Origin of the sequence: Nocardia noduli, from assembly GCF_019038455.1 — a bacterium.
In the GTDB taxonomy this organism is placed as follows: Bacteria; Actinomycetota; Actinomycetes; order Mycobacteriales; family Mycobacteriaceae; genus Nocardia; species Nocardia noduli.
Map to the genome: position 1 here is coordinate 1 of NZ_JAFMPL010000050.1, position 50,804 is coordinate 50,804.

Consider the following 50,804-nt stretch of genomic DNA (forward strand, 5'->3'; position numbering starts at 1 on the left):
CCCCCGAAACCCGCGACGAATTCGTCCGCGCCATGGCCGATTACGCGAAACTCGGTATCCACAGCGCCATCGTCACCCCTACCACCGGCGCACCCGCCGCCTGGATCGACGGCATGGCCCCCGCGGTGACCCGATTGGCCGAACTCGGCTGATTCGCGGCGCGGGAATCCTGCCGGTCGGCAGCCCGAGTTCCGCGGCTGCCGTCCGGTCTCGACTACGCTGATTCCGTTGCGGCAGAAGTGATCCGCGCGGCATCGACGAGCGCGATCACTGTGCCGTTGTGCGCCACCAGCACCGGTCCCGCGTGCTCTGCGATCCGCCGTGCCGCACGTTCTACCGCATCCGTCGTGCCGATCACGGGTAGCGGCGGGTCCAGGTGCGCCTGCACCGGATCGTCGTCGGGTGCGTCGGCGAGCCGCGAACCGGTTGCGGTGCCGAGTATTTCGGCCACTACGATCGGACCGGGCAGTTCACGCGTCAGCAGGACCGGGAGCGCCGACAGCGTACCGAGTAGTGCCCGCGCCTGAGCGACGGTCGAGCCGGAGGGCACGACCGGCGGCCGGTCACCGGCCGCACCGATCACCTCGGCGACAGTCGCCCCGGATACCGGTGTGATCAGCGGGAATCCCAATCGCCCGAGCCAGTCGTCGTCGAAGTACTTCGACAGATACGACCGACCGGAATCCGGCGCGATCACCACGACCACGTCCTCGGGCCCCAGTGTCCGCGCCACCCGCAGCGCCGCCGCGATCGACGTACCGGACGAGCCGCCGAGCAGCAAACCCTCCAGCCGGGCCAGCCGGTGCAGCAGCGGCAGCGCTTCGGCGTCCGGAATCCGCTCGATGTGGTCGACCACCTCCGGGTGGTACGAGATCGGCCACAGATCTTCCTCGGTCTCGGGATGCAGGTAGTGCCCGACGGATTCGACATACCAGGCCCGGCCGTCACCCCCACCGTAGACCGAGGAGTCCGGGTCGGCCCCGATGACCCGCACCGCGCCCCCGGAGACCTCCTTCAGAAACTCCCCCGCTCCGGTGATGGTGCCGCCGGTCCCGACCCCCGCCACGTAGTGCGTCACGCGCCCACCGGTCTGCGCCCAGATCTCGGGCCCGGTCGTGGCGTAGTGTGCGGCGGGATTGGCCGGGTTGTCGTATTGCCCGGCGAACCACGCGCCGGGAATCTCCGCGGCCAATCGCAGTGCGACACTGCGCAGATGCTCCGGATGGCCGACCGGACGTCCACCGACGGTGACGATCACCTCGGCTCCGTAGGCACGCAGTAACGCGATCTTCTCGCCGCTGGACTTATCCGGTACGACCACGATCGTCCGGTACCCCCTGGCGACGGCCACCGCGGCCAACCCGATCCCGGTATTACCCGACGTCGCTTCGACGACGGTGCCGCCCGGCCCGAGCTCCCCCGACGCCTCGGCTGCCTCCAACATGGAGAGCGCGGCCCGATCCTTGACGCTCCCACCGGGATTGAGATATTCCAGCTTCACGTAGACGGCGGCCACGATACCTTCGGTCACGCGATTCAGCCGGACCAGCGGAGTATTGCCGATCACACCGGCGACGGAGTCGAAAACCCCGGCCGTGCGTGGTTGGATGGCGGTCATACGGCACCCTTTCCTTTGTCACCGGCACTCACGCGCTCGCGTCCCATACCTGCGTGCGGGCGGGCTTGTCACCACAGATGCTGCCGACCCAACGCCCACGCTCACACCAGCCTCTCGAGCCGAGGGCATCACGCGACAGAGTTGCGGTCACCGCGATCCGATTCGGCGAGGTCGACGACACCGGAACTCCCCCGCCGGGCGGCATGGACCCGCCGTTCCCGCCGACGGAGCCGCCCGAGGACTGTTCACCCCACATCCCTGTTCCGGACGCCGGATACCGGTTCGACAGATCAGATGTCGGTCAGTCATCAAGAATGCGAGCGCCCTTGCTCGCCGTCTCCGACATGCGCAATCTGCTCGGACGGACCAGGTCAACACACCTGCTCAAATGCTGCCGCGCCGCGGTGAACGGCGGCGTCGACATGTGGAGCCAGTACCGCGCCCCAGCGGATCCCTATGCAGCGGCTCGGAGCCGGGCGGTGAAGTTCAGTACCGCCAGGCTGTTTCGCGGGCTTCGAGGCGGGCGCGGTCCACCATGGTGGTGACTTCGGCGCAAATAGAGTCGGTGCGGGACGGGGTGGCTTCGATGCGGTCGCCTTCTCGGATGCGGTAGCGGCCGTCGTCGATGTAGTCGACGATCACGATCTGGGAGCCGCGGTCGGTGGAGCCGTCGAGGGCGGGGCCGGTGTCGACGCGAATTTCCGCATAGGTGCGGAACGGGCGGGTGAGGAGGCGCGTCGCTTGTTCGCCGATGGTGCGGCGGGTGGCGCCTCGGTCGGCGGGGCGGTCGAAATCCTCGCGAGCGATGTCGATGGCGGGCGCTCTTCCCGGGCCGATATCCGGTAGTACCGAGAGAAGGCGTTTCACTGTGGCCTGGGCCGAGCACAGGTCGACGCGAATGGTTGCGCCCGTGCCGAATTCGAGGCCGGGTAGTTGTGCGGCGACCGCACCGGCGTCGGATTCGATGGCGGCGCAGGCGCGGATCATGCGGTCTCGACCGTCGCGGCGATAGCCGAACATCTCGACGCGGATATCGGGGTGGGCCATCGCGTGTAGTGCGTGGTACAGCGAATCATCGTCGCCCATGCGTTCGGCCAGAACGCGCGCGGCGTCCCGGCGTTGCCGGTCGAATTCGACCTGGGTTTCGACAGCGGCTCGGAAGGTGAGCGGGAACGGCATTCGGTCGCGGCCCAGCGTCTCCCACGCGACCCAGAATTCCAGCGGGGTGAGATCCCAGGTCATTCCTGATCGCCGATCACCGGGGGCACGGACAGAGTTTCGGGGCCGAGTAATTCCTCGTGCACGCCGCGCAGGTAATCGGGGGCATTGTGTTCGCTCTCGTCGTCCTTCCCGCCGCCGCCACGGCCGCCGCCCATTCCACCCATGCCGGACATACCTGCTCGCCCGGTCGATGCCGCGGTACCGCTCGTGCCCGCCGAGGTAGGGTTCGCGCTCTTGCCCGACCCCGGGACGCTGCCACCGGCTCCGGGAGTGCCCGATCCGGCCCCCGGACTTCCGGAACCCGAAGGCGAGCCGCCGCCGTGAGACCCGCCGGACCCGAGGCCCGAAGGGGTCGACGGCGCGGCGCTCGACGGTGTGGTGGGTGCGGCATTACCGGGTGTCTGCGCGGCCGCCGGTTCGGTCGACTTCGACGAGTTGTCGTCGGACGTGTCGTTCGAGTCGTCGTCGGCGTTGTCGTCCTCGTTCGGGTTGCCGGTGCCGGGATCTTCGGTTCCGGGGTTATCGGCCCCGGGTTTGCCACCGTCGGGAGTATTGCCCGGCGGATTGTTCGAGTTTCCGGATCCACCGCCGCCCGGCTCCTTCGACCCGTCATCGTTGTCGCCGCCGGGACCCGAGCCGGATGTCGTGGGCGAGGGGACTTTCGGAACGTTGTTGTCTGCCTGTGCCGCCACCGGGGCATAGACCGTGCGCATCACTTCGTTGGCATTGTCCTCGGCGTCTTGCGCGCGGCGGGTGTCCGCGCCCGAGATCATGCCGGACACGTCGAGAATCTTGTCGCCGACCGCGCTCACGACATTCGCGAGTTTGCCGTCGGCCCGCGCCTCCGATGGATGGGGTACCTGGTAGCTGACCTGTTGGAAACCGGTGTAGGCCTCTTCCATCTTGTTCGCGATCAGCGATACCGCCTGGTCGACCTTGTGCACGTCGCCCAGGTAACCGCGCACGGCCGAGAGTGCGCTGTTCGCGGTAGCGCCGGACCAGCCCCGCTCCATCTCCTTGGCGATATTGTCGTGAAAAGTGGTGGCCTTGGTGGTGGTGTCGGTCGCGAGGTCTTTCCACGCCGTGACGCTGGAACTCAGCTGCCCGAGTCCGATGGAATCGATGAAACTCATGATCCGCGTATGCGGCATGCCGACGAAAGTCTCCATGACCGGCGGGACGACCGGTGAGGTGTATTCGCCCGCGAATCCCTTGGATTCCGAGACGTTCTCGGCGTAGAGGCGGCTGCGCGAGTCGTTGCCGGTGCTCTGGGCCGCCGATTCCGAATCGGTGGGCGAGATATCGCCGTCGAAGAGGCCGGTTACCCGGTCGACGAGATAGCCGGGTCCACCCGACGCCAACTCCGATACGAACTTACCGAACGACATGATTCCCCCCGGCTACGCCACTTTGTTCGTCTGCTGTTTGATCGCCTGCTGCGTTTGCTCGTCGCAGGCTTTGTAGGCGGCTCCCGCTTTGCGGTACATATCGGCCATTGCTTCTAATATTTTGATGTGATCGCTCAGCGCGTCGGAATAAGAACCCGAACCCTGTCCGCCTCTCGCCAGGGTCTGAAATTTCACCCCGAGGGTCGAAGCGGAGTTCAGATCGCCGAATGAGTCGACATATACGAGGTCGCGGGCGCGGGTCATGAGTATACGCAGCTCGGCACAATAGTCATCGCACCACTTCGCGCATCGCTCGGCTGCATCGAATTCAATGATGAGTTGGCCGGAGGATGCCTCACCAGCGAGACGCTCGAACTCTCTGGTGACTTCGACGGAACTTGCCATTGCTATTCCTCCCCCACCTTCCGTGTCGAATCAGCGAGGTATCGCATCAACGACTTCCGAAACTGCCCCGAGGGCTAATGCGCAAGGGTCGGTGCCGGTCTCGCTATCGACATACTTATCGGCAGAGGCCGAGACCACACCTTTGCTGGTATCGAAGGATATCTCGCATGTTGTGGGAGGCAAATCGCTACCCACGTAATACTGGTAAGCCGCCCTGTCGCCCACCTTGATCTCGTGAAAGTCTCTGAAGTATTTATTCTTTCGGAAGTCCTCGATCGGTTTTGTACTCGAGGAGATCCGCAGGAAAAACCCCCAGCGACCATCGGTATTGGCTGCCGTCCATCTACACCCGATGTACTCTGCCCTCGGCGTACCGAATGGATTCGAATCCTTCGTGGCGGGATCCGCACCGGTCGCCGCGATCGCACTCTCGGGCAGCGTGCACGGATCGAAAAGCTGCTCCTTGGTCAACGGCGCACCGCTCACCTCCGGCTGCCCGCTGACCGACTCCGAACACCCCGCGACCGCCAACACAGCGCACAGACCCGCGACTACACCGAGCACACGCACGGAAACCCCCGCCTCTCCAATGGACTGCGCTTCACGATAGCAACGCCCGAGCGTGGACAGCCGCCCACTCTCGACGTACCCCACCGTGCCCGACCGGTCGTCCTCGCATCCGCTACCTCCAACGATCCTTCTTCTACTTGGACGTGAGGCAACAGCTTTCGGTTCCATCGTTTCGCCGATTACCGACGCGGGCTTTCCTCCACGCTGACCAGGTCGTCGGCGTGAATCACCGGTCGACGCATGGTTTCCGGGAGTTCGGCACTGGAGCGGCCGAACATGGCGGCCAACTCGGTGCTGTCGTATTCCACGACGCCGCGGGCGACGACGCGATCGTCGGGTGAGACCAGGTCGACCACGTCACCGCCGTGGAAGCGACCGCGCACGCCGACGATGCCCGCGGCGAGCAGGGAATGACGGCGGTGGGCGACGGCGAGCACCGCACCCTCGTCGATGAGTACCGCGCCGCGACTGTCGGCGGCGTGCCTGACCCAGAACTTCCTGGCGGACAGGCGAACCGGGCGTGCGGCGAAGGCCGTGCCGACCGAACCGGAGGCGAGGGCGGTAGCCGCGTCGGCGGCAGCGGCGAGGAGCACGGGAACTCCGGCGTCGGCGGCGAGGCGGGCGGCGGACAGTTTGGACGCCATCCCGCCGGTGCCGAGCGCGCCGCCGCTCCCGGCGATCACGCCGTCCAGGTCGGCGCTGCTACGTACTTCGGGGATGAAGGTGGCCGCGCCCTTGCGCGGATCGCCGTCGTAGAGTCCGTCGACATCGGAGAGCAGGATCAGGGCGTCGGCTCCGACCAGGTGTGCCACCAGGGCCGCCAGCCGGTCGTTGTCGCCGAAACGGATCTCCTCGGTGGCGACCGTGTCGTTCTCGTTGACCACGGCGACCGCGCCGAGCGAACGCAACCGGTCCAGGGTGCGCTGGGCATTGCGGTGGTGCTCGCGACGGGAGAAGTCGTCGGCGCTCAACAGCACCTGTCCGACGGTGCGGCCGTAGCGGGCGAAGGAGGTGCCCCACGCGTGCGCGAGGGCCAACTGTCCGACGCTGGCCGCCGCCTGCTTGGTCGCCAGATCCCTGGGCCGAGTGGACAATCCGAGCGGTGCGAGGCCTGCCCCGATCGCGCCCGACGACACGACGACCACGTCGGATCCGGCGCGCATGCGCGCCTCCACGGCGTCGGCGAGCCGATCCAGCCGCTCGGTGTCGAGCCCGCTCTTCATGCTGGTCAACGCCGACGACCCGATCTTCACCACGACACTGCGCGCGGTCGCTATCGCCTCGCGCGCCGCACCGACGCCGGATTCCGAATTAACCTGTGTCACCTTCGAACTCCCTGCACCCCGAGAGAATCCACCGTCGAGCCGGACTCCGGCAGACCCGTGGCCCACCGGAACACCGCGGCAGGCACGGCTACTCCTCGTCCTCTTTCACCAGACCGCGACGCACCCGCGACGCGTGTTTGCGCTCGGCCGCGCCGATGCGGTCGGACTGTTCCAGACGAATATCGGTACCGCGACCGGTGGGCACCATATCGACACCCGCGGAAATCTGCGGCTCCCACTCGAAGGTGACGTGGCCGATGGTGACCGGAGCGCCGGGGACAGCGCCCTGCTTGACCAGTTCGTCCTCGACACCGAGTCGAGCCAGCCGGTCGGCCAGGAAGCCGACGGCTTCGGCGTTGTCGAACTGGGTCTGTCGCACCCAGCGCTCGGGCCGGGTGCCGCGCACGATGAAACCGCCGGGCTCCTGCGGATCGGCGATGACACTGAAACCGGTCTCGTCCACCGCGATCGGACGGATGATCGGCCGTTTGGGCGCCGCCTTCGGATGGTCCTCGCGGTATTGCAGCACCATCTCGGCGAGCGCGAAGGTCAGCGGCCGCAGCCCCGCCCGGCTCACCGCCGAGATCACGAACACCGGCCAGCCGCGCGCGGTGAATTCCGAGGTGACCATGTCGGCCAGCTCCGCCGCGTCGGGCACATCGGCCTTGTTGAGGATGACCACGCGCGGACGATCGGCCAGGTCACCGAGGTCGGCGTCGGCGCTCAGCGCGGGTTTGTAGGCCGCGAGTTCGGCTTCCAGCGCGTCGACGTCGGAGACGGGATCCCGGCCCGGTTCCAGCGTCGCGCAATCGACCACGTGGGCGAGTACCGCGCAACGCTCCAGGTGGCGCAGGAAGTCCAGCCCGAGACCGCGACCTTCGCTCGCGCCGGGAATCAGCCCGGGTACATCGGCGACGGTGAACGTGGTGTCACCGCTGGCAACGACACCGAGATTGGGCACCAGGGTGGTGAAGGGGTAGTCCGCGATCTTCGGTTTGGCGGCCGACAGCACAGAGACCAGCGAGGATTTACCCGCGGAAGGAAAACCGACGAGGCCGACGTCGGCGACCGACTTCAGTTCGAGGACGAGTTCGCGTTCGTCGCCGTCCTCGCCGAGCAGCGCGAAGCCGGGCGCCTTGCGCGCCTTCGAGGCCAGCGAGGCATTGCCGAGGCCGCCGCGGCCGCCGCGCGCGGCGATGTACTGGTTGCCCGCACCGACCAGGTCGGCGACGATCATGCCGTCCTTGTCCACGACGACAGTGCCGTCCGGCACTTTCAGCAGCAGGGGTTCGCCCTGTTTGCCGTCACGATTGCTGCCCTCGCCAGGTTTGCCGTTACCCGCTTTGGCGTGCGGGTGGAAGTGGAAGTCGAGCAGCGTGTGCACGTTCGGGTCGACCTCGAGGATCACATCCCCGCCGTTACCGCCGTTACCGCCGTTTGGCCCGCCCAGCGGCTTGAACTTCTCCCTGAGCACCGACGCGCAGCCGTGGCCGCCCTTACCCGCGCGCACGTGAAGCACGACGCGGTCGATGAATTTGGACATACGCCGAATCATCCTCCTTCTTGGCTCGGTGCTGCGCGAGGCAGGGTCGATCGGATACGCGATGGTCTGACAACGATGGGCCACGGCCATGCCGCGGTGAAAACGCGAAAGCGGGCCAGGGTTCTGCGACCCTGACCCGCTCTACGCTGTCGAAGTGGTTTAGGCGGTCAGGCCTGAACCGGCTCCGGTACGACGATGTTGACGGTCTTGCGTCCACGCTTGGTGCCGAACTGGACCGCGCCCGCCGCGAGGGCGAACAGGGTGTCGTCACCGCCACGGCCGACGTTGACGCCGGGGTGGAAGTGGGTGCCGCGCTGGCGAACCAGGATCTCGCCCGCGTTGACGGCTTGACCGCCGAAGCGCTTGACGCCGAGTCGCTGGGCGTTGGAATCGCGACCGTTCCGCGAGCTGGACGCGCCCTTCTTATGTGCCATAGCTGTTTCTCCTCGGAAGTCTTACTTGATGCCGGTGACCTTGATGACCGTCAGCGGCTGACGGTGACCCTGGCGCTTGTGGTAGCCGGTCTTGTTCTTGAACTTGTGGATGCGGATCTTCGGGCCCTTGGTCTGCTCGACGACCTCGGCCGCCACGGAAACCTTGGCCAGGGCGGCCGCATCCGTGGTCAGCTCGGCGCCGTCGACGAGGAGAACCGGGGACAGCGCCACGGACGAACCGGGAGCCCCCTCGATCTTCTCGACCTTCACCAGGTCACCGACCGCGACCTTGTACTGCTTTCCGCCGGTCTTGACGATTGCGTACGTTGCCATCGGTCGGCTTCCTCCACTCGATGTTCACTCGTGCTTAGTCACGTCGCAGGAGGCGACGTGACCGTGTCTTGGCTGGTTGCTGCACAGGGGGCGTGGCGGAACTCCACCACATGATGCCCATCGCCAGGCAGCGACCGTCCAAGGCTACCAGACCCATGTCCTACAACCAATTCGGCCTCTGGCAACCGTATAGCGATCGCGGGGCGAACCCCACCGACCCTCGATAACCCCTCGAAATCCGAAGGGATCACGGTCGGCTCGGCGTTCACCGGATATCCCGGCGAGCGTCGCGCCATACGAGACGGGTGAATTCGTGAGATCCGCCACTTCGCGGCAAACAGCCACGGAGAGACCGGAAATCGTCACCCACCGTCCCGCGCGTTCCGGTCGACCGCCGATCGACGGCCGACCGGAACGCCGGTGCTCACGCGTCGACGGGGGGCCCCGCCGGACGTCCGACGGCCCGGCGACGCGGTTTGCGCGCCACCACTTCCTCGGGAACGTCCTCGGCGAAATCGATGACCGGAGCGGCGGGCTGGTCGTTGCCCGACACCACGAACACCGCGCCGCTGCTGTCGGCGGCGGGCGCAGCGGCGGACCGCGCGACCCGCCTGCGACGCGCGGGACGCGCCGCCGGTTCGTGCGAACCGTTGGTCTCGGCGGGAGCGGTGGCCCGCACCGCCTCGACCGGTTCCGGCTGTTCGATCACGACCGCGTCCGCGCCCTCGCGCAACGCGTTCGCCGCCACCTCGGCCACTTCCGCGGCCTCGGTCTCGGCCGCGGTTTCCACGACGGCGATGACTTCGGGCTGCTCGACCTCGGCGACGTCGGCGGCCGCGTCGACCGCTTCGACGACCTCGGCCGGGGACTCGACGGTTTCGGCCACCGCGGCCGTCGAGGCCGCGGATTCGACTCCACCGGTCGACGACTCGGCGAATTCGGCCGACTCCTCGTCCTCGTCCTCGCCGTGATGGGCCGCCATCGCCAGGGCGACCGGATGCGCCCGCTTGACGGCGGCGTCCTCCTCGACCGGTTCGGCGGCGGTATCGGCGACGGCGGGGGCGGCGGGCGCCGGAGCGCTCTTGTCCCGACCCCGACGCCTGCGTGAACCCGTTTCCTTACGACCCGCGTTGTCCTCGGCCGTCGACGGCTCCACCGGATAGGTGTGCACGAGGATGCCGCGCCCGTGGCAGTGTTCACAGGTCGTCGAGAAGGCTTCGACCAGTCCGGTGCCCAGTTTCTTCCTGGTCATCTGGACCAGGCCGAGCGAGGTCACCTCGGAGACCTGGTGCCTGGTGCGGTCACGGCCGAGCGCCTCGGTGAGACGGCGCAGCACGAGATCCCGGTTGGATTCGAGCACCATGTCGATGAAGTCGACGACGATCATGCCGCCGATATCGCGCAGCCGCATCTGGCGCACGATCTCCTCGGCCGCCTCCAGGTTGTTCCTGGTGACCGTCTCCTCCAGATTGCTGCCGCCGGAACCGGTGAACTTGCCGGTGTTGACGTCGATGACCGTCATCGCCTCGGTGCGGTCGATCACCAGCGTGCCACCCGAGGGCAGCCACACTTTGCGATCGAGCCCCTTGGCCAACTGCTCATCGATGCGGTAGGTCTCGAAGACGTCGAGCTTGTCGCCGTCGTGGCGCGACACCCGCGCGAGCAGGTCCGGCGCGACGGTGCCGATGTACTTCTCGACCGTGCTCCAGGCGCGATCGCCCTCGATGACCAGCCTGGAGAAATCCTCGTTGAACAGATCCCTGATGACCTTGACCAGGAGATCGGGCTCCTCGTACAGGGTCTTGGGCGCGCCGTTCTCCTTGGCCGCCTGCTCCTCGATGGTGCGCCAGGTGGCCTGCAACCGCTCGACGTCGCGGGCCAGTTCGGCCTCGGCGACGCCCTCGGAGGCGGTCCTGATGATCACGCCCGCGTCGGAGGGCACGATATCGCGCAGGATCTCCTTGAGACGTTTGCGCTCGGTGTCGGGCAGTTTGCGGCTGATACCGGTGGACGTGCCGCCGGGCACATACACCAGGAACCGTCCGGCGAGGCTGATCTGGGTGGTCAGGCGCGCGCCCTTGTGGCCGACCGGATCCTTGGAGACCTGGACGAGCACCTGATCGCCGGGCCGCAGCGCCTGCTCGATCTTGCGTTCCTTACCGCCGAGACCGGCGGCCTCCCAGTTCACCTCACCGGCGTAGAGGACGCCGTTGCGGCCGCGGCCGATGTCGACGAACGCCGCTTCCATGCTCGGCAGCACGTTCTGCACCTTGCCGAGATAGACATTGCCCGCCATCGAGGCGGACCCGGTGCTGGTGACGAAATGCTCGACCAGGATGTTGTCCTCGAGCACGGCGACCTGGGTGGCGGTCGGGTGGTCGGGGAACGCCTTCTCGCGCACCACCATCACCCGGTCGACCGCTTCGCGGCGAGCGAGGAATTCCGATTCGGTCAGGATCGGCGGGCGACGGCGACCGGCCTCGCGACCGTCGCGCCGACGCTGACGCTTGGCCTCGAGCCGGGTGGACCCGCTGATGCCCTGTACTTCGTCGGAGGAAGTCGCCGCCGCGGCGGCGCGGCCACGGCTCTTGTTCCTCGGTTCGCGCTCGTGCACGACGGTGTTGGGGGGGTCGTCCTCGGAGACCGGTTCGCTCTCCGCGCCCTCGCCGCCGACCTTGCGGCGGCGCCTGCGACGACGACGGCGGCTCGAACCCTCCGGCGCGTTCTCGTCGTCGTCGGTGTCGGTGTCGTCGGAACCCTGTTCGGCGCCTGCGTCTGCGTGCTCGGCGGCCGACGCGTCGTCCTCGGAATCGGTGTCGGCGTTGTCCTCGTCGTCACCGTCGGCGTCGGAATGCTGTTCGCCCCGACCGCGGCCACGGCCACGGCGGCCACGACGCCTGCGACGCGGCTGACCGTCGGCGTCACCGGACTGATCGGCGTTGTCACCGTCGTCCTCGGTGGTGTCCGCCTCGTCCTCGGCTTCGACGACGGGCGGCTCCTCGGTCCGGCGGACCTCCCGCTCGGTACGGCGCTGCTTGCGCACCTGCTCGACCGCCGTGGCGTCCGGCGGTAGGAACAGCGGCGCGGCCACCGACGCGGATTCGAAGACGGGAGGCGCGGTGACGTGCGGCTCCTCGGTGACGGCGTGGGTGAACAGCTGCACCGACGGCTGATGCGCCGGTGTCTGATCGGCCTCGGCCTGTCCGGCGTGCACCGGATCGGGTCGGGAGAACATGAGGCCGCGCGCGGTGGCTGCTGCCGCCTGGCGTGTCTCGGTCTCCTCCGCCGTCTCGGGAGCGGGCGCCTCGGTCTCCGGGGACTCGAGACTGTCGCGGACCGACTCCGCGACGGCTCGATCCACGTTCGACTGCGCGCTACGCGCGTCGGCACCCAACTCGGCGAGCTTGGCCAGGATTCGTTTGCTCGTCACTCCCAGCCGCTTGGCAAGCGCGTGAACTCGGATTCGCTCCGGCAATTGATCGGCATCCTGTGATGTTGTTTCCAGCGGCTCTTGATCGGCCACGAAGTCTCCTCGAGGCCCCCGGGCGCGTCCCTCCCGGTACGGAGTGACGCGGCCGACGCGGGGGCGCTGTCCGTTCACCTCGCGCCGGCGGCGCAAGGTCGTATGGTCTCGCCCCGCGTGCCCGGTCAACACCATATTTCTCGTCTGTCGGGCTGACTGGTCACGCGGCGCCTGGCTTGGCTGAACTCCGCGGATCGAGCGTTCATCCAGCGTGCCGACGCGAACAGCCGCACCACTCGAGCAGGTGTGGATATCCGTAGCAGCGATGATCGGCATCGAAACCGCGGTGTCATCCGGTTGCCTCGGTCACCGATAGTCCGCGTACCTGCGCGAACAGTCGGAACCGTTGGTAACCGCTTCCAGTATCCCACATCGTGCGCAGACGGTTCGCCATCGGCGCACGACTGCGTCCGGGACAACCCCGCCCGTACTCGGTCCGGTGGCGGGGCGGGAAGGGCGATGACCCCCGTCTTCTCCGGCGCGTTCAGCGGTGGCCGGAATCGGGGGACGGGGGGTGGATCAGACCGGGAACTGCGGGAACCAGAGGGTGATCTCGCGCTTGGCGGATTCCGGCGAATCGGAGCCGTGAACCAGGTTGTACTGGGTTTCGAGACCGAAGTCCCCGCGGATGCTGCCGGGGACGGCCTTCTCGACCGGATCGGTGCCGCCCGCGATCTGACGGAATGCCGCGATCGCGCGGGGGCCTTCGAGGACGGCCGCGACGACCGGACCGGAGGTGATGAACTCGATCAAGGAACCGAAGAACGGCTTCTCGGCATGCTCGGCGTAGTGCTCCCCCGCCAGTTCCTCGGATACCTGCTTCAGCTCGAGGGCGGCGATCTTGAGGCCCTTGCGCTCGATTCGGGCCAGCACCTCGCCGACCAGGCCACGGGCCACGCCGTCCGGCTTGATGAGTACCAACGTCTGCTCAGTCACGGCGCACAGCCTAACCGGCGACCGTACGGTGTACCGAACCAGCGCGCTCCCCGGCCGCTAACCCGGCGGGCGGACGCGCTGACTCGGCAGCAGTCCCGCCTCCATCCGGCGCTTCACATCGTGGCGCAGGACCAGGATGAAACCCCAGACGACGGCGAACACGATGCCGATGACACCGATGGACAGGTGGAAGATCGCACCGGCGATGAGCAGCACCTGCAACCCGAGATCGTAGGCGAGCGCCCACGACCTGCCCTGTAACCCGGCCCCGAGGAACATCAGCACCGCGAGCACGACGATATAGATGCCCGAAGCCCAGGTGACGCCACCGCCGACGTCGGCGAGCACCGGCAGCGCCAGCAGCACCACGATGGCCTCGAGCACCAGGGTCCCCGCCATCACGCCGCGGAAACCCTTCCACGGGTCGGTGGTCGGCGGCGCGACCGGCGGCGCGCCGTTCTCACCTTCCGGACCGCCGGTCGCGCCGGATTCGCCGCCTGCTGGACTCACATCGGGTCCTTTCCGAACAGGGCGCGGGCCGCACCGGCGGTGACCACCGATCCGGTCACCACCACGCCCGCGCCGGAGACCATCTCGCCCGCCTCGCCGACCTCTTCGGCGATGGCGATCGCGGTCTCGACCGCGTCCGGGAGGGTTTCGGCGGTCACCACGCGCTCGTCACCGAAGCGCTGGACCGCGAGATTGGCCAGGCTGTCGACATCCATCGCGCGGGGGGATCCGTTGTCGGTGACGACGATCTCGTCGAAGACCGGTTCCAGTGCCTCCAGGATGCCCGCCGCGTCCTTGTCCGCGAGCACACCGACCACGCCGACGAGTTTGCGGAAGTCGAATTCCGAGGTCAGCGTGGCGGCCAGGGCGCGCGCGCCCGCCGGATTGTGGGCGGCGTCGATGAAGATGGTCGGCGCGCTGCGCATCCGTTCCATCCGGCCGGGACTCGCCACGTTCGCGAAACCGGCGCGCACCGCCTCGATATCGAGCTGGCGGGACGCGCCCGCCCCGAAGAACGCCTCCACCGCGGCCAGCGCGAGCGCGGCGTTGCGGGCCTGGTGCTCACCGTGCAGCGGCAGGAAGATCTCGTCGTAGACCCCGCCGAGCCCCTGCAATTCGATCTGCTGACCGCCCACCGCGATCCGCCGGGCCAGTACCCGGAATTCCGCGCCCTCGCGGGCGACCACGGCATCGACCTCGACGGCGCGGCGCAAAAGCACGTCCATCGCCTCCGGCTCCTGCTGGGCGATCACCGCGACCGTGTCGCGCGGTACCAGGCTCTCCGGCGCGCGTTTGATGATTCCGGCCTTCTCCCCCGCGATGGTGGCGAGATCGTTGCCGAGGAAGTCGGTGTGGTCGAGCCCGATCGGTGTGATCACCGCGACCTGGCCGTCGACCACATTGGTCGCGTCCCAGGTGCCGCCGAGCCCGGTCTCCACGATCGCGACGTCGACCGGTGCCTCCGCGAACGCCGCGAAGCCCATCGCGGTCAGCACTTCGAATTTGCTCATGGCCGGACCGTCGGCCTCGGCGGACTGCCGGTCGATCAACTCGACGTAGGGCAAGAGTTCGCGATAGGTCTCGACGTAGGCGGCCGGGGTGATCGGATGGTTGTCGATACTGATCCGCTCGGTCGCCAATTGCAGATGCGGGCTGGTGATCCGGCCGGTGCGCCGGTGCAGCGCGGTGAGTAGCGCGTCGATCATCCTGGTCACCGAGGTCTTGCCGTTGGTGCCCGCGATATGGATCGACGGGTAGTTCTGCTGCGGGGAACCGAGCAGATCCATCAGCGCCGCGATCCTGGCCAGCGACGGCTCGATCTTGGTCTCCGGCCAGCGTTTGTCGAGTTCGGCCTCGACCAGCGCCATTTCGGCGAGATCCACCGGAGACGGGCCGGTGCCGAGCCAGGTCGACCCGCTGTCGTCGTGGTACCGGCGCTCCGGCTCGTCGTTCACTTCGAGGCCAATTCCGCGAGCCTCGCGCCGATACGGGCAACCTCGGCGGAGGCGACGTCGCGGCGGGACCGGATCTTGTCGACCACCGGTTCCGGGGCCTTGGCCAGGAACGCCTCGTTGCCGAGTTTGGCGTCGGTGCCGACCAGTTCCTTCTCCGCGGCGGCGAGATCCTTCTCCAGGCGGCGGCGCTCGGCCTCCAGGTCGACCGCGCCCTCGGTGTTCAGTCCGACCACCACGGTGGTCAGGCTGAGCCTGACCTCGACCGAGGCGCTCGTGTCCTGACCGTCCTCCAGATCGGTGAGCCGTGCCAGCGAGGTGACCGCCTCGCGCAGGCCGGTGAGTCCGGCCTCGTCCAGACCGGTCAGCCTGGCGCGCACCTTCTGCTTGTCGGCCAGACCCTGATCGCTGCGGAACCGGCGGACCTCGGTGATCAACTCCTGCGCGTCGGCGACGCGCTGGGCGGCCACCGTGTCGGCGGGCACCCCGGAAGCCTGCGGCCACGCCGCGATCACGATGGATTCACCGCCGGTCAGCGCCTGCCAGAGCGATTCGGTGACGAACGGGATCACCGGGTGCAGCAGGCGCAGCACCGAGTCGAGCACCGTGCCGAGCACGACGCTGGTCGATTCGGCGCGCGCGTCGCCCGCCGCGAACTGGACCTTCGCGAGTTCCAGGTACCAGTCGCACAATTCGTCCCAGGCGAAGTGGAACAGCGCCTCGCACGCCTTGCCGAACTCGTAGGCGTCGAAGGCCGAGTCCACCTCGGCGAGCACTTCCTCGAACCGGTCGAGGATCCAGCGGTCGGCGTCGGTCAGGGTGGCACGCTCGGGCAGATCGCCGGGGCGCGCGCCGTTCATCAACGCGAATTTGGTGGCGTTGAACAGTTTCGTGACGAAGTTGCGCGAGGCGAGCGCGTGCGATTCGCCGACCGAGAGGTCACCGCCGGGCTGTGCGCCACGGGCCAGGGTGAAACGCAGGGCGTCCGCGCCGAAGGACCGGATCCAGTCGAGCGGGTCGATGCCGTTGCCGCGCGATTTGGACATCTTCTTGCCGTGCTCGTCACGGATCAGCCCGTGCAGGAACACGTCGCGGAACGGCACCTGCACCGCGTCGGCGGGCTTACCCGCGGTGATCGCTGAATCCTCGGCGACGAACGTCCCGAACATCATCATCCTGGCCACCCAGAAGAACAGGATGTCGTAGCCGGTGACGAGAACGCTTGTCGGATAGAACTTCTCCAACTCGGCGGTGTCGGCGGGCCAGCCCATGGTCGAGAAGGGCCACAGCCCGGAGGAGAACCAGGTGTCGAGCACGTCCGGGTCCTGCACCCACCCCTCGGGCGCGGTCTCGTCCGGCCCGACACACAGCACTTCGCCCTCGGGGCCGTACCAGATCGGGATGCGGTGACCCCACCACAGCTGGCGCGAGATGGTCCAGTCGTGCATGTTGTCGACCCAGTCGAACCAGCGCGGTTCCTGGCTCGGCGGGTGGATCACGGTGTCGCCGTTGCGCACCGCGTCACCCGCGGCCTTGGCGAGCGATTCGACCTTGACCCACCACTGCATGGACAGGCGCGGCTCGATCGGCTCGCCGCTGCGCTCGGAATGGCCGACGCTGTGCAGGTAGGGCCGCTTCTCGGCGGCCACGCGGCCGAGTCCGGCGAGTTCCTCACGCACCGCGACCCTGGCCTCGAAACGGTCCATACCGTCGAATCTGGTTCCGGTGTCGACGATTCGGCCGCTCTCGTCCATGATGCTCGGCATCGGCAGGTTGTGCCGCAGCCCCATCTCGAAGTCGTTCGGATCGTGGGCGGGGGTGATCTTCACCGCGCCGGTGCCGAATTCCGGGTCGACGTAATCGTCGCCGATGATCGGGATCTGCCGACCGGTGATCGGATGTTCGATGGTGGTGCCGATCAGAGCCTTGTATCGGGGGTCTTCCGGGTGCACCGCGACCGCGGTGTCGCCCAGCATGGTCTCCACCCGGGTGGTCGCCACGATCACGTGCGGTTCGGCGTCGTCGAGCGAGCCGTAGCGCAGGGAGACGAGTTCACCCTCGACGTCCTCGAACTTCACCTCGATATCGGAGATCGCGGTCCGCAGCTCGGGCGACCAGTTGACCAGCCGCTCGGCGCGATAGATCAGGCCCGCGTCGTAGAGACGTTTGAAGATCGTCTGCACCGCGCGCGACAGTCCGTCGTCCATGGTGAACCGGTCGCGGCTCCAGTCGACGCCGTCGCCGAGCGCGCGCATCTGCCACTGGATCTGTCCGCCGGATTCGCGCTTCCAGTCCCAGACCTTGTCGATGAACAGTTCGCGGCCGAAATCCTCTTTCGTCTTCCCGTCCACCGCGAGCTGTTTCTCGACGATGGTCTGGGTGGCGATTCCGGCGTGGTCCATGCCGGGCAGCCACAGCACTTCGTAACCCTGCATGCGCTTGCGGCGGGACAGGGTGTCCATCAGCGTGTGGTCGAGGGCGTGGCCCATGTGCAGACTGCCGGTGACGTTCGGCGGCGGGAGCACGATGGAATACCCGGGCTTGGCGCTGCCGGGATCGGCGACGAAGTACCCCGCGGCTACCCAGCGCTCGTACATCTCGGCCTCCACCTCGCTGGGGTTCCAGCTCTTGGGGAGGGCATCGGCACGATTACGCGAGTTGTCAGGGGCTGCGCTGGTCACCCCGGCATTCTAGTTGCCGTGGTCCTGAGCTCATAAAAGGCCCTCGCACGGGTTAGGCGGAGTCTTCGGTGGATGAGGGACACCGAAGACTCCGCCTACACCCCTGAGCTTACCGGCGATAGAGATGTAAGCATCGAATCCACAAGCAATTCTCAGCTTCTGGTGAATGTCACAATACCGGTGCCCACCATGGCCCATCGGTTGCGCGACGGTCGTGGTGGCCGTCCGATCAGCGTCGATCCGGTTCGCCACGACGGGCGGGTCGGCCGCGGTGCGATTTCGGCCACATTCGACGCCGGATCCGCGAGCCCGGGAGCAGTCCGACCTGGTAGCGCGGGCCCTGTCCGCCGGAGCCGATCCGACCTGCCCGACACCCCGGCGGTCGGATCCGGTTGCGCGCTCGCCGAATCCGCGACGGGCGTGCGCGCACCCGCCGATTTCGGCACGCGGCCTCCGTGTCCGAATCATCCCGATAATTCAGGGGTTTCCCTGTTGCCGAATCGGGTGGGACCGGTGACTCTGGGAAATATGAGCCCCCCGCTTGACGCCATGCCCGCCTATTCTCCGGAACCGCGATCGCCGGTCGCGCCCGCACGGATCCTCGCGCCGGATTCGGTCCACGATCTGCGTGGCGATCCGGTCGAGGAACTGCGCTACCCGAACGCCGCCGCGCTGGTCTTCGCGGGTGTGCCGGGGGCGGGCAAGAGTACGGCGCTGCGCCTGTTCTTCGGGGCCACCGCCGAGGCCGAGGCGGCGCCGCACGGGCCGGGCGGCGTACTCGTCCTGGATTCGCATCACGCGCGAAATCGCTGGCGGCGCAAACTCGGCTGGCTGCCCTACCCGCTGTGGCGACCCGTCGTACACGTCGCGCACTACGCGGGCATCAGGGCCGCCTTGCGGGACGCGCCGGGCCCCGTGGTGATCCACGACTGCGCCACCTTCGGCTGGGCGCGCGCGATGATCCGTCGCTGGACTGTCGGGTTCGAGCGCGAACTGCACCTGGTGATGGTCGACGTGCCGCCGCTCGACGCCATGGCCGGTCAGCACGCACGCGGGCGGAGGGTGAACGGGGTGTCCTTCCGCCTGCACGTGCGTCGCTGGCAGCGTCTGATCGATTCCGTGACGGCCATGGACCCGGACGCGGTGCGGTCCGCATCGGTGGTGGTCGTCGACCGGTCGGCCGTGAACGCCATCCGGCGCATCACTTTCGGCGGATGAGCCGATCCGCGCTCACCGGACCAGGACGGTGAGCGCGCCGGGAACCGCGCGCAGCGTCGCGGGCAGCATGCCCGCCGGTTCACCGTCGGCGGTCGCGGGGGCCGACGGCGCGGACAGCGTGACCTGCTCGACCCGGTAGCGCTTGGTGGCCGGGTGGTCGATCCGCTTACCCGCCGACAGCGCGGGCAGCAGTTTGAGCATTTCCAGCCGCGACACCTTGCCGACCACGGTCAGGTCGAGCAGCCCGTCGTCCATCTCGGCGTCCGGGCAGATCAGCATGCCGCCGCCGTAGGTCCTGGAGTTGCCGACCGCGACCATGACGGCCTCGGTCTCGAGGACGGTGTCGCCCGCCGGATTGTCCAGCGCCCCCGGCGCGACACCGGACAGCTCGATCCGATACGGCACCGCGAGTCCGCCCGCGAGTTCGGCGAGAGCGGCGAAACTGTAGCGCGACGGCCCCTTCGGCCAGCGCATCTCGTTGGCGCGCAACGTGACTCGGGCATCGAATCCGGTGCCGGTGACGGTGGCGAACCACATCGGCGCGATACCCGTCGACTCGATACGTCCCAGGTCGACCACCCTGGTCCGGCCCGCGAGCACCAGATCCGCCGCGGCCACCGGATCATCGGTCGGCACCCCGAGCGCACGGGCCAGATCGTTGCCGGTGCCGCTCGGTATCAGGCCGAGCGGGACCCCGGTCTCGGCGATGGCCTCCAGGATCACACAGACCAGTCCGTCACCGCCGACACAGATCACCGCGTCCGGGCGTCCGGCCGGGTCGGTCAGCGAATCACGCACCAGGCGTACGGATTCGGCGGCCGACGGGGCACGGATCTCGGTGATCTCGACGCCGCGTTCGGCGAGCCTGGCCACGGCGGCGGTGGCGGTGTCGTGCCCTTTGCCCAGTCCGGAGAGCCGATTGGTGACGACCAGGGCGCGGCGAAGGGCGCGTGGCGACTCCGAATAGACCTCTGTCATCGGATCAGCTTCCCGGGATTGAGGATGCCGGCGGGGTCCAATTCCTGTTTCACCGCGCGCAACACCCGGACACCGAGGTCGCCGATCTCGTCGGGCATCCACGGCCGGTGATCGGTGCCGACCGCGTGGTGGTGGGTGATGGTGCCCCCGCCCGCGACGATCGCGTCGCCGACCGCCCGCTTGGCGATGGCCCACTGCGCGATCGGATCGTCGGTCTGCGCGGCGACGATCGTGAAGTACAGCGAGGCGCCGGTCGGGTAGGTATGCGAGATATGGCACATCACCAGCGGCGGCGTGCCCTGCGCGGTCAGCGAATCCGTCAGTGCCGCCGTCACTTTCGCCTTGAGGGCGGCGAGGTTGGACCACGTGGTCGCGGTCTCCAGCGTCTCGCACAGCACCGCGAGGTCCAGCAGCGCGTCGCGCGTGTAGGGGGCGGCGAAGCGACCGTGCTCCCACTGCCGCGCCGGGGTCTCTCCGAGTGCGGTGCCACCCGCCGCGCTCAGCAGCGCTTCGGCCTCGGCCTGCCGCGCCGCCACGTGCGCGGCGGTGCCCTCGTAGGTGGTGACGGCCAGACACCCCGATACCGCGTTGCCGCCGATATCGCCGGATCGGGCCAGGTTCAGGCCGGTCTCGGCCTCGTCGGACAGGCGAAGTACCGTCGGCGCCGCGCCCGCCTGCACCACCGTGCGCAGAGCGGCGGCCCCGGTCGCGAAATCCGGGAACGACCAGGCCTGATATCCGACGGTCTCGGGTCGGGGACGCACCCGCACGGTGACCTCGGTGATGACGCCGAGGACCCCTTCGGAACCGAGGAACAGTTCCCGGAGGTCGGGGCCCGCGGCGGAGGCGGGCGCTCGGCCCAGTACCAGGGTGCCGCTCGGCGTGGCGACCGTCAGCCGCTGCACCATGTCGTCGAAGCGGCCGTACCCCGCCGACGCCTGCCCGGACGAGCGGGTGGCCGCGAAGCCGCCGATGGTGGCGAATTCGAAACTCTGTGGGAAATGCCCGAGCGAAAGCCCTTGCGCGGCGAGCAATTCCTCCGTTCGCGGGCCGGTGAGCCCGGCTCCGAGTGTCGCGGTGCCACTGACGGGATCGACGTGGGAGATCGTGTCGAGACGTCGTAGGTCGAGTGCGATCACGGTGTCGAAACGGCCGCGCACCGGGTCGACGCCACCCACCACGCTGGTCCCGCCGCCGAAGGGCACCACCGCGACGGCGTGTTCGGCACACGAGGCGAGCACCTCGACCACCTGCTCGTGATCGGCGGGCGCGACGATGGCGTCGGGAGCGTCCTGGGGGCCGTCGGCGCGGCGTCGCAGCAGGTCGGGAGTGCTCTTACCGCCCGCGTGCAAGAGGCGGTCGCGGTGATCGGTCGACACATTGCCCGCACCGACCACCGCGACCAGCCCGTCTCGTTGTGCCGGTGTGAGCACCGACTCGCGGAGCGGCACGTCGCCCTCATCGCGGCGCGCCACCGGGTCGCCGGACACCCCGAAAACCTGCGAGAGCAGGTCGCGGATCTGCGCCGGAAGTGGCTGATGTCCGGCCTGAATTCCCCAGGCGTCCCACACCATACTCGCTGACGGCGGCGCCGCACCCTGGTTTGCCACGGGAACCGAATCCGCGCCGGTGCGCTTCGTCTCGACCATGCGTTACAGTTTGACATAGAACGTCAAGTAGTAATGATTCGACACGTACACGCGGCACCGAGGTGCCGCCGATATCCGGCGGTGAACATGCCAACCCCCGACGCGGCCGAGAACGAAACCCCGCTCTCCGCCGTCGATCTCGCGATATTCGACGCGGCGCGCGCCTGCGTCGAGGAGTTCGGCGTCCGCAGGACCACGCTGACCGAGGTGGCCCGGCGCGCCGGGGTGAGCAGGCCCACCGTCTATCGGCGGTGGCCCGATACCGGTTCGCTGGTGGCCGAACTCCTGGTCCGTGAGCTGCGCGCGATCATCGCCGAGACCATGCCCGCGGGCGGAACGGCCCGCGCCCGGCTGGTGCGCGGCATCGTCGCGGGCGCGGCGACGATTCGGTCGAATCCGCTGTTCGGCAAGATCTTCCGCACCGATACCGATCTGATGCTCACCTACGTGTTCGGGCGGCTCGGACGCAATCAGCGCACCCTCGTCGAATTGTTCGCCTCGGTGATCGGCGAAGGACAGTCCGACGGCTCCATCCGTGCGGGTGATCCGACCCGGCTGGCCACCATGCTGTTGCTGGTCACCCAGTCCGCGGTCCAATCGGCCGCGACCGTCGCGGCGCTGCTGCCGGGACCCGAACTCGACGCCGAACTGGGCCACGCGATCGAAGGCTATCTACGCCCGGAAACCACCCGCCGTCGATGACGGCGACACCACCGACGACCGGCACCGGAAGGGAATGGCGATGACCGCGAAGCCGACGACCGAAAAGGCTCGGGCCCAGGGGGATTCCGCCCGGGGGAATTCCGCCCCGGGGAATTCCGCGCTGAATGCCGATCGGCGGGCCCGCGAGCTGCGGGAACTCGGCGACGACGCCGACATCGATCTCCTCGTCATCGGCGGCGGTGTCACCGGCGTGGGCGCGGCGCTCGACGCGGCCGCGCGCGGACTGCGGACGGTACTGGTCGAGCGGCACGATCTCGCGTTCGGCACGAGTCGCTGGAGTTCCAAACTCGTGCACGGCGGATTGCGCTACCTCGCGGGCGGTCACGTCGGTATCGCGCACGAGAGCGCGGTGGAGCGGGCGATCCTGATCGGTTCCACCGCACCGCATCTGGTGCGACCGCTGCCCCAGATCGTGCCGCTGCTGCCCGGCCTCGGACGCGCGAGCCAGGCCCTGATCCGGACCGGCTTCCTCGCGGGCGACGTCCTGCGCCGCGGCGCGGGCACCCCGGCGGCGGTCCTGCCGAGATCACGCCGGGTCGCCGCCGCCGAGACCTTGCGACTGGCCCCCACCGTGCGCCGCGCCGGTCTGCGCGGCGGTCTCCAGGCGTGGGACGGCCAGCTCGTGGACGACGCCAGACTCGTGGTCGCGCTGGCCCGCACCGCGGCGAGCCGGGGCGCGACGGTGCTCACCCGCGTCGAAGCCGTCGACGTGAAAGGCGATTCGGCCACCCTGCGCGACACGCTCACCGGCGAAACCCTGCTGGTCCGGGCCCGCGCGGTGGTGAACGCCACCGGTGTATGGGCCGACCAGGTCGATCCGAGTATCGAATTGCGGCCTTCGCGCGGCACCCACCTGGTTTTCGACGCCGCCGCGTTCGGCGGTCTCTCCGCGTCGCTCACGGTGCCGGTGCCGGGAAGTACCAGCCGTTTCGTCTTCGCCTTCCCCGCGGCGCACGGCCGGGTGTACCTCGGCCTGACCGACGAGGACGCGCCGGGCCCGGTCCCCGACGAGCCGCGCCCGACCGAGTCCGAGATCGATTTCCTGCTCGACACCGTCAACACCGTATTGCGAGAGCCGTTGCGCCGAGCCGACATTCGCGGCAGTTACGCGGGCCTGCGGCCACTGCTGAAGACCGGCGACGGCAGTACCTCCGATATCTCCCGCGAACACGCGGTGCTGACCTCGCCCGCCGGGGTGATCACGATCGTCGGCGGCAAACTCACCACCTACCGCAGGATGGCCGAGGACGTCGTGGACGCGGCCGTCGACGCGGCGGGGCTGATCGCCGAGCCGTGCCGAACGGCACGTCTGCCCCTGGTCGGCGCGGTCGCCGGATCGGCGCGCGACCGCGTCGACGCCCCGCCCACGCTGATCGAGCGCTACGGCAGCGAGGCGACGACCGTTCTGGCAGCGGTCGCCGACAATCCGGCGCTCGGCGAGCCCGTCGCCCCCGGAATCGATGTCAGCGCAGCCGAATTCGCGTTCGGCATCAGCCACGAGGGTGCGCTCGACATCGCCGATCTACTCGACCGCCGCACCCGCATCGGTCTGATCGCGAGCGACAGGGACGCGGCACTGGCGGCGGCCGAGGCGGCCTTCGCCGCGCAATCCGGGTGATCAGCTCCAGTTGGTCAATTCGGCGAGCATCGCGGTGCGAGGCCAGCGTTCCAGCCCGTGTTCGGCCTCGGCGGCCCTGACCGCCCGCATCTCGGGCGCTTCGGCCGACACCGGGATGTAGTGGAAGCCCAGGCGCTCGTAGTACGGGCCGTTCCACGGCACCTCGGTGAAGGTGGTCAGGGTGATGGCGCGCATCCCCTGCGCCTTGGCCCAGCGCGCGGCGGATTCGATCAGCTGTTTGCCGATGCGCTTTCCCGCGTGGTCGGGATGGACCGAGACCTGTTCGATGTGGGCGTTGCCGTCGACGATGCCCAGGACGAGGTAGCCGATCGGCAGATCGGCGTCGTCGGCCCAGACCCACGCGCGCCCGGCGTCGAGGAATTCGCGCAGGCGTTCCAGGGTGGGCGGATCGTCATCGGCGACCGCCGTCATCCCGATCGTCGCGAACGGTTGCCCGGCGGCGCGCTCGATCTCCTGCAAGGCGGGCAGATCGGCCTCGGTGGCCGGTCGAATCATCTGCATGCGGGAAGTATTCTCCCTTCACCGCGCCGGTGTCGCCAGGATTCCGTCGATCAGTGCCCGCACCGCCCATGTCGCGCGGGTGTCACCGTCACCCGAGCGGCGCACAGGCGCCGTCACCGGAACGCGGTCGGCCTGCCCGAGTCGGCGCGTTCCGGATTCCGGTGCGCGCGCGGCGTGACCGGCGCTCTGTTCGGCGGCGGCCGCGGTGATGTGCAGATACAGCAGTTCCACCGCCCAGTCGACGGTCCGCTCGTCCACCCCGGCGTCGGCCAGCAGTCCCCGCATCCGGTCGATGAGCCGCAGCGCGTTGGCACCGGTGGGGGTCGCGGCGAGGGCGACGAACGCCAGTCCCTCGTGTCTGCTCATGACGGCGACCGTCGATTCGATCACCGCGATCAGCCGCTCGCGCCAGATGCCGTCGTCGGGTTCGGCGACCGAGCCGAGCACGTGATCCAGCATGGCGGCCATGAGATCGTCGCGATTGGCGACGTAGACGTAGAGCGAGGCCGCGCCGGTGTCCAACTCCTGGGCCACCCGCCGCATGGTGAGGGCTGCCAGCCCCTCGGCGTCCAGGACGCGCAACCCGGTGTCGATGATCACCTCGCGGCTGAGCGGGGCCTTCGACGGCCGGGCTCTGCGGCTGACCGGCGCGGGCCTCACGCGGCTGACCGGCATAGGTTCGGCCATCCGGTGACGACGACGGCTTCGGGGGTCTCGATCGGGTCGGTCCACTTCGCCATGGGCCGAAGCCTACGCCCGAACGAACGCCGTTTGACACGAACGTTGTTCGGAATGTCGCCGGGGCCGGTGTCGTGTCGCTCCATGTCGCAGTGGTTATTGCCCCACCGGCGCGTCGCCCAAACCTCGTGCTCGCCGCGCCGTTCCCCCGGCCACCGGATCCGCAAGCCCGGATGGGTTCGAACCCCCGCCACTATGCTGGACGCGACAAGTGCGCGGGAAGGAGGCACGGGTGCGCAAGAACCCGTCGACCGTCGGTATCGCGCCGGGTGACGGCCTGATCGCTCGTTTCGGCTCGGTCGTCGTCTACCTCGCGGGTGAAACGGCGTCCACCGATCGGATTCTCGGGGCGATCGAAGCCGTCTCCGACGCGGAACATCCCGGTGCGGCTATCGCCCAGCGACTGGCCGCGGTGGTATTCGGCAGCGGCTCGGAGCCGCCGCCTTTCGGCGTCGTCGCACCCACCTCCGACGGCACCGTGATCCTGCTCCGCGGTCCGGTGATCGCCGAGATCCACGGGGCCGAGGGGGTGCGAAGGATCTCGGGGGCGCGCGCGTTCACCTGGGTTGACGAAATCGTGCGCGAACCGGTGCGCCGCATCACCGTCGGCATCGACGCCGACGGCCCGCCATCGGCGCTCGCGCGCACGGATCTGCGCGCGGGCGTTGTCCCCGGCGGCGGCTTCGAATTACGCGTCGGCCTGCGCCGCGCGAACCAACCCACCGGGCCCGCGTCGGATACGGGCGAACCGGGGCACGAAGCGGCGCAACCGATGCCGGGACGGCGCACCGAGGAACCGGCAGGCACCGCACCCGCGGGTTTCGACACCGTGGACGACACCCCCGGCGCGGATCGCACCGCACGCACGGGCGAACGCACCCGGGCCCATCACACATCGGCCGCGAACCACCCTTCACCCACCGCCGAACCCGCCCGGACAGGGACGAATTCGACCGCGGAGCCTGTACGACCTCGCCGCGTCGGCGAAGTCTCCGCCGCACCGAAAACCCCCGCGCGGCCCGCCCCCGAGGACATCGGCACGCAGGCCATGCCGGGCGGCTGGTCGGGCACACACCATTCGGCCGCGACACCGCACACCGGACACGACGTACCACCCGACGATTCGATGACCCGCCCCGCGCGGCCGGGCACCGGGGCCTCGGTGGGCGCGCTGGTCTACGACGACACGGCCTATCCGCTGGACCGGCCGTACGTGATCGGGCGCAGCCCCATGTCCGACGACTCGGTACGCAATGCCGTCGCCTCGCCGCTGGCCGTCCCCCGCGACCGGCACGTCTCGCGCATCCACGCCTACGTCACGCTCGATCGCGGCAAGGTCTTCGTGCGCGACGCCGGGACACCGGCGGGCACCTTCATCGCCGCCCCCGGGGCCGAGACATGGACCCGCATCGGAACCGCGACGACCGAACTCGCCCCCGGCTGGAGTATCCGCATCGGCGAGAAGATCCTGACCTACCGCGCCGACGACCAGCGGGTACGACTGCTGAAGTGAACGAACCCGCCCCCGGTGGCATACGTGTCCGACACCACCCGTCCGAGCGGGTCGCCGGGTTCTACGATGCCGAGGCGAACACCGATGCCCGCGGCGGCACAGCGGGTATGGAGAGGACGATGGGACTATGCACCGACACGGGCCGACCGAGGATATCGATGAATCCGCGCTGACCGTCACTCCGCCGAAGACACAGGCCGCGGGCGTCACGGCGGTAGCCGTCTCATTGAAACGCGCGGTACAGGAGATGGGTGTCGTGCGGACCGCGCGGACGTTGGCCCGGGTCAATCAGGTGCACGGTTTCGACTGCCCCGGCTGCGCGTGGCCGGAACCCACCGGGCATCGTCGTCCCGCCGAATTCTGCGAGAACGGCGCGAAGGCCGTGGCGGAGGAAGCGACGCTACGCACCGTCACCCCGGAATTCTTCGCGCGGCATTCGGTCGAGGAGCTGTCGCGCAAATCCGGGTACTGGCTCGGACAACAGGGACGGCTCACCCACCCGATGGTGCTGCGTCCGGGTGACACCCACTACACACCGATCGACTGGGACGACGCCTACCGCCTGATCGCCGACGTCCTGCGCGGGCTCGATTCGCCCGACCGCGCCCTGTTCTACACCTCGGGACGTACCGCGAACGAGACGGCCTTCCTCTACCAACTGCTCGTCCGCAGCTACGGCACCAACAATCTGCCCGACTGCTCCAACATGTGCCACGAATCCTCGGGCACGGCCCTGGTCGGTTCGATAGGCATCGGCAAGGGTTCGGTGACGATCGATGATTTCGACGCCGCGGATCTGATCATCGTCGCCGGTCAGAATCCGGGCACGAACCATCCGCGCATGCTCAGCGCCCTCGCGAGCGCCAAGGCCTCGGGCGCGAAGATCGTCGCGGTGAACCCGCTGCCGGAAACCGGACTGCTCGGGTTCCGCGATCCGCAGACCGTCCGGGGCGTCACCTCCGGTGTCCCCATCGCCGACGATTTCCTACAGATCCGGCTCGGCGGTGACATGGCGCTGTTCCGCGGGATCGGCCGCCTGCTGTTCGAAGCCGAGGATCGCGCGCCGGGCACCGTCGTCGACCGCGCCTTCGTGGACGAGCACTGCGCCGGATTCGACGAGTACGAGAAGCAGTCGCGCGCGGTCGATCTGGACACCGTGGTGGCCGCGACCGGCCTGCCCCTGGCCGATATCGAACGCACGGCGCGACTGTTCGCCGCGTCGAAGAACATCATCATCTGCTGGGCGATGGGCCTGACCCAGCAGCACCACGGTGTTGCCACCATCGAGGAGGCCACCAACCTACTCCTACTGCGCGGCATGATCGGCAGGCCGGGCGCGGGCGTCTGCCCGGTGCGTGGGCATTCCAATGTGCAGGGCGATCGCACCATGGGTATCTGGGAACGGATGCCGGACAGTTTCCTCGACGCGCTCGACCGCGAATTCGGCATCACCAGCCCGCGCGCGCACGGTTACGACACCGTCGACGGTATCCGCGCCATGCGTGCGGGCAAGGCTTCGGTATTCGTCGGCATGGGCGGCAATTTCGTCTCCGCCACCCCCGATACCGAGGTGACCGAGGCGGCGTTGCGCGGCTGCGAACTCACCGTGCAGGTCTCGACCAAACTCAACCGCAGCCACCTGGTGCACGGTCGGACCGCGCTCATCCTGCCGACACTGGGACGCACCGACAAGGATGTGCGCGCGGGGGTGAGACAGCAGGTGTCGGTGGAGGATTCGATGTCGATGGTGCATCTGTCCACCGGCAGGCTCGATCCGGTCAGCGATCAGTTGCGCAGTGAAGTCGCCATCGTGTGCGATCTCGCGCTGGCGTTGCTCGGCCCGGATCATCCGGTCCCGTGGGCCCGATACCGCGACGACTACGACGAGATCCGCGATGCCATCGCACGGGTGGTACCCGGCTGCGACGACTACAACAGGCGCGTGCGCGACCGCAACGGTTTCGTACTGCCGCATCCCCCGCGTGATTCCCGCGAATTCCGGACCGGCACGGGCAGAGCGAATTTCGGGATCAACGAGTTGAGCTGGGTGCCGGTACCGCCGGGACGGTTGATCCTTCAGACCATGCGCAGCCACGACCAGTACAACACCACCATCTACGGCCTCGACGATCGCTATCGCGGCGTGCACGGTGGTCGCCGCGTGGTCCTGGTCGATGTCGACGATATCGCCGAAATGGGTTATACCGAAGGCGATCTGGTAGATCTGATCTCGGAATGGACCGACGGCGTCGAACGCCGGGTAGAGGGTTTCCGCATCGTCGGTTATCCGACACCGCGCGGCAACGCCGCCGCCTACTACCCCGAGGCGAATCCGCTGGTTCCACTGGATCATGTTGCGGCACGGTCGAATACGCCGGTATCCAAGGCCGTGACGATCCGGCTCGAACCCCATGTGCACGTGGAGGCGCGGTCATGAGCAGGGTGACCGCGCGCCGTCCGACGCTGCGGATCTCACCGAACGGTGAAGTGCGCAGGCCCGACACCCTCGCCGTGGAGGAACCGCTCGAGATCCGCATCGCCGGACAATCGCTGACGGTCACCATGCGCACACCCGGCGCGGATATCGACCTGGTGCACGGTTTCCTGTTGAGCGAGAACATCATCGGCTCGATGGACGACGTCGTGAGCGCGCGCTACTGCGCGGGCACGGACGCGGACGGCCACAACACCTACAACGTCCTCGATGTCGAACTGCGCGGGCCCGCCACGGTGCGGTCACGCAATTTCCTCACTACTGGGGCCTGCGGTGTCTGCGGCAAGACCGCGCTCGATGAGGTCCGCTCACACACCAGATATCCGATCCGCGCACACGGCAGCGCTGTCGACACCACGGTGCTGGCGGGTATGCCGGAGAGTCTGCGCGCCCGCCAGTCGGTCTTCGACGCCACCGGCGGACTACACGCCGCCGGACTCTTCACCGTGGGCGGCGAGGCGCTGGCGGTGCGCGAGGATATCGGCAGGCATAACGCCGTCGACAAGGTGATCGGATGGGCGCTGCGCGAAAACCGGATCCCCGCACACGATCTCGTGCTCATCGTCAGCGGACGTGCCTCGTTCGAACTGGTCCAGAAGGCGGTCATGGCGGGAATTCCCACGCTCGGCGCGGTATCGGCACCGAGTTCGCTCGCGGTCGATCTCGCGGTCGAATCCGGACTGACCCTGGTTGGATTCCTCCGAGGCGACACCATGAACGTCTACAGCGGCTCCGACCGTCTGGTGATACCGGGAACCGCCGCCGTGCAGAGTGTCTGACCTGGGGAAATACCGCCGGTCGTTGCCCGCGGAGCGCTGTCGGAATACGGTGAACGCACCGATCCACCCGGTGCCGACGAATGGAGCGACCGATGCGGATCTCGCTGGAGGGCAAATCGGGGGGCATACGCGTGCGCATGCGCTTCGAACAGAATCGCGGGCGTTGGCTGGCCGTACGAATCATCCTGGGCGTGTTGGCATTCCAGGGGATCGTGATCGGATTGTGGGCCGTCCTCGCACCGCACTCGTGGTACTCGAGTTTCCCCGGTTTCGGCATGCACTGGGTCGCGGTGGACGGGCCGTACAACCACCACCTCGCCGCCGATGTCGGCGCGTTCTTCCTGGCGCTGGGCGCGGTATCGCTGTACGCGCTGATCCGCACCGGGGTGGAGAGCGCGAGAGTCGCGGGCATCGGATGGACGGTGATGGCACTGCCGCACCTGATCTATCACGTCTTCCACAAACCCGCCGAGATGGGGGCCGTGAGTTTCACCCTGAGCGTCATCGCGGCTGCCGCGCTGCTCGCGCTCGGCGTAGCCCTGCTGGTGGTGGTGCCGCGCGGCCCCAGGGTCGCCGATCCCGATCCGATCGACCTCCGCTTCCCGCGCCGCGGGGAATGAGGGTCAGCGCCACCCGCCGCTGGAGGTGAGGTGGCGCAGGGTGCGTACCACGGCCGGAGCGCACAGATGATCGTCCTGCGGCCCGAGCCACGCCATTTCGGCGATTTCCGCGGCCGGGGCCGGAACACCCCGGCCGGGCGCGCGGAAACAATGCATTTCGACGAGGGTGCCCGGGCGACCATGGGCGGGAGCCGTGATGGTCACCTCGGGCGTGATGCGCTGTTCATCGATCTCGACGCCGAGTTCCTCGCGGACCTCGCGGACGAGCGCTCGCGCCAGGGTCTCCCCCGGCTCGGGTTTGCCGCCGGGCAGGTAGAAGGCGTCACGACCCTCGGTACGGACTGCCAGCAATCTGCCGTTTTCGACGCATAACCAAGCAACCGACGTGAGCGTTCGTTCCGCGGTCATGATCTGCAGACGCTACCCGGAAATCAGGCTTCGAGCGCCTCGAGCAACGCCGCCCGCTGACGGGCGCCCAGACCACCGATGCGGCGATCCTCCGGAATCTCGGCCTGATCCATCAGCTTGGCCGCTTTGACCGGTCCGACGCCGGGCAGGGCCTTGATCACCGCCGCGACCTTGGTCTTCTTGACCAGATCGTCGGACTCGGACTTCTTGAGCAGGTCCGCGACCGAAACCTTGCCCTCTTTCACCTGACCGATCAATTCGGAGCGCGCCTTGCGCACCGCGGCCGCTTTGGCCAACGCCTCGGTGCGTTGCTCGGCGGTCATTGTGGGCAGTGCCATGTCTCCTCCGCTTTCACTCGTCACTCGAACATCTGGTTGACCGGGTCGAGTAAACAGCACCATGTCGACTGCACCCCGCCGACACACCGGGTGAATGTTGCGATGAGTTTTCCGAGTCGAGACCGTCGTAATCGATGAAGCGTCCGCCGACTACGGGCGAATCGGACGAAAGGAATGCAGGCCATGGAGCTGTCACTCACCCAATTCCTCACCATAGACGCCACCCACGAGGGCCGGGACGGCAGCCCGCGACAGGATCGCGGCGATGGCATCATCGATCCGGCGTAACGCCTGGACCTCGGAGAACGACAGGATCATCGAGAGTACTTCGCTATTGGACGACCGGTTCAACGGAGAGCCGGAGGGATCGACGAGGATCCCGGCGCGGGGCACGACCTCGGGGTCGCCACGCAGTCCACGGCGAGACATTTCGAAGAGATAGACGACGGTCCCCCCTTCGGGCGGGATCCGATCCACCGCACACGGGACACTGCTAACCTCGGAACTAGAACAGGTTCCAATTCAGTGGGAGTTCCGATGGCACAACAGATCCGCGACGTGGTCGAGCAGTACGTGAAACTGGTCGGCTCGGGCCCGACCGAGGATATCGTCGCGTTGTACGCGCCCGACGCCGTCATCGAGGACCCGATCGGCACCGAGCCCAAACGCGGGCACGCGGCGATCCGCGCGTTCTACGATGTCCTCGCCCAGCTCGATCGTGAGACCGAACTGCACGCCGACACCCTGCGCGTCGCCGGAAATCACGCCGCGTTCCTGTTCACGCTCGTCACCAGATTCGGCGATCAGCGCCTCACCCTGAGCCCGATCGACGTCATGGAATTCGACGACGACGGCAAGATCACCCGAATGCGCGCCTACTGGGGCCAGGACGACATGAGCAGCGAAACCGTCTGATCACTACGATCACGCCGGATCGAGGACCGCGCAGGCCAGATCCGGCATCAGGTCGAACGCGTCCGCCTCGCCGACTGCCGCGAGCAGCCGGTCGACGCAGCTCGTGCCCACCACCAGACGCAATCGGCGCCCGGTGCGCCCCGCCGTAGCGCGGGCCTCGACGAGAACGCGCAGGCCGGCGATGCCGAAGAAGCTCACCCGCGACAGGTCGACGGTCACGATCTGCGCCGCGTTGTTCAATGCTCCGATCAGCGAGGTCCGTAAAACGTCCACGGTGTAGTGGTCGACCTCCCCGGCGACCGCGCAGAGAGTCACAGTCTCGCCGGGTGTGGTCACCGAAACATGGAGCCGGTCGGCGGGACCGGACGGTCGCGATCTCGTCGCGGAAATTCTGGTGGTGATGACGGTCGACATACGGACCCCGGTCCGGTCGCGCGCGGCAACAGAGAGAGTTGCTCGCGAAGGTGGTTCGTCCCGGCATCACGTTCACCCGGGACCGGGCTGGTTACTCAACCCTCATCAGGGGTACCCCGTTCGGCGCCGCCGCACACCTTTCGCTGTCGAACATCCCCGATCGACGCGAACGGCCCGGATATCCGTGCGGATATCCGGGCCGTTCGGTCGAGAAATAAGGATCAGGCCGACTTCTCGCGACGCTCAGCGCGCTGCGCCTTACGAGGCACGATGGTCGGGAGCACGTTCTCGGTCACCGTATCGGCGTTGACGACCACCTTGGCGACATCGTCACGGCTGGGGATGTCGTACATCACCGGCAGCAGGACTTCCTCCATGATGGCGCGCAGGCCGCGAGCGCCGGTGCCGCGCAGGATCGCCTGATCGGCGATGGCCTCCAGGGCGTCCTGGGTGAACTCGAGTTCGACGCCGTCCATCTCGAAAAGCCTGATGTACTGCTTCACGAGGGCGTTCTTCGGTTCGGACAGGATCTTGACCAGCGATTCCTTGTCCAGGTTCGTCACCGAGGCGACGACGGGCAGGCGACCGATGAACTCGGGAATCAGACCGAACTTGATCAGATCCTCCGGCATCACCTCGGAGAAGTGATCGGTGGTGTCGATCTCCGCCTTGGACCTGACCTCGGCGCCGAAACCGATACCGCGGTGGCCGATGCGGTCGGAGATGATCTTCTCCAGGCCCGCGAACGCGCCCGCCACGATGAACAGCACGTTGGTGGTGTCGATCTGGATGAACTCCTGGTGCGGGTGCTTGCGCCCGCCCTGGGGCGGCACACTCGCCTGGGTGCCCTCGAGGATTTTCAGCAGCGCCTGCTGCACGCCCTCACCGGAGACGTCACGGGTGATGGACGGGTTCTCGCTCTTGCGGGCGATCTTGTCGACCTCGTCGATGTAGATGATGCCGGTCTCGGCCCGCTTGACGTCGTAGTCCGCGGCCTGGATCAGCTTGAGCAGGATGTTCTCGACATCCTCGCCCACATAGCCCGCCTCGGTCAGCGCGGTCGCGTCCGCGATGGCGAACGGCACGTTCAGCATCTTCGCCAGGGTCTGCGCCAGATACGTCTTACCGCAGCCGGTGGGGCCCAGCATCAGGATGTTCGATTTCGTCAGCTCGACGATCTCACCCCGGCTGTCGCGCCCCTTGTCACCCGCCTGGATGCGCTTGTAGTGGTTGTAGACAGCCACGGCGAGCGTGCGCTTGGCGGTGTCCTGCCCGATGACGTAGTTCTCCAGGAAATCCCGGATCTCCGCGGGCTTGGGCAGTTCATCGAGTTTGACCTCGCTGGACTCGGCCAGCTCCTCCTCGATGATCTCGTTGCATAGATCGATGCACTCGTCGCAGATGTACACCCCTGGTCCCGCAATGAGCTTCTTGACCTGCTTCTGGCTCTTTCCACAGAACGAGCACTTGAGCAGATCGCCGCCATCTCCGATGCGCGCCATCTCGTGGGTCCCTACTTCCTTGTCCGCGTGCAACCGTCCGTCCAGGTTGCCAGCAATCCGCCGAACTCGGGTGTAATCACGAACACTTCGAGCGTGTAGGGCGGGTCGAGCGATGCCGTCAACCGGGAGCAAAGGTCCCTAGGTCGACCGTACCCGGTGTGGTGGAAGGAGGTCGACAACTCGAGCATGTTTCTCGCCGGTGTTGTGCCAGTTCTCACGGCATTGGAACACGTTCCACCGTGGAAGGGCCGGATCCGGCGTCCGGCCACCCGCTTCGCGACCCATTCCCATCGGAGTCGTTCCGATCGGTCGGTTTCTCTCGAAGCGGACCGGCCGAACAGTCTGCCACCTGGCGTCTTGCCCGGCCGGATTTACCTGCAACATAGCAACTTACGAGCACTCCCGCTCATCGGGCGAGACGATTCCCACCCCGCGGGAACTTTCGCGGGCTATTTCTGCGCGCTCAGCTTGCGGTAACCGAACACCTGATCGACGATCCCGTATTCCTTGGCATCCTCTGCCGTCAGGATCTTGTCGCGGTCGGTGTCCTTGCGGATGGTGTCCGCGTCCTTGCCGGTGTGATTGGCCAGCGTGGTCTCCATGAGCCTACGCATGCGCTCGATCTCGGCCGCCTGGATCTCCAGGTCCGACACCTGACCCTGGATACCGCCCTCCAGCGCGGGCTGATGGATCAGCACGCGGGCGTTGGGCAGGCAGGCCCGCTTACCGGGCGCGCCCGCCGCGAGCAGCACCGCGGCGGCGGAGGCCGCCTGACCGAGGCAGACGGTGACGACGTCGGCGCGGACGTACTGCATGGTGTCGTAGATCGCCATCAGCGCGGTGAACGAACCACCGGGCGAGTTGATGTACATGGTGATGTCGCGATCGGGATCCTGCGACTCCAGCACCAGCAGCTGCGCCATGATGTCGTTGGCCGAGACATCGTCGACCTGCGCGCCGAGGAAGATGATGCGCTCCTCGAACAGCTTGTTGTACGGGTCCGAGGTCTTCACACCGTAGGTGGTCTGCTCGGTGAACTGCGGCAGGATGTACCGCGAATGCGGGCCCTGCGGGGCCATGCCGGAAACGCCGGCGCGTGGGTCGATCGAATTGGCCATCTTCGTCTCCAAAGTCTATGTGGGTGAACGGGTTTGCACAGTCCGTCGGCGACTGCCCGCTGGGTTGTCGCTCGGGAGGGACCGGCTAGTTGCCGACGCCGTTCGCCTGATTCGCGTGGCTGACCACGTGGTCGATGAAGCCGTACTCCAACGCCTGCGCGGCGGTGAACCAGCGGTCGCGATCGGCATCGGCGGTGACCTGTTCGACGGATTTGCCGGTGTGCAGCGCCTGCAACTCGTTCAGCTCACGCTTGGTGTGCACGAACTGCTCGGCCATGATCGCGATATCGGCGGCCGAACCACCGATACCCGCCGAGGGCTGGTGCATCATGATCCGCGCGTGCGGCAGCGCATAGCGCTTGCCGGCCGTTCCGGCGGTGAGCAGGAACTGCCCCATGGATGCCGCGAGCCCCATACCGACGGTGCGAATATCGCATTCGGCGAACTGCATGGTGTCGTAGATGGCCATACCCGCGGTCACCGAACCGCCGGGCGAGTTGATGTAGAGCGAAATGTCCTTGACCGGATCCTCCGCCGAGAGCAGCAGGATCTGCGCGCAGATCTTGTTCGCGATGTCGTCGTCGACCTGGGTACCGAGAAAGATGATCCGCTCACGCAGCAGGCGCTCGTATACCGAATCACTGAGGTTGAGTCCAGCAGTGGGGGAACTCATGACGACCCCTGCCTTGTTCATTGTCACGGATACCTGCCTTCTCTTCTCACCGGCTTGTCATTGAAAGCTACACAGCGTCCACTTGCCACACAGCCATCACCTTCGCTGTCACAAACAGTAACGAAGCCGGGCGGCGCCGAACTCCCGGCACCGCCCTTCTTCGCTCACAGCGCAATGGCTCATCCCCGCACGCGCGGGGAGCACGGTCGACACCCGCTGGTTCGCCCGTGCGTCCGAAGGGCCGATTCGCTGCGTAGCGCGCGACCCGGTCGGCGTTCGACCGCGCCGCGCGTTTCGTTCCCGCGTGACCGAATTATTCTGCCTTCACGGCTTCGGTCTCGGTTTCGTCCGAGGAAGTCACGGCGTCGATGATGTCGTCGGAATCGTCGGGCGCGCCGAACATCTCGGCGGTGTCGACCGCGTTGCCCTCGGAGTCGGTGACCTTGACCTGGCCGACGACACCGGCCAGCGCCTTACCGCGACGGACGTCGGCGAAGATCGCGCCGAGCTGGCCCGCCTGCTGGACCTGCTGGATGAACTGCTCGGGCGACAGGCCGTAGCGCTGCGACTGGAACAGGATCCGCTCGGTCAGCTCTTCCTGGCCGACCTGGGTGTCCTCGGCCTCGGCGATGGCGTCGAGCAGCAGCTGGGTCTTGACCGACTTCTCGGCCGCTTCCTTGGTGTCCTTGTCGAACTCCTCGCGGCTGCTGCCCTGGGCCTCGAGCGCCTCGGCGAGGCGGGCCTCGTCGTGGTCGAAGCCGTGCACGGCGTCGTGGGTGACCGCGTCGATCTCGGCCTGCACGACGGCCTCGGGCAGCGGCACCTCGACCTTGTCGAGCAGGGTCTCGAGCACCTTGTCGCGGATCTCGCCCGCCTGCTCGACCTTCTTGGTCCGCTCGACGCGGCTCTTCAGGTCGTCCTTCAGCTCGTCGAGGGTGTCGAATTCGGAAGCGAGCTGGGCGAATTCGTCATCGGCCTCGGGCAGCTCGCGCTCCTTGACGCCCTGCACGGTGACCTTGATGACCGATTCCTTGCCCGCGTGCTCACCGGCGACCAGGTTCGAGGTGAATTCGGCGGACTCGCCCGCCGACAGGCCGATGACGGCCTCGTCCAGGCCCTCGATGAGCTGGCCGGAGCCGACCTCGTGCGACAGGCCGGAGGTGGCCGCGTCGGTCACTTCCTCGCCGTCGACGGTGGCCGAGAGATCGATGGAGATGAAATCGCCGTTCTGCACGGCGCGCTCGACACCGGTCAGGGTGCCGAAACGCTGACGCAGCGACTGGAGCTGCTCATCGATATCGGAATCCTCGACGGTGAACGCGTCGACGGTGACCTCGATGTCGTCGTAGGACGGCAGCGTGATCTCCGGACGTACGTCGACCTCGGCGCTGAAGGCGAGTTCCTGGCCGTCCTCGATCTTGGTGATCTCGATCTCGGGCTGGCCGATGACCTTGATCTCGGAGGTGGTGACGGCCTCGCTGTAGCGGCCGGGCAGGACGTCGTTGACGACCTGCTCCAGAATGGCGCCACGGCCGAGACGGGCCTCGAGGAGCTTGGCCGGGGCCTTGCCCGGACGGAAGCCGGGAATACGGACCTGCTTGGCGAGAGCCTTGTAGGCACGATCGAAGTCCGGCTTCAGTTCCTCGAAGGGCACCTCGACATTGATCCGGACCCGGGTCGGGCTCAGCTGCTCGACGGTGCTCTTCACGGACATGCTCCTTGTTCGTTGTTCGGTTCGGTGTTCGTGCTTGTCGTCATGCTGGTCAACGACGGCGGTACCTGCGCCCCGTCCCCACCGTGCACCCCGGTATCCGGAATGAAGGGCGGAGCGACGCCACGTGCTGACCGGGTCGCGGACGTCCCTGGTCCGCGCACCCTGATGTACGCATCCCGACCAGGGTAGTTGACCGGTCGCGAGGGCATGCAATCGGTCACGGCATGGACGGCGACGCCACCGACCGGGCCGGTCCAGACGCCACCGACCGGGCCGGTCCAGACGCCACCGACCGGGCCGGTCCAGACCCCACCGACCCGCCCGGGTTCACGCGGGCGCGAGGAGTCAGTTCCCGACCTTGACCGCGTCGGTCACGAAGACCAGCGTCTCGTTGGGCTTGACGCCGTTGCCGCCCTTGCCGTAGCCGAGTTCGGGGGGAATGATCATCAGCCTGCGCGCGCCCTGCTGCACTCCCTCCAGGCCCTGCTCCCAGCCGGGGATGACCTGTCCGGAGCCGAGTGTCAACGGGAAGGGCTTGCCGCGATCGAACGAGCTGTCCAGCTTCTTCTTGTCCGACCAGGTGATCAGCGAGTAGTTCATGGTGAGCTGCTGGCCGGTGGCGGCGCCGGGACCGCTGCCCGCGACGAGATCCTTCACGATGAGCTGCTTGGGCGGATCACAGTTGTCGGGGAGCGTGATCTTCGGATTCTCGCCGTAGCCGCCCTCCACCTTCACATCGTCGGCGGTGCATTCGCGGCCGAAGGTCGTGGCTGCCGCGGCGGCGGTCGAGGAGCCGCGCGCCGAGGTCGTGGCCGAGGTCGCCGCCGCACCCGTTTCGTCGTCCGACCCGCACGCGGTGAGCGCGACCGCGGCCGCGGCGACGACGCCGACTCCGATGATCCTGCCGAGTTTTCGCATGCGGCGGACCTTAGGCCACGGGGCCACGCCGCGCCCATCCGCCCTCACCGATTCGCCACGCTGCCCGACCTCGCCCGGCTCGGTAGAGTTGCCGTGAATCTCCATCCGGTGTCGTCGCTCTGACCATCGGAGTTCGCGATCGGCACGACGTCCGACCGTCGACGGCGAGTCTCGCCGACGACGTCCGCAGTGAGGAGAGTCCGTAGATGACCCGAGTGACCGACGCCGGGAAAGACACCTCGGCCGACAATGTCGACAACGGTGGCGGACGGACCATCCCACCGCGCCCCTATGTACTGGGCGATATCCCGGGCCCGCTGGACCGGGCCGAACTCGCGTCCACGGACGCGTGGTGGCGTGCCGCGAACTACCTGGCGGTCGGCCAGATCTATCTGATGAAGAATCCGTTGCTGCGTGAACCGCTGCGGCCCGAGCACATCAAACCGCGGTTGCTCGGACATTTCGGCACCGTGCCCGGTTTGAATCTGGTCTGGGTACACGCCAATCGGGCGATCCGACAGCGCGGGCTGAACGCGGTCTTCGTCGCCGGACCGGGTCACGGCGGCCCCGGCCCCAACGCGTGCGCGTGGCTGGAGGGAACCTATTCCGACCTCTACGGCCATATCTCACGCGATGCCGTCGGAATGGGCGCGCTGTTCGCCCAGTTCTCGTTCCCCGGCGGGGTACCGAGCCACTGCGCGCCGGAGACTCCCGGCTCCTTCCACGAAGGTGGCGAACTGGGGTACTCGCTACTGCACGCGTTCGGTGCGGCACTGGACAATCCGGATCTGACCGTCTTCTGCGTGATCGGCGACGGCGAGGCGGAAACCGGTCCGCTCGCGGGCAGCTGGCATGCCGCCAAATTCATCAGCCCGGGGCGCGACGGCGCGGTGGTGCCGATCCTGGCGCTGAACCAGTACAAGATCGCCAATCCGACCCTGCTCGCACGCATCCCCGAATCCGAACTGCTCACGCTCATGCGCGGATACGGATACGACCCGATCATCGTGGCCGGCGATGATCCCGCCCGAGTCCACCAGGACATGGCGAGCGCGATGGACAGCTGTCTGGATCGGATCGAGAGGATCAAGGCCGCCGCGCGAGCGAATCCCGACGAGCGAGCGTACTGGCCGATGATCGTGCTGCGCACGCCGAAGGGTTGGACCTGTCCCCCCGTCGTGGACGGCGAGCCGGTGGAGGGCACCTTCCGCGCCCACCAGGTTCCGCTGCCCGCCGCCCGGACCGATGACGCCCACCGTGAGGTGCTCGAACAGTGGTTGCGGTCCTATCGGCCCGAGGAACTCTTCGACGAGAACGGCCGACCGGTCGGTGAACTGCTCGACCTCGTCCCCGTCGGCGCGCGCCGGATGAGCGCCAACCCGGTCGCCAACGGCGGCACGCTGGTCCGCGATCTGCGGCTGCCGGACTGGCGCGACTACGGCGTCGAGATCGACGCGCCCGGAGCGGCCGACCACGAGGCGACCCGGGTGCTCGGCTCCTGGCTGCGCGACGTCACACGCGACAACCCCGACAACTTCCTGACTTTCGCGCCCGACGAACTGGCGAGCAACCGCCTCCAGGACATCCTCGAGGTCACCGGCCGCGACTGGCAGGTCGAGATCGACCCGAACGACGCGAAACTCGACCGTCGAGGCCGGGTCATCGAAGTGCTCTCCGAGCACATGTGCCAGGGATTGCTCGAGGGATATCTGCTCACCGGCAGGCACGGGGTCTTCACCTGCTACGAGGCGTTCATCCACATCGTCGACGCCATGTTCAATCAGCACGCCAAATGGCTCGACGCCAGCGCGGCGGTGCCCTGGCGACGCCCGGTGCCGAGCCTGAACTACCTGCTCTCGTCGCACGTGTGGCGCCAGGATCACAACGGCTTCACCCATCAGGACCCGGGTTTCCTCGACGTGGTGTTGAACAAGAAACCCGAGATCGTGCGCGTGTACCTGCCGCCGGACGCCAATACGCTGCTGTCGACCTACGACCACTGCCTGCGGTCACGCCACTACGTCAACGTGGTGGTCGCCGGAAAACAGCCGCAACCGGATTGGCTCGGCGTCCAGGACGCGGCGGCGCACTGCGCGCGCGGAGCCGGGATCTGGGAGTGGGCGGGTAACAACGACGACCTCGGCACCAGCCCCGATGTCGTGCTCGCCTGCGCGGGTGACGTGCCGACGCTGGAAACTCTCGCCGCTGCCGCGATCCTGCGGGATCGCCTGCCAGATCTGCGCGTTCGCGTGGTCAATGTGGTCGATCTGATGCGGCTGCTGCCCGCCGACGAACATCCGCACGGTCTGCCCGACAGTGAATTCGACACGCTCTTCACCACGAACCGCCCGGTGATCTTCGCGTTCCACGGGTACCCGTGGCTGATCCACCGGCTCACCTACCGCCGTACCAACCACTCCGAGATGCACGTGCGCGGATACAAGGAAAAGGGCACGACCACAACGCCTTTCGACATGGTGATGCTCAACGATCTGGACCGCTACCACCTGGTAATGGATGTCGTCGATCGCGTTCCCGGCCTGCGGGAGAAGGCAGCGGGACTGCGCCAGGAAATGGTCGACGCGCGCTGGAAGGCCAGGGCGTGGACTCGCGAACACGGCGCGGACATCCCGGTGGTCTCGCAGTGGCGCTGGCCCGACCCCGCGTGTTGAGCGCGTAGATACGGGGGCGTACCGCGCTATCCGGTCGCCTCGTGCGAGAACTCGATCCTCGCGAGCCCACCTGTTGAAATCGGCTTGCCGCAGAGGTCGCGTAACGGCGAACATCGCAGGATGCTCTTGACGATCACCTGTACCCGACCGGAGGACGCGGCGTGGCCCGCGACCGATCTGGGGTTCCTGCTGCACAAGAACCCCGACCGGGTGCAGGCGTTCGAGCAGTCCTACGGCACCGCGCACGTGCTCTATCCGGAGGCGACCGCGTCCCGGTGCACCGCGGCGCTCGTCCTCGAGGTCGACCCGATCAGGTTGGTGCGCGGGCGTGAGCGCAACACACCGGATTTCAGTCTCGGCCAGTATGTGAACGACCGCCCGTACGCGGCGTCGTCACTGCTTTCGGTCGCGGTCGGCCAGGTCTTCCGCACGGCGCTGCGCGGCCGTTGCGAACATCGCGAGGAACTGGCGCGCACCGCGCTGCCGTTGCGGCTGGAACTGCCGTCCGTGCCGTGCAAGGGCGGCGCGGAGATCGCCCATCGGGTGTTCACACCGCTGGGCTGGACCGTCCACGCGACCCCGCTCCCCCTCGACCCGGCCTTCCCCGACTGGGGCGACTCGCATTACCTGCGACTGGAACTCACGGGCACGATGCGCCTCGCCGACGCGCTGTCGCACCTCTACGTTCTGCTGCCGGTGCTCGACGGCGCGAAACACTACTGGGTGGCCGCCGACGAGGTCGACAAACTGATCCGCGCGGGCGCGAGCTGGCTCGGCGACCATCCCGAACGCACCTGGATCACCCGCCGCTACCTGGCCCGCCGCCACTCCCTGGTCAGGACCGCATTGGCCCGGCTCGCCGAAATCGATGAGGTGGAGCCGGAAAGTGTGGACGCCGTGGACGAGGTCGAGACGGTCGACCACGTCGATGGGCTCGGCACCGTCGGCCGGGCAGGCCCAGAGGCGCGATCCGAGACCGACGATGTGGGCAGCGGCGTCGACCCGACCGGCGCCGCCGGAGATACCGGGGCGGGCACCGACAACCGGACGCCGGAGGTACCCGCCCCCTCACTGGCCGTCGCCCGCAGGACCGCGGTTCTGGAGGCGTTGCGCGCCGCCGGCGCCACCCGGGTGCTCGATCTCGGCTGCGGCGAGGGCTCGCTGCTGCGAGAACTGCTCGCGGACAGGACATTCACCGAGATCGTCGGCGTGGACGTGTCGACACGCGCGTTGAATATCGCCGCTCGCCGACTGCGGCTGGACCGGCTTCCCGCAGCCGTCTCGCGGCGGCTGACACTGATCCAGGGGTCGCTCACCTACACCGACGCCAGGCTGCGCGGATACGACGCGGCGGTGCTCATGGAGGTGATCGAACACGTCGATCCGCCCCGGCTCGGCGCGCTCGAGCACGCGGTCTTCGTGACAGCGGCACCGGCGACGATCCTGGTCACGACGCCGAACGCGGAGATCAACGTCAGATTCGACGGTCTGGCCGCCGGCGAGTTCCGCCATCACGATCACCGATTCGAGTGGACCCGTGCCGAATTCGAGGAGTGGGCGGTGACTGTCGCGGCCCGCACGGGCTACACCGTGCGCTTCGTCGCCATCGGGGTTCCCGATCCGGAATTCGGATCCGCCACGCAGATGGCGGTTTTCACCGCGGCGAGCCGCGCCGACACCGACAACGCCGAAGGAGGTCACCGATGACCGAACTGTCCGTCCCGGAACTGTCCCTGGTCGTCCTCGTCGGCTCGACCGGTTCCGGTAAATCGACGTTCGCGCACAAGCACTTCCGTACCACGGCCATCGTCTCCTCCGATACCTGTCGAGGCATCGTGAGCGACGACGAGAACGATCAGAGCGCGACTCCCGAGGCCTTCGCGCTTCTGCATCACATCGTCGGCGTCCGGCTGCGGCGCGGACTGCGCACGGTGGTCGACGCCACCAATGTGCAGCCGAAGGCGCGCCAGGAACTCGTCGCGCTGGCGCGTGCGCACGATGTGCTGCCGGTGGCGATCGTCCTGGACGTGCCGGACGCGGTGTGCGTGGACCGCAATGCCGGGCGCGCCGAGCGGTCGCATCTGAGCCCGCACGTGGTGGCGCGTCAGCAGCGCGAACTGCGCCGCGGCCTGCGCGGGCTGGAGCGCGAGGGATTCCGGAAGGTCCACGTGCTGCGCGGAGTCGACGCCATCGCCGACGCGACGATCGTCGACGAGAAGTCGTGGAACGACAAACGGGATCTCACCGGGCCGTTCGACGTCATCGGTGACGTGCACGGCTGCCTGGCCGAATTGCAGACCCTGCTCGGCGAACTCGGGTACGACATCGCACGCGACTCCGAGGGCAGGGCGGTCGATGCCGCGCACCCGGACGGACGCACCGTGGTCTTCGTCGGCGACCTGGTCGACCGCGGCCCCGACACCCCGGGCGTGCTGCGGTTGGCGATGGGCATGGTGGCGTCGGGAACGGCGTTGTGCGTCACGGGTAATCACGAGAACAAGCTGGTCAGGGCGCTGGACGGCAAGAAGGTACGGTTGGCGCACGGTCTCGCCGAATCCCTCGCGCAACTGGAGTCCGAGGACGACGATTTCCGCAAGGCCGCGCGCGAATTCTGTCGTGGCCTGATCAGCCACTACGTACTCGACGGCGGCAGACTCGTGGTCGCGCACGCCGGGTTGAAGCAGGAGTATCACGGCCGCGCGTCGGGCCGCGTCCGCGCCTTCGCGATGTACGGGGAGTCCACCGGTGAGACCGACGAATACGGCCTTCCGGTGCGTTACCCGTGGGCGGAGGAATACCGCGGCCGTGCCACGGTCTTGTACGGCCATACCCCGGTCACCGAATTGCGGTGGGTGAACAACACGCTGTGTCTCGACACCGGTGTCGTGTTCGGCGGAACGCTCTCGGCGCTGCGGTACCCGGAACGGGAATCGGTGTCGGTGCCCGCCGAACAGGTCTGGTACGAACCGGTGCGGCCCTTGGCGGCCACGACGATCGCGACACCCGACGGCGTCGTCCACCGCGATCCCGGCGTACTCGATCTCGAGGACGTGCTCGGCAGGCGCGTGGTCGAAACCCGCCACCACGGCCGGGTCGGCGTCCGGGAGGAGAACGCGGGCGCGGCGCTCGAGATCATGAGCCGCTTCGCCATCGATCCGCGCTGGCTGATCTACCTACCGCCGACCATGGCCCCGTGTGCGACGTCGACGCTGGACGGTTTCCTCGAACATCCGACGGAAGCGTTCTCGTATTTCCGCACCCAGGACGTCCGGCAGGTGGTGTGCGAGGAGAAGCACATGGGCTCGCGCGCCGTCGTCGTCGTGACGCGGTCGGCCGGTGCGGCCCGTGACCGATTCGGCATCGAGGACGGCAGCACCGGCGCGCTCTACACGCGGACGGGTCGACCGTTCTTCGATGACGCCGCGCTCACCGAGACGATCCTGAGTCGCGTCCGCGACGCGGCGGAGAAGGCGGGTCTGTTCGAGGAGACGAACTCGGAATGGCTGCTTTTGGACGCCGAACTCATGCCGTGGTCGGCCAAAGCCGTGGGATTGCTGCGCGGTCAGTACGCGGCGGTGGGAGCCGCCGCGCGCGGGTCACTCGACGAGACCGCGCGGGTACTCGCGGCCGCGAACGAGCGCGGCATGGACGTCGCGGATCTGGCGGCGCGGACCGACGAGCGCGCCGCCGACGCGCACGCGTTCACCACCGCCTACGGCCGCTACTGCTGGCCGGTGGACGGTCTGGCCGGGTTGCGACTCGCGCCGTTCCAGATCCTGGCGGGCGGTGGTCCGGCGGGCGGCGGTGAGGTGTACGCGCGCCGCGATCACCGGTGGCATCTCACGCGGATCGATCGCCTGGTCGAGGCCGACCCGGAACTGTTCGCCGGAACGGGCCGCGTGTTCGTCGACCTGTCCTCGCCGGACAGCGAGGCGGCGGCCGTCGACTGGTGGACCACCCTCACCGACGCCGGTGGCGAGGGAATGGTGGTGAAACCGTTCGACTCCATGGTCGACGGCGCGCCGGGGCGGGAAGCGGAGGGCGCGCACCCGGGCCGACTGGTCCAGCCCGGCGTGAAATGCCGAGGCCGGGAGTACCTGCGCATCATCTACGGCCCGGAATATCCGCGCGAGCCCAACCTCGAGCGCCTGCGCCACCGCGGCCTCGGACGCAAACGCTCGATGGCGCTGCGCGAGTACGCCCTCGGCCTGGAAGCCCTTGACCGCTTCGTCGCGGGCGAACCACTGTGGCGGGTGCACGAAGCCGTGTTCGCGGTTCTCGCGATGGAATCCGAGCCGGTCGACCCCCGCCTGTAGGACGGGAGCACGGGTCGTCCCGGCGAATGGCCGCAACGGGCGTTCGCCGGGACGCGACCGCTGAGTCGAGCGGAGTGCTGGCGGATAACCGGTGGTCGCCGCCGTATTTCCCGGATTCCGACATCCGGACAGCAGATTGCCGACGCACGGTGGCGAAGGTTACAGTGGCGTTAGCAGGGCCGCTTGCAACTGTTAGCTCGATGGCTCTGCCCGCGTTGGAACAGACAAAGGAGTCTGCCATGTCGGCTGCGAGCACCGACGGCCCTGTGTTCGGCGGCGATATCCGCCGACCGGCCCATATGCTGATCGATGACCGGTTCACCACGGTCGCCACCAAATTCTTCTCGATGTTCCGCCGCAGGTCCCAGGGCGGCGGCGCGCTCGCGGTCTACCTGCACGGCGAACCGGTTCTGGACATATGGTCCGGCTGGGCCGACACCGATCGTCCGTGGCGCTCCGACACCATGGCGCTGTCGTATTCGACGGGTAAGGGCGTCGCGGCGACCATCGCCAATCGCCTGATCGAACGCGGCGTGCTGGAACTCGACGCGCCCGTCGCCACGTACTGGCCCGAATTCGCCGCGAACGGCAAGGGCGACATCACCGTGCACGAGGTGCTGAATCACCGGGCCGGATTGCAACGCACCCGCGGACTGCTCGGCGACCCGGACGATCTGCTCGACCACGACCGGGTCGCCGCGGCCATGGCTGCCTCCGCGCCCGACCCGATGCGACTGCGCGCGTCGGGCTATCACGGATTGACCTTCGGCACCCTGGTCGCCGAGATCGCCCAGCGGGCAACCGGGCGCGATTTCCTCGACGTGGTGCGAACCGAACTCGCCGAACCGCTCGGTGACGACGACTTCTGGTTCGGCGTGCCCCACGATCAGCGTCATCGGATCGCCCGTCTGGGCCCGCGCCTCGGTATCGCCGGAGTGCCGTTCGACGTGCTGATCGCCCCGTTCGCGGCACTGGGACCGGTGCGATCGGCGCGGGGCGCGGTCTACAACGGCTGGGCGGACATGAGCCTGGGCACGCGCCCCTACGACGCCATGATGCCCGGCTGGAACGGCACTTTCACCGCCCGCGCGCTGGGCAAGATGTACGGCGCCCTCGCCAACGACGGCCTCGTCGGGCACCGTCGCCTACTGCGGCCGGAGACGACGCGACTCATCGCCCGCATGCCCGCCAACAGCCAGTACGACTACGTCCTCGGCGCGGCGCCGCAATTCGCGCGCGGGTATCACCGCGCGATCGTCGGCCCGCGGCTCACCCGGCGCGCCTTCGGGCATTTCGGGATCGGCGGGTCGGGCGGTATCGCCATCCCCGGCGTCGGACTGTCGGTCGGCTTCGTCACCAACCGCCTCGGCACGATGGCCATGTCCCTCGGTGACGCCCGCCTGCCCATGTTGGCGGCCGCGGCCGAGCAGGCGGCGCGCGGCGCGGGTGACGCGGTGGTGCACGACATCGCCGAGCAGGTCGCGGGCTGACGCGAGGCCGGACGCGGTCGTGTCCGGCCACAATCGATCCGCCCGTCCGTCGGTTCGCGCACATACCCGCGGCACATCCCGCTCCGGGACGATCCCGGCACTGATAAACTGCCGTGCTTCAAGGACTTTGGTGTCGACCGAGATCGAGGGGGCCGAACCCAGTGCGACCGGACGAGGCGCGCGGTGCGGGAGCCGGGGTGTACGACGCGGCGGCGGCGGGTGAGTTCGGAATGCCGGAAGGTTCGGCGCGACGACTCGAAGCGGCATGCGACGCGTTGATCGAAGGATTGCGGCAGGCCAGGGCCGCCGGGGTCGAATTGACCGAGGTTTCGGGATTTTCGGAGCTGCCTTCGGGAAAATCGCTGGCACGGGGATTCGAGGACAAGGGCGCGAGGTATCGCGAGGTTCTCGCCGGATTGCAGGAGGCGGCATTGCGTTTGAAGGCGGGATATCTCGCTGCGGCGAATCTGTTCGACGAGGCCGACGCGGCCAATCGGGCCGCGCTGCGGATCGCGGCCGACGAACTGGACGAGCTATGACGCCGCCGGGCTGGCGTGAGGGCACGGACCCGCCGTACGTGCCGGACCGCGAAGCGTTCGACGCCTACACCCACGCGGAGATCTGGCAGTTGGTGCGCGAGGCATTGGATCCGGCGGCGCTCGGGCGGACCGCCGAGAGCTGGCAGACCGGAGCGAACACCCTCGAGTACCTGTTCGAGGCGTTCGCCGCCGCGGTGCGACAGGAATTCGCGGACTGGAGCGGTCAGGCCGCGACGGCCGCGCGGGAATCCACCGAGGCGTTCGTCCGCGCCGGGGCGGCCGCGCAGGAGGTGTGCGTCGCCGTGCACCGACTGATGGAGCTGAATTCCTCTGCGGCCCAGACGGTCCGGGACGCGATCCCCGCGCCCGCCGCGCCCTACGCGCCCGACCCGGACCCGGTCCGCGAGGCCATCGACGGCGGACCGCGCAAGATGGCCCACGATATCGCCGCGGCGAGCGCGTTGGCCGACGCGCAGGACACGCTGACCTTCCTGTACAACTCGACCCTGGTGGCATCCGGTGATGCCGTTCCCGCTTTCGATACGCCCGTTCGTGGAGAGATCGCGCGGTGAGGTGGGTTTTCACCCCGGACGAGTTCACCTATGTCTGGTCGGTAGAAACGGGGCTCGACCGTCGGCCCTACCCGATCGATATGGCGCACCGAGGCACCGTCCGCAGTGAGAACGACTGGGAGAAGCTCAAACTCGCCGAGCGTTTCCGACGCAACAGCGATCCCGATCTGACCGGCGCGCTCACATTGTGCGCGCGCAACGATGTCACCACCCTGACCGTCTCCGGCGATCGCTACACCCCCGAGGGCCGGGCCGAGGAACCGATCCTCGCCTTCGGCGCCACCCACCTGAACTGGGGCACGGTCCTGGTCGCAGGCCCGTGCGACGTCACGGTCATCGCCTGTCACGCTCGCCGGGTGCCGCAACACCTGGTCGCCGCGATGGGCGCGGCCCCCGCCGGTCGGCTCGCCCCCATGCGCGAACCGCGCGCGGCCGTGCTCTACGACGATCCCAACAACTGGGGACAATCCGACGACGCCGAACGCGCCGCCCTCTTCCGCAAGACGTTGCACCGTCCGATCGACGCGCGCGGCTTCATCACCGTGACGGTCGCGCCGGAGGAGCCGATGTCCCCGCCGACCCGGCACCGCACCTGGCTCGACTTCACCGACGACGGCCGGTATCTGCTGACCACGACCGCCGATCTGAGTCTCACCCCCGTCACCGACACGGCACTGCACACCCAACTCGCACGCTTGGCCGTCATCCGCTGACGCGCTGTCGATCGGCCCGAACATTGTTACCGGTCGGTTTCAAGATCGAATGGGGGCGACCGGGATTCGGAATCGAATTCGGACCGCAATTCACGGTGAAGGCCGGTGCCGCACACCGTCGCCGCTCCCGCGGACTACCACGCCCGGGGGCGCTGAGCTGGCGGGAACGTGCGTCCAGCGAGCCGTCGTGGTCCGGTCGGCGTGAACACGAAATGACCGCGAATCGAATTCATTCGGGGCGTGTCGCTCGCGGCACGCCGAGTTCTCTCGAGATCACGGCTAATCCACAGTTTCGCTGGCGCCGGTGTATCGACTATTAATGGGCATGTGCCGTTCCCACGTGTGATCACTTGCCAAGCCTCGAATCTCCCCCGGCGGGAGTCGAGGTGACGATAGAGCATCCCATCGAGGACGAAGTCGGTCAGCTGGCGAGGCGGGTCGAGAAAGCCAGAGGCCGACTGGCATACCAGTTCGACCCGGCGCTGACCCAGGCGCTCTCCGAAGACGAACTGCACGCCGAACGTGATCTCGCCGAGAAGATTCGCGGCCAGGATCGTGCGCAGCGCTGGAAACAGGCGCAAGCCGCCGCCGGGGCCGCCGACCGCGCCCGACAGACCACCGAGGAAATCGAGAAGGCCGACATCAGAGATCTACTGGTCGCCCGCAAGGCGATAGCCGCACAACGACGGGAATCGAGTCCGCACGCCAAACTCGCGTCGCTGTACCGGCATCGGGCATGGTCACTGCGCGCGCTGGCGGGCGTGGTCGGCGCAGGCATGCTCTGGTCGGCCGTCAACGTGCAGCACAACATCGCACCCGGTGGCCCGAGTGATCCGCTGTACTGGTTCAGCTACCTGATCGAGGCGATGATCAGCGTCTGCTTGATCATCATCATGATCGGCACGAACAAGGTCTCCGAATGGGGTGTCGTCGACAACCGCGGCCAGGTCGTCGCGGCCGAAGTCGCACTGCTGGCGCTGACCGTCGGCCTCAACACCTATCCGTACATCCGTGGTGAGCGTTGGTTCGACGCGGGTGTGCACGCGGTCGCGCCGGTGATGATCGGTGTCGCCCTGCTGATCCACGACGCCGCCAGCGCGCGCTACGGGCTCGCCATCGCGCGCGCCACCGATCAGGTCCGCGATCTGCCCGATCCGGCCGAGGTCATCCGCAACAGACTCCCCGATCTGGCCACCTACCGTCCGATGGCCATGGAACTGGGCATTCCGCGTCCCGTCGTGATCGAGGCCGAAGCGGAACCCGATCGCGAGCCCGCGGTCGAAACGGCCGAGATGGACGAATACGACGAGGTGGACCAGGAACAGTCCGCCGAACAGTTCGCCGACGACGAGGACGACGCGCCGACCGAGGCGATCGTCGTCGAGCCCGCGCCCGCCGAACCGGCCCGGCCCGCCGCGGCACCGGCGGCCGAGAAGCCCGCACCGCAGCCCGAGAAGCGCCGCGCCCCCGCCGCGTCCGAGAAGGCACCGGCACGCGAGATCAACGGCGCGGTCCCCAAGATCCTCGAGGGACGTCCGTTCGCCACGACCAAGCCCGAGGTCCCGGAACCGCCCAAACGGCCGTCGACGACGCCGCCACCGGCCCCGAAGCCCGCCGTGGCTGCGGTCGCCGAGACCAAGCCGGTCAAGGCCGTTCCGCCGCCCGCCGCCGAGCTCGCCGAAAAGCCCGCCGAAAAGCCCGCGGAGAAACCC

The 50,804-nt window shown here is 68.0% G+C and carries 43 protein-coding genes; 16 read left to right on the top strand and 27 right to left on the bottom strand.

Annotated elements, in window-relative coordinates:
- Window positions 1-214: 214 nt before the first annotated feature.
- The 14 genes from JZ792_RS23885 to JZ792_RS23950 all read right to left on the bottom strand — a co-directional run bounded on the left by JZ792_RS23885 (window position 215) and on the right by JZ792_RS23950 (window position 17,938).
- Window positions 215-1,618, bottom strand: a complete 1,404-nt coding sequence (locus JZ792_RS23885; protein WP_216913568.1) for a PLP-dependent cysteine synthase family protein — start codon at window positions 1,616-1,618, stop codon at window positions 215-217.
- Between the two features lie 486 nt (window positions 1,619-2,104).
- A complete protein-coding gene (locus JZ792_RS23890; RefSeq protein ID WP_216913570.1) occupies window positions 2,105-2,860 on the bottom strand; it encodes an ESX secretion-associated protein EspG in 756 nt (251 codons plus the stop codon).
- On the bottom strand, window positions 2,857-4,227 hold the full coding sequence (locus tag JZ792_RS23895; protein WP_216913572.1) for a PPE domain-containing protein: 1,371 nt from the start codon (window positions 4,225-4,227) through the stop codon (window positions 2,857-2,859). The genes JZ792_RS23890 and JZ792_RS23895 overlap by 4 nt, the downstream gene beginning before the upstream one ends.
- Before the next feature lie 12 nt (window positions 4,228-4,239).
- The gene (locus JZ792_RS23900; protein WP_216913574.1) at window positions 4,240-4,632 is read right to left on the bottom strand and encodes a hypothetical protein; all 393 of its coding nucleotides are present in this window, start codon (window positions 4,630-4,632) and stop codon (window positions 4,240-4,242) included.
- 30 nt (window positions 4,633-4,662) lie between these two features.
- Complete coding sequence (locus JZ792_RS42695) at window positions 4,663-5,370, bottom strand: DUF3558 domain-containing protein (RefSeq protein ID WP_256461471.1); 708 nt, start codon at window positions 5,368-5,370, stop codon at window positions 4,663-4,665.
- Window positions 5,371-5,381: 11 nt separating this feature from the next.
- Window positions 5,382-6,527: a glutamate 5-kinase gene (gene proB, locus JZ792_RS23910; RefSeq protein ID WP_216913579.1), complete on the bottom strand. Its 1,146-nt coding sequence runs from the start codon at window positions 6,525-6,527 to the stop codon at window positions 5,382-5,384.
- 88 nt (window positions 6,528-6,615) lie between these two features.
- Window positions 6,616-8,070, bottom strand: a complete 1,455-nt coding sequence (gene obgE, locus JZ792_RS23915) for a GTPase ObgE (RefSeq protein ID WP_216913581.1) — start codon at window positions 8,068-8,070, stop codon at window positions 6,616-6,618.
- Window positions 8,071-8,237: 167 nt separating this feature from the next.
- Window positions 8,238-8,504: a 50S ribosomal protein L27 gene (gene rpmA, locus JZ792_RS23920; RefSeq protein WP_109523840.1), complete on the bottom strand. Its 267-nt coding sequence runs from the start codon at window positions 8,502-8,504 to the stop codon at window positions 8,238-8,240.
- 21 nt (window positions 8,505-8,525) lie between these two features.
- Window positions 8,526-8,837: a 50S ribosomal protein L21 gene (gene rplU, locus JZ792_RS23925; RefSeq protein ID WP_109523841.1), complete on the bottom strand. Its 312-nt coding sequence runs from the start codon at window positions 8,835-8,837 to the stop codon at window positions 8,526-8,528.
- 424 nt (window positions 8,838-9,261) lie between these two features.
- Window positions 9,262-12,360: a translation initiation factor IF-2 N-terminal domain-containing protein gene (locus tag JZ792_RS23930; protein WP_308165422.1), complete on the bottom strand. Its 3,099-nt coding sequence runs from the start codon at window positions 12,358-12,360 to the stop codon at window positions 9,262-9,264.
- 519 nt (window positions 12,361-12,879) lie between these two features.
- Window positions 12,880-13,296 carry a nucleoside-diphosphate kinase gene (gene ndk / locus JZ792_RS23935; RefSeq protein WP_216913585.1) on the bottom strand — a complete coding sequence of 139 codons (417 nt, stop codon included), beginning with the start codon at window positions 13,294-13,296 and terminating at the stop codon, window positions 12,880-12,882.
- A gap of 57 nt (window positions 13,297-13,353) precedes the next feature.
- The gene (locus tag JZ792_RS23940) at window positions 13,354-13,806 is read right to left on the bottom strand and encodes a DUF4233 domain-containing protein (RefSeq protein WP_438804368.1); all 453 of its coding nucleotides are present in this window, start codon (window positions 13,804-13,806) and stop codon (window positions 13,354-13,356) included.
- The gene (folC, locus tag JZ792_RS23945) at window positions 13,803-15,188 is read right to left on the bottom strand and encodes a bifunctional tetrahydrofolate synthase/dihydrofolate synthase (RefSeq protein ID WP_438804369.1); all 1,386 of its coding nucleotides are present in this window, start codon (window positions 15,186-15,188) and stop codon (window positions 13,803-13,805) included. Before folC ends, JZ792_RS23940 begins: the two co-directional genes overlap by 4 nt.
- A 68-nt stretch (window positions 15,189-15,256) precedes the next feature.
- Window positions 15,257-17,938: a valine--tRNA ligase gene (locus JZ792_RS23950; protein ID WP_216913586.1), complete on the bottom strand. Its 2,682-nt coding sequence runs from the start codon at window positions 17,936-17,938 to the stop codon at window positions 15,257-15,259.
- A gap of 528 nt (window positions 17,939-18,466) precedes the next feature.
- On the opposite strand from JZ792_RS23950, the gene JZ792_RS23955 reads away from it, so the two are divergent.
- Window positions 18,467-19,156 (top strand): hypothetical protein, encoded by a 690-nt coding sequence (locus tag JZ792_RS23955; RefSeq protein ID WP_254190254.1) that lies wholly within the window; start codon window positions 18,467-18,469, stop codon window positions 19,154-19,156.
- Between the two features lie 12 nt (window positions 19,157-19,168).
- Here JZ792_RS23955 and JZ792_RS23960 read toward each other — a convergent pair whose 3' ends face one another.
- Both JZ792_RS23960 and JZ792_RS23965 read right to left on the bottom strand, forming a co-directional pair.
- On the bottom strand, window positions 19,169-20,134 hold the full coding sequence (locus JZ792_RS23960) for a YegS/Rv2252/BmrU family lipid kinase (RefSeq protein ID WP_216913588.1): 966 nt from the start codon (window positions 20,132-20,134) through the stop codon (window positions 19,169-19,171).
- Window positions 20,131-21,783, bottom strand: a complete 1,653-nt coding sequence (locus JZ792_RS23965) for an FAD-binding oxidoreductase (protein WP_216913590.1) — start codon at window positions 21,781-21,783, stop codon at window positions 20,131-20,133. The genes JZ792_RS23960 and JZ792_RS23965 overlap by 4 nt, the downstream gene beginning before the upstream one ends.
- An 87-nt stretch (window positions 21,784-21,870) precedes the next feature.
- On the opposite strand from JZ792_RS23965, the gene JZ792_RS23970 reads away from it, so the two are divergent.
- Window positions 21,871-22,485, top strand: a complete 615-nt coding sequence (locus JZ792_RS23970) for a TetR/AcrR family transcriptional regulator (RefSeq protein WP_216913635.1) — start codon at window positions 21,871-21,873, stop codon at window positions 22,483-22,485.
- Between the two features lie 40 nt (window positions 22,486-22,525).
- On the top strand, window positions 22,526-24,124 hold the full coding sequence (locus tag JZ792_RS23975; protein WP_216913592.1) for a glycerol-3-phosphate dehydrogenase/oxidase: 1,599 nt from the start codon (window positions 22,526-22,528) through the stop codon (window positions 24,122-24,124).
- On the opposite strand, the gene JZ792_RS23980 is transcribed toward JZ792_RS23975, so the two are convergent.
- Both JZ792_RS23980 and JZ792_RS23985 read right to left on the bottom strand, forming a co-directional pair.
- Window positions 24,125-24,646, bottom strand: a complete 522-nt coding sequence (locus tag JZ792_RS23980; RefSeq protein ID WP_232839555.1) for a GNAT family N-acetyltransferase — start codon at window positions 24,644-24,646, stop codon at window positions 24,125-24,127.
- Window positions 24,647-24,664: 18 nt separating this feature from the next.
- Window positions 24,665-25,333 (bottom strand): TetR/AcrR family transcriptional regulator, encoded by a 669-nt coding sequence (locus JZ792_RS23985; protein ID WP_254190255.1) that lies wholly within the window; start codon window positions 25,331-25,333, stop codon window positions 24,665-24,667.
- Between the two features lie 283 nt (window positions 25,334-25,616).
- On the opposite strand from JZ792_RS23985, the gene JZ792_RS43020 reads away from it, so the two are divergent.
- From JZ792_RS43020 to JZ792_RS24005, 4 genes are all read left to right on the top strand, one after another.
- Window positions 25,617-26,897 carry an FHA domain-containing protein gene (locus JZ792_RS43020; protein WP_216913594.1) on the top strand — a complete coding sequence of 427 codons (1,281 nt, stop codon included), beginning with the start codon at window positions 25,617-25,619 and terminating at the stop codon, window positions 26,895-26,897.
- A 127-nt stretch (window positions 26,898-27,024) separates the two neighbouring features.
- On the top strand, window positions 27,025-29,334 hold the full coding sequence (locus JZ792_RS23995) for an FdhF/YdeP family oxidoreductase (RefSeq protein ID WP_216913596.1): 2,310 nt from the start codon (window positions 27,025-27,027) through the stop codon (window positions 29,332-29,334).
- The gene (fdhD, locus tag JZ792_RS24000; protein WP_216913598.1) at window positions 29,331-30,170 is read left to right on the top strand and encodes a formate dehydrogenase accessory sulfurtransferase FdhD; all 840 of its coding nucleotides are present in this window, start codon (window positions 29,331-29,333) and stop codon (window positions 30,168-30,170) included. Before JZ792_RS23995 ends, fdhD begins: the two co-directional genes overlap by 4 nt.
- Window positions 30,171-30,262: 92 nt before the next feature.
- Window positions 30,263-30,790, top strand: a complete 528-nt coding sequence (locus tag JZ792_RS24005; protein ID WP_216913600.1) for a hypothetical protein — start codon at window positions 30,263-30,265, stop codon at window positions 30,788-30,790.
- A gap of 3 nt (window positions 30,791-30,793) precedes the next feature.
- Here JZ792_RS24005 and JZ792_RS24010 read toward each other — a convergent pair whose 3' ends face one another.
- The 3 genes from JZ792_RS24010 to JZ792_RS24020 all read right to left on the bottom strand — a co-directional run bounded on the left by JZ792_RS24010 (window position 30,794) and on the right by JZ792_RS24020 (window position 31,965).
- Entirely contained in the window at window positions 30,794-31,198 is a 405-nt protein-coding gene (locus JZ792_RS24010; RefSeq protein ID WP_216913602.1) for an NUDIX hydrolase, read from the bottom strand.
- A 23-nt stretch (window positions 31,199-31,221) separates the two neighbouring features.
- Window positions 31,222-31,536, bottom strand: coding sequence for an integration host factor, actinobacterial type (gene mihF, locus JZ792_RS24015; protein ID WP_109523852.1), 315 nt, complete (start codon window positions 31,534-31,536; stop codon window positions 31,222-31,224).
- A gap of 192 nt (window positions 31,537-31,728) precedes the next feature.
- Entirely contained in the window at window positions 31,729-31,965 is a 237-nt protein-coding gene (locus JZ792_RS24020; RefSeq protein WP_216913604.1) for a hypothetical protein, read from the bottom strand.
- Between the two features lie 108 nt (window positions 31,966-32,073).
- On the opposite strand from JZ792_RS24020, the gene JZ792_RS24025 reads away from it, so the two are divergent.
- The gene (locus tag JZ792_RS24025) at window positions 32,074-32,451 is read left to right on the top strand and encodes a nuclear transport factor 2 family protein (protein WP_216913607.1); all 378 of its coding nucleotides are present in this window, start codon (window positions 32,074-32,076) and stop codon (window positions 32,449-32,451) included.
- A 9-nt stretch (window positions 32,452-32,460) separates the two neighbouring features.
- On the opposite strand, the gene JZ792_RS24030 is transcribed toward JZ792_RS24025, so the two are convergent.
- The 6 genes from JZ792_RS24030 to JZ792_RS24055 form a co-directional block, all read right to left on the bottom strand.
- A complete protein-coding gene (locus JZ792_RS24030; protein WP_308165423.1) occupies window positions 32,461-32,787 on the bottom strand; it encodes an STAS domain-containing protein in 327 nt (108 codons plus the stop codon).
- A 299-nt stretch (window positions 32,788-33,086) separates the two neighbouring features.
- A complete protein-coding gene (gene clpX, locus JZ792_RS24035) occupies window positions 33,087-34,367 on the bottom strand; it encodes an ATP-dependent Clp protease ATP-binding subunit ClpX (RefSeq protein WP_109523855.1) in 1,281 nt (426 codons plus the stop codon).
- Between the two features lie 449 nt (window positions 34,368-34,816).
- Window positions 34,817-35,485 carry an ATP-dependent Clp protease proteolytic subunit gene (locus JZ792_RS24040; RefSeq protein ID WP_109523856.1) on the bottom strand — a complete coding sequence of 223 codons (669 nt, stop codon included), beginning with the start codon at window positions 35,483-35,485 and terminating at the stop codon, window positions 34,817-34,819.
- Window positions 35,486-35,570: 85 nt separating this feature from the next.
- Window positions 35,571-36,158 carry an ATP-dependent Clp protease proteolytic subunit gene (locus JZ792_RS24045; protein WP_216913611.1) on the bottom strand — a complete coding sequence of 196 codons (588 nt, stop codon included), beginning with the start codon at window positions 36,156-36,158 and terminating at the stop codon, window positions 35,571-35,573.
- A gap of 313 nt (window positions 36,159-36,471) precedes the next feature.
- Entirely contained in the window at window positions 36,472-37,866 is a 1,395-nt protein-coding gene (gene tig / locus JZ792_RS24050; protein WP_368858165.1) for a trigger factor, read from the bottom strand.
- 351 nt (window positions 37,867-38,217) lie between these two features.
- Window positions 38,218-38,790: an FKBP-type peptidyl-prolyl cis-trans isomerase gene (locus tag JZ792_RS24055; RefSeq protein ID WP_216913615.1), complete on the bottom strand. Its 573-nt coding sequence runs from the start codon at window positions 38,788-38,790 to the stop codon at window positions 38,218-38,220.
- Window positions 38,791-38,996: 206 nt separating this feature from the next.
- Here JZ792_RS24055 and JZ792_RS24060 point away from each other — a divergent pair, with 206 nt between their 5' ends.
- The 8 genes from JZ792_RS24060 to JZ792_RS42175 form a co-directional block, all read left to right on the top strand.
- Window positions 38,997-41,462, top strand: coding sequence for a phosphoketolase family protein (locus JZ792_RS24060; RefSeq protein ID WP_216913617.1), 2,466 nt, complete (start codon window positions 38,997-38,999; stop codon window positions 41,460-41,462).
- Between the two features lie 120 nt (window positions 41,463-41,582).
- On the top strand, window positions 41,583-43,169 hold the full coding sequence (locus JZ792_RS24065; protein WP_216913619.1) for a 3' terminal RNA ribose 2'-O-methyltransferase Hen1: 1,587 nt from the start codon (window positions 41,583-41,585) through the stop codon (window positions 43,167-43,169).
- Window positions 43,166-45,778, top strand: a complete 2,613-nt coding sequence (locus JZ792_RS24070; RefSeq protein WP_216913621.1) for a polynucleotide kinase-phosphatase — start codon at window positions 43,166-43,168, stop codon at window positions 45,776-45,778. Before JZ792_RS24065 ends, JZ792_RS24070 begins: the two co-directional genes overlap by 4 nt.
- 239 nt (window positions 45,779-46,017) lie before the next feature.
- On the top strand, window positions 46,018-47,268 hold the full coding sequence (locus JZ792_RS24075; RefSeq protein ID WP_216913623.1) for a serine hydrolase domain-containing protein: 1,251 nt from the start codon (window positions 46,018-46,020) through the stop codon (window positions 47,266-47,268).
- A gap of 161 nt (window positions 47,269-47,429) precedes the next feature.
- On the top strand, window positions 47,430-47,807 hold the full coding sequence (locus JZ792_RS24080; protein ID WP_216913625.1) for a hypothetical protein: 378 nt from the start codon (window positions 47,430-47,432) through the stop codon (window positions 47,805-47,807).
- Window positions 47,804-48,379 (top strand): WXG100 family type VII secretion target, encoded by a 576-nt coding sequence (locus tag JZ792_RS24085; RefSeq protein WP_109523862.1) that lies wholly within the window; start codon window positions 47,804-47,806, stop codon window positions 48,377-48,379. The genes JZ792_RS24080 and JZ792_RS24085 overlap by 4 nt, the downstream gene beginning before the upstream one ends.
- Window positions 48,376-49,092: an ESX secretion-associated protein EspG gene (locus JZ792_RS24090; protein ID WP_216913627.1), complete on the top strand. Its 717-nt coding sequence runs from the start codon at window positions 48,376-48,378 to the stop codon at window positions 49,090-49,092. Before JZ792_RS24085 ends, JZ792_RS24090 begins: the two co-directional genes overlap by 4 nt.
- A 386-nt stretch (window positions 49,093-49,478) precedes the next feature.
- On the top strand, window positions 49,479-50,804 hold a 1,326-nt coding region (locus JZ792_RS42175), incomplete at its 3' end, for a hypothetical protein (protein ID WP_308165424.1).

Bases quoted from the DNA above. Each gene is read 5' to 3' on its own strand.
- JZ792_RS23980 (WP_232839555.1), bottom strand. From the start codon at position 24,646: ATGCAGATGATTCGACCGGCCACCGAGGCCGATCTGCCCGCCTTGCAG.
- JZ792_RS24045 (WP_216913611.1), bottom strand. From the start codon at position 36,158: ATGAGTTCCCCCACTGCTGGACTCAACCTCAGTGATTCGGTATACGAG.
- rplU (WP_109523841.1), bottom strand. From the start codon at position 8,837: ATGGCAACGTACGCAATCGTCAAGACCGGCGGAAAGCAGTACAAGGTC.
- JZ792_RS24070 (WP_216913621.1), top strand. From the start codon at position 43,166: ATGACCGAACTGTCCGTCCCGGAACTGTCCCTGGTCGTCCTCGTCGGC.
- JZ792_RS24085 (WP_109523862.1), top strand. From the start codon at position 47,804: ATGACGCCGCCGGGCTGGCGTGAGGGCACGGACCCGCCGTACGTGCCG.
- JZ792_RS24075 (WP_216913623.1), top strand. From the start codon at position 46,018: ATGTCGGCTGCGAGCACCGACGGCCCTGTGTTCGGCGGCGATATCCGC.
- rpmA (WP_109523840.1), bottom strand. From the start codon at position 8,504: ATGGCACATAAGAAGGGCGCGTCCAGCTCGCGGAACGGTCGCGATTCC.
- JZ792_RS23890 (WP_216913570.1), bottom strand. From the start codon at position 2,860: ATGACCTGGGATCTCACCCCGCTGGAATTCTGGGTCGCGTGGGAGACG.
- JZ792_RS23895 (WP_216913572.1), bottom strand. From the start codon at position 4,227: ATGTCGTTCGGTAAGTTCGTATCGGAGTTGGCGTCGGGTGGACCCGGC.
- JZ792_RS23970 (WP_216913635.1), top strand. From the start codon at position 21,871: ATGCCAACCCCCGACGCGGCCGAGAACGAAACCCCGCTCTCCGCCGTC.
- JZ792_RS24010 (WP_216913602.1), bottom strand. From the start codon at position 31,198: ATGACCGCGGAACGAACGCTCACGTCGGTTGCTTGGTTATGCGTCGAA.
- JZ792_RS23960 (WP_216913588.1), bottom strand. From the start codon at position 20,134: ATGACAGAGGTCTATTCGGAGTCGCCACGCGCCCTTCGCCGCGCCCTG.
- JZ792_RS24025 (WP_216913607.1), top strand. From the start codon at position 32,074: ATGGCACAACAGATCCGCGACGTGGTCGAGCAGTACGTGAAACTGGTC.
- fdhD (WP_216913598.1), top strand. From the start codon at position 29,331: ATGAGCAGGGTGACCGCGCGCCGTCCGACGCTGCGGATCTCACCGAAC.
- JZ792_RS23985 (WP_254190255.1), bottom strand. From the start codon at position 25,333: ATGGCCGAACCTATGCCGGTCAGCCGCGTGAGGCCCGCGCCGGTCAGC.
- JZ792_RS24005 (WP_216913600.1), top strand. From the start codon at position 30,263: ATGCGGATCTCGCTGGAGGGCAAATCGGGGGGCATACGCGTGCGCATG.
- JZ792_RS24055 (WP_216913615.1), bottom strand. From the start codon at position 38,790: ATGCGAAAACTCGGCAGGATCATCGGAGTCGGCGTCGTCGCCGCGGCC.
- mihF (WP_109523852.1), bottom strand. From the start codon at position 31,536: ATGGCACTGCCCACAATGACCGCCGAGCAACGCACCGAGGCGTTGGCC.
- JZ792_RS24020 (WP_216913604.1), bottom strand. From the start codon at position 31,965: ATGTCTCGCCGTGGACTGCGTGGCGACCCCGAGGTCGTGCCCCGCGCC.
- JZ792_RS23975 (WP_216913592.1), top strand. From the start codon at position 22,526: ATGACCGCGAAGCCGACGACCGAAAAGGCTCGGGCCCAGGGGGATTCC.
- JZ792_RS24060 (WP_216913617.1), top strand. From the start codon at position 38,997: ATGACCCGAGTGACCGACGCCGGGAAAGACACCTCGGCCGACAATGTC.
- JZ792_RS23995 (WP_216913596.1), top strand. From the start codon at position 27,025: ATGCACCGACACGGGCCGACCGAGGATATCGATGAATCCGCGCTGACC.
- JZ792_RS23955 (WP_254190254.1), top strand. From the start codon at position 18,467: ATGAGCCCCCCGCTTGACGCCATGCCCGCCTATTCTCCGGAACCGCGA.
- JZ792_RS23885 (WP_216913568.1), bottom strand. From the start codon at position 1,618: ATGACCGCCATCCAACCACGCACGGCCGGGGTTTTCGACTCCGTCGCC.
- obgE (WP_216913581.1), bottom strand. From the start codon at position 8,070: ATGTCCAAATTCATCGACCGCGTCGTGCTTCACGTGCGCGCGGGTAAG.
- JZ792_RS23965 (WP_216913590.1), bottom strand. From the start codon at position 21,783: ATGGTCGAGACGAAGCGCACCGGCGCGGATTCGGTTCCCGTGGCAAAC.
- JZ792_RS24065 (WP_216913619.1), top strand. From the start codon at position 41,583: ATGCTCTTGACGATCACCTGTACCCGACCGGAGGACGCGGCGTGGCCC.
- JZ792_RS24040 (WP_109523856.1), bottom strand. From the start codon at position 35,485: ATGGCCAATTCGATCGACCCACGCGCCGGCGTTTCCGGCATGGCCCCG.
- clpX (WP_109523855.1), bottom strand. From the start codon at position 34,367: ATGGCGCGCATCGGAGATGGCGGCGATCTGCTCAAGTGCTCGTTCTGT.
- JZ792_RS23900 (WP_216913574.1), bottom strand. From the start codon at position 4,632: ATGGCAAGTTCCGTCGAAGTCACCAGAGAGTTCGAGCGTCTCGCTGGT.
- JZ792_RS42695 (WP_256461471.1), bottom strand. From the start codon at position 5,370: ATGGAACCGAAAGCTGTTGCCTCACGTCCAAGTAGAAGAAGGATCGTT.